At 44.9% G+C, this 57,671-nt stretch carries 51 protein-coding genes and 3 other annotated features (2 of these 54 running past the window's edge); of the genes, 10 read left to right on the forward strand and 41 right to left on the reverse strand.

From position 1 onward, the window contains the following. The 3 genes from OF158_RS13605 to OF158_RS13615 form a co-directional block, all read right to left on the reverse strand. Nucleotides 1-208: the 5' portion of a gamma-type small acid-soluble spore protein gene (locus tag OF158_RS13605; RefSeq protein ID WP_014097370.1), read on the reverse strand. It extends 23 nt beyond the left edge of the window; only the first 208 of its 231 coding nucleotides appear in the window; its start codon is at nt 206-208; its stop codon lies off the left edge, out of view. Between the two features lie 95 nt (nt 209-303). Further along, the gene (gene fabL / locus OF158_RS13610) at nt 304-1,053 is read right to left on the reverse strand and encodes an enoyl-[acyl-carrier-protein] reductase FabL (RefSeq protein WP_014097369.1); all 750 of its coding nucleotides are present in this window, start codon (nt 1,051-1,053) and stop codon (nt 304-306) included. Nucleotides 1,054-1,335: 282 nt separating this feature from the next. After that, on the reverse strand, nt 1,336-2,250 hold the full coding sequence (locus OF158_RS13615; protein ID WP_014097368.1) for a glutamate biosynthesis transcriptional regulator GltC: 915 nt from the start codon (nt 2,248-2,250) through the stop codon (nt 1,336-1,338). Nucleotides 2,251-2,374: 124 nt separating this feature from the next. On the opposite strand from OF158_RS13615, the gene gltB reads away from it, so the two are divergent. Both gltB and OF158_RS13625 read left to right on the forward strand, forming a co-directional pair. Continuing rightward, entirely contained in the window at nt 2,375-6,937 is a 4,563-nt protein-coding gene (gltB, locus tag OF158_RS13620) for a glutamate synthase large subunit (RefSeq protein ID WP_035183882.1), read from the forward strand. Between the two features lie 278 nt (nt 6,938-7,215). Beyond that, the gene (locus OF158_RS13625; RefSeq protein ID WP_014097366.1) at nt 7,216-8,673 is read left to right on the forward strand and encodes a glutamate synthase subunit beta; all 1,458 of its coding nucleotides are present in this window, start codon (nt 7,216-7,218) and stop codon (nt 8,671-8,673) included. A 129-nt stretch (nt 8,674-8,802) separates the two neighbouring features. Here OF158_RS13625 and OF158_RS13630 read toward each other — a convergent pair whose 3' ends face one another. Genes OF158_RS13630 through OF158_RS13640 form a run of 3 tightly spaced genes read right to left on the reverse strand, consistent with a single transcriptional unit; the run spans nt 8,803 to nt 9,761 of the window. Continuing rightward, a complete protein-coding gene (locus OF158_RS13630) occupies nt 8,803-9,087 on the reverse strand; it encodes a YfzA family protein (RefSeq protein WP_035183880.1) in 285 nt (94 codons plus the stop codon). A gap of 34 nt (nt 9,088-9,121) precedes the next feature. Then, the gene (locus OF158_RS17650) at nt 9,122-9,415 is read right to left on the reverse strand and encodes an ABC-2 transporter permease (RefSeq protein WP_337680480.1); all 294 of its coding nucleotides are present in this window, start codon (nt 9,413-9,415) and stop codon (nt 9,122-9,124) included. Continuing rightward, nucleotides 9,402-9,761, reverse strand: a complete 360-nt coding sequence (locus tag OF158_RS13640; RefSeq protein ID WP_225620912.1) for an ABC-2 transporter permease — start codon at nt 9,759-9,761, stop codon at nt 9,402-9,404. The genes OF158_RS17650 and OF158_RS13640 overlap by 14 nt, the downstream gene beginning before the upstream one ends. A 193-nt stretch (nt 9,762-9,954) precedes the next feature. Here OF158_RS13640 and OF158_RS13645 point away from each other — a divergent pair, with 193 nt between their 5' ends. Beyond that, on the forward strand, nt 9,955-11,316 hold the full coding sequence (locus tag OF158_RS13645; protein ID WP_043052472.1) for an IS4 family transposase: 1,362 nt from the start codon (nt 9,955-9,957) through the stop codon (nt 11,314-11,316). Here the strand turns inward: OF158_RS13645 and OF158_RS13650 are convergent. The 3 genes from OF158_RS13650 to OF158_RS13660 form a co-directional block, all read right to left on the reverse strand. Then, entirely contained in the window at nt 11,279-12,151 is an 873-nt protein-coding gene (locus tag OF158_RS13650) for an ABC transporter ATP-binding protein (RefSeq protein WP_035183873.1), read from the reverse strand. The two genes, OF158_RS13645 and OF158_RS13650, sit on opposite strands and share 38 nt — an antisense overlap. 330 nt (nt 12,152-12,481) lie before the next feature. Beyond that, nucleotides 12,482-12,640, reverse strand: a complete 159-nt coding sequence (locus OF158_RS13655; protein ID WP_014097362.1) for a small, acid-soluble spore protein K — start codon at nt 12,638-12,640, stop codon at nt 12,482-12,484. Nucleotides 12,641-12,726: 86 nt separating this feature from the next. After that, the gene (locus OF158_RS13660; RefSeq protein WP_014097361.1) at nt 12,727-13,707 is read right to left on the reverse strand and encodes a metal-dependent hydrolase; all 981 of its coding nucleotides are present in this window, start codon (nt 13,705-13,707) and stop codon (nt 12,727-12,729) included. Nucleotides 13,708-13,885: 178 nt separating this feature from the next. Here OF158_RS13660 and mutY point away from each other — a divergent pair, with 178 nt between their 5' ends. Further along, complete coding sequence (gene mutY / locus OF158_RS13665; protein WP_026684724.1) at nt 13,886-15,004, forward strand: A/G-specific adenine glycosylase; 1,119 nt, start codon at nt 13,886-13,888, stop codon at nt 15,002-15,004. Between the two features lie 1,587 nt (nt 15,005-16,591). On the opposite strand, the gene OF158_RS13670 is transcribed toward mutY, so the two are convergent. Both OF158_RS13670 and OF158_RS13675 read right to left on the reverse strand, forming a co-directional pair. Further along, complete coding sequence (locus tag OF158_RS13670; protein WP_017551449.1) at nt 16,592-17,767, reverse strand: IS256 family transposase; 1,176 nt, start codon at nt 17,765-17,767, stop codon at nt 16,592-16,594. Nucleotides 17,768-18,300: 533 nt separating this feature from the next. Next, on the reverse strand, nt 18,301-18,618 hold the full coding sequence (locus OF158_RS13675) for a YfhH family protein (RefSeq protein ID WP_035183866.1): 318 nt from the start codon (nt 18,616-18,618) through the stop codon (nt 18,301-18,303). Between the two features lie 410 nt (nt 18,619-19,028). Between OF158_RS13675 and OF158_RS13680 the strand changes: the two genes are divergently transcribed. Beyond that, complete coding sequence (locus OF158_RS13680) at nt 19,029-20,252, forward strand: IS110 family RNA-guided transposase (RefSeq protein WP_014095555.1); 1,224 nt, start codon at nt 19,029-19,031, stop codon at nt 20,250-20,252. A 129-nt stretch (nt 20,253-20,381) separates the two neighbouring features. Here the strand turns inward: OF158_RS13680 and recX are convergent, their stop codons facing one another. Then, nucleotides 20,382-21,191, reverse strand: a complete 810-nt coding sequence (gene recX, locus OF158_RS13685) for a recombination regulator RecX (RefSeq protein ID WP_035183861.1) — start codon at nt 21,189-21,191, stop codon at nt 20,382-20,384. Nucleotides 21,192-21,277: 86 nt separating this feature from the next. Here recX and OF158_RS13690 point away from each other — a divergent pair, with 86 nt between their 5' ends. Further along, nucleotides 21,278-21,400: a YfhE family protein gene (locus OF158_RS13690; protein ID WP_014097357.1), complete on the forward strand. Its 123-nt coding sequence runs from the start codon at nt 21,278-21,280 to the stop codon at nt 21,398-21,400. Between the two features lie 80 nt (nt 21,401-21,480). Beyond that, nucleotides 21,481-21,663 carry a YfhD family protein gene (locus tag OF158_RS13695; protein ID WP_017551419.1) on the forward strand — a complete coding sequence of 61 codons (183 nt, stop codon included), beginning with the start codon at nt 21,481-21,483 and terminating at the stop codon, nt 21,661-21,663. 258 nt (nt 21,664-21,921) lie between these two features. Here the strand turns inward: OF158_RS13695 and trpA are convergent, their stop codons facing one another. The 28 genes from trpA to OF158_RS13835 form a co-directional block, all read right to left on the reverse strand. Next, nucleotides 21,922-22,713: a tryptophan synthase subunit alpha gene (gene trpA / locus OF158_RS13700; protein ID WP_014097355.1), complete on the reverse strand. Its 792-nt coding sequence runs from the start codon at nt 22,711-22,713 to the stop codon at nt 21,922-21,924. Continuing rightward, the gene (locus OF158_RS13705) at nt 22,706-23,110 is read right to left on the reverse strand and encodes a hypothetical protein (protein ID WP_035183857.1); all 405 of its coding nucleotides are present in this window, start codon (nt 23,108-23,110) and stop codon (nt 22,706-22,708) included. The genes trpA and OF158_RS13705 overlap by 8 nt, the downstream gene beginning before the upstream one ends. Then, nucleotides 23,103-24,308, reverse strand: coding sequence for a tryptophan synthase subunit beta (gene trpB / locus OF158_RS13710; RefSeq protein ID WP_035183854.1), 1,206 nt, complete (start codon nt 24,306-24,308; stop codon nt 23,103-23,105). Before trpB ends, OF158_RS13705 begins: the two co-directional genes overlap by 8 nt. Then, nucleotides 24,286-25,710, reverse strand: a complete 1,425-nt coding sequence (trpCF, locus tag OF158_RS13715) for a bifunctional indole-3-glycerol-phosphate synthase TrpC/phosphoribosylanthranilate isomerase TrpF (RefSeq protein WP_035183852.1) — start codon at nt 25,708-25,710, stop codon at nt 24,286-24,288. The genes trpB and trpCF overlap by 23 nt, the downstream gene beginning before the upstream one ends. Beyond that, nucleotides 25,711-26,736, reverse strand: coding sequence for an anthranilate phosphoribosyltransferase (gene trpD / locus OF158_RS13720; protein ID WP_035183850.1), 1,026 nt, complete (start codon nt 26,734-26,736; stop codon nt 25,711-25,713). Further along, nucleotides 26,720-27,319, reverse strand: a complete 600-nt coding sequence (locus OF158_RS13725) for an anthranilate synthase component II (RefSeq protein WP_035183849.1) — start codon at nt 27,317-27,319, stop codon at nt 26,720-26,722. Before OF158_RS13725 ends, trpD begins: the two co-directional genes overlap by 17 nt. Then, nucleotides 27,300-28,682 carry an anthranilate synthase component I gene (gene trpE, locus OF158_RS13730; RefSeq protein WP_017551425.1) on the reverse strand — a complete coding sequence of 461 codons (1,383 nt, stop codon included), beginning with the start codon at nt 28,680-28,682 and terminating at the stop codon, nt 27,300-27,302. The genes OF158_RS13725 and trpE overlap by 20 nt, the downstream gene beginning before the upstream one ends. 171 nt (nt 28,683-28,853) lie before the next feature. After that, nucleotides 28,854-29,103, reverse strand: a binding site (T-box leader). Nucleotides 29,104-29,149: 46 nt separating this feature from the next. Further along, nucleotides 29,150-29,392: a binding site (T-box leader), on the reverse strand. A 272-nt stretch (nt 29,393-29,664) separates the two neighbouring features. Then, on the reverse strand, nt 29,665-30,846 hold the full coding sequence (locus OF158_RS13735) for an ABC transporter permease (protein ID WP_017551428.1): 1,182 nt from the start codon (nt 30,844-30,846) through the stop codon (nt 29,665-29,667). Continuing rightward, on the reverse strand, nt 30,843-31,526 hold the full coding sequence (locus OF158_RS13740; protein WP_014097348.1) for an ABC transporter ATP-binding protein: 684 nt from the start codon (nt 31,524-31,526) through the stop codon (nt 30,843-30,845). The genes OF158_RS13735 and OF158_RS13740 overlap by 4 nt, the downstream gene beginning before the upstream one ends. Then, nucleotides 31,527-32,585 carry an efflux RND transporter periplasmic adaptor subunit gene (locus tag OF158_RS13745; protein ID WP_014097347.1) on the reverse strand — a complete coding sequence of 353 codons (1,059 nt, stop codon included), beginning with the start codon at nt 32,583-32,585 and terminating at the stop codon, nt 31,527-31,529. A gap of 72 nt (nt 32,586-32,657) precedes the next feature. After that, nucleotides 32,658-32,855 carry a hypothetical protein gene (locus OF158_RS13750; protein ID WP_014097346.1) on the reverse strand — a complete coding sequence of 66 codons (198 nt, stop codon included), beginning with the start codon at nt 32,853-32,855 and terminating at the stop codon, nt 32,658-32,660. Between the two features lie 15 nt (nt 32,856-32,870). Next, nucleotides 32,871-33,098 carry a DUF5970 family protein gene (locus OF158_RS13755; RefSeq protein WP_014097345.1) on the reverse strand — a complete coding sequence of 76 codons (228 nt, stop codon included), beginning with the start codon at nt 33,096-33,098 and terminating at the stop codon, nt 32,871-32,873. Between the two features lie 13 nt (nt 33,099-33,111). After that, the gene (locus OF158_RS13760; RefSeq protein WP_014097344.1) at nt 33,112-33,636 is read right to left on the reverse strand and encodes a stage II sporulation protein M; all 525 of its coding nucleotides are present in this window, start codon (nt 33,634-33,636) and stop codon (nt 33,112-33,114) included. Then, nucleotides 33,629-34,330, reverse strand: a complete 702-nt coding sequence (locus OF158_RS13765; RefSeq protein WP_264302928.1) for an ABC transporter ATP-binding protein — start codon at nt 34,328-34,330, stop codon at nt 33,629-33,631. Before OF158_RS13765 ends, OF158_RS13760 begins: the two co-directional genes overlap by 8 nt. Further along, nucleotides 34,317-35,978: a hypothetical protein gene (locus tag OF158_RS13770; RefSeq protein WP_043052477.1), complete on the reverse strand. Its 1,662-nt coding sequence runs from the start codon at nt 35,976-35,978 to the stop codon at nt 34,317-34,319. The genes OF158_RS13765 and OF158_RS13770 overlap by 14 nt, the downstream gene beginning before the upstream one ends. A gap of 51 nt (nt 35,979-36,029) precedes the next feature. Continuing rightward, complete coding sequence (locus OF158_RS13775) at nt 36,030-36,368, reverse strand: uberolysin/carnocyclin family circular bacteriocin (RefSeq protein WP_014097341.1); 339 nt, start codon at nt 36,366-36,368, stop codon at nt 36,030-36,032. 54 nt (nt 36,369-36,422) lie between these two features. Beyond that, nucleotides 36,423-36,995 (reverse strand): hypothetical protein, encoded by a 573-nt coding sequence (locus tag OF158_RS13780; protein ID WP_014097340.1) that lies wholly within the window; start codon nt 36,993-36,995, stop codon nt 36,423-36,425. Between the two features lie 645 nt (nt 36,996-37,640). Beyond that, nucleotides 37,641-39,173, reverse strand: coding sequence for a hypothetical protein (locus OF158_RS13785; RefSeq protein ID WP_225620914.1), 1,533 nt, complete (start codon nt 39,171-39,173; stop codon nt 37,641-37,643). A 469-nt stretch (nt 39,174-39,642) separates the two neighbouring features. After that, nucleotides 39,643-39,999, reverse strand: coding sequence for a hypothetical protein (locus tag OF158_RS13790; protein ID WP_014097337.1), 357 nt, complete (start codon nt 39,997-39,999; stop codon nt 39,643-39,645). Continuing rightward, nucleotides 39,996-40,691 carry an ABC transporter ATP-binding protein gene (locus tag OF158_RS13795; protein WP_014097336.1) on the reverse strand — a complete coding sequence of 232 codons (696 nt, stop codon included), beginning with the start codon at nt 40,689-40,691 and terminating at the stop codon, nt 39,996-39,998. The genes OF158_RS13790 and OF158_RS13795 overlap by 4 nt, the downstream gene beginning before the upstream one ends. 297 nt (nt 40,692-40,988) lie before the next feature. Then, entirely contained in the window at nt 40,989-41,642 is a 654-nt protein-coding gene (locus tag OF158_RS13800) for a response regulator transcription factor (protein ID WP_014097334.1), read from the reverse strand. A 27-nt stretch (nt 41,643-41,669) separates the two neighbouring features. Further along, nucleotides 41,670-43,949, reverse strand: a complete 2,280-nt coding sequence (locus OF158_RS13805; RefSeq protein ID WP_035183833.1) for a sensor histidine kinase — start codon at nt 43,947-43,949, stop codon at nt 41,670-41,672. A 6-nt stretch (nt 43,950-43,955) separates the two neighbouring features. Further along, on the reverse strand, nt 43,956-44,117 hold the full coding sequence (locus OF158_RS13810) for a hypothetical protein (protein ID WP_014097332.1): 162 nt from the start codon (nt 44,115-44,117) through the stop codon (nt 43,956-43,958). Between the two features lie 106 nt (nt 44,118-44,223). Then, nucleotides 44,224-45,093 carry a polyprenyl synthetase family protein gene (locus OF158_RS13815; protein WP_014097331.1) on the reverse strand — a complete coding sequence of 290 codons (870 nt, stop codon included), beginning with the start codon at nt 45,091-45,093 and terminating at the stop codon, nt 44,224-44,226. 139 nt (nt 45,094-45,232) lie between these two features. Next, nucleotides 45,233-45,469, reverse strand: a binding site (T-box leader). A gap of 41 nt (nt 45,470-45,510) precedes the next feature. Next, nucleotides 45,511-46,224, reverse strand: a complete 714-nt coding sequence (locus OF158_RS13820) for an aldehyde dehydrogenase family protein (RefSeq protein WP_014097330.1) — start codon at nt 46,222-46,224, stop codon at nt 45,511-45,513. Nucleotides 46,225-46,238: 14 nt separating this feature from the next. Beyond that, a complete protein-coding gene (locus OF158_RS13825) occupies nt 46,239-47,339 on the reverse strand; it encodes an SDR family oxidoreductase (protein ID WP_014097329.1) in 1,101 nt (366 codons plus the stop codon). 293 nt (nt 47,340-47,632) lie between these two features. Then, nucleotides 47,633-50,044, reverse strand: coding sequence for a glycogen/starch/alpha-glucan phosphorylase (locus tag OF158_RS13830; protein WP_035183830.1), 2,412 nt, complete (start codon nt 50,042-50,044; stop codon nt 47,633-47,635). 507 nt (nt 50,045-50,551) lie between these two features. After that, nucleotides 50,552-52,528 (reverse strand): methyl-accepting chemotaxis protein, encoded by a 1,977-nt coding sequence (locus tag OF158_RS13835; protein WP_017550950.1) that lies wholly within the window; start codon nt 52,526-52,528, stop codon nt 50,552-50,554. Between the two features lie 247 nt (nt 52,529-52,775). Here OF158_RS13835 and OF158_RS13840 point away from each other — a divergent pair, with 247 nt between their 5' ends. The 3 genes from OF158_RS13840 to serA all read left to right on the forward strand — a co-directional run bounded on the left by OF158_RS13840 (nt 52,776) and on the right by serA (nt 56,906). After that, the gene (locus tag OF158_RS13840; protein ID WP_017550951.1) at nt 52,776-53,738 is read left to right on the forward strand and encodes a D-2-hydroxyacid dehydrogenase; all 963 of its coding nucleotides are present in this window, start codon (nt 52,776-52,778) and stop codon (nt 53,736-53,738) included. 389 nt (nt 53,739-54,127) lie between these two features. After that, the gene (locus OF158_RS13845) at nt 54,128-55,288 is read left to right on the forward strand and encodes a pyridoxal-phosphate-dependent aminotransferase family protein (protein ID WP_035183840.1); all 1,161 of its coding nucleotides are present in this window, start codon (nt 54,128-54,130) and stop codon (nt 55,286-55,288) included. Beyond that, entirely contained in the window at nt 55,281-56,906 is a 1,626-nt protein-coding gene (serA, locus tag OF158_RS13850; RefSeq protein WP_035183827.1) for a phosphoglycerate dehydrogenase, read from the forward strand. Before OF158_RS13845 ends, serA begins: the two co-directional genes overlap by 8 nt. A 78-nt stretch (nt 56,907-56,984) precedes the next feature. Here serA and OF158_RS13855 read toward each other — a convergent pair whose 3' ends face one another. Next, nucleotides 56,985-57,671, reverse strand: partial view of a PTS sugar transporter subunit IIC gene (locus tag OF158_RS13855; protein WP_014097322.1) — the 3' portion only. 342 nt of this gene lie beyond the right edge of the window; only the last 687 of its 1,029 coding nucleotides appear in the window; the start codon falls outside the window, past its right edge; its stop codon occupies nt 56,985-56,987.

Raw genomic sequence — 57,671 nt, forward strand, 5'->3', positions numbered from 1 at the left:
CGTTTTGCGATTTTTTCGCTTCAGCTTTTTGGTTTTGTTTTCTTACTTCCTGTGCGTTCGTTTCGCTTGCAAATTCAGAACCGAAAGAACCTTGGCCGGAAGCAGACTTCGCGTTTTGCTTTCTTACTTCCTGCGCATTCGTTTCGCTGGCAAATTCAGAACCAAAATTTCCTTTGGCAGCCTTTTTGAAGTTGTTGTTGTTTGCCATCGTTATCACCTCCACGGGTATTAATGTAACCAGAGGTGCAACGATTTATCCTTATCATAAAAACTGGAAAATAAAGGAACTCAAGATTGGCGTACTCAACTTAAAAGAAGCGAGCGGCCGCCGTCCACGATTATCGTTTGGCCGCGGATCATAAATGCCTCATCCGAAATTAAAAAGCGTACGGCGTTCACCATATCCTCGACCTCGACCATTCTTCCTGCCGGCGTATGTTTCCGCGCGTCTTCCAGCAGTACTTCGCGGTTCGGGAAAGACTTGAGCGCATCCGTATTGAGGACCCCGCCCGAAACTGCATTCACGCAAATACTCGGCGCCAGCTCAACTGCCAAATAGCGGGTTAAAGCTTCAAGCGCTGCTTTCGACACACCGACCGCCGTATAATTTTCGATATAGCGGATCGAACCGAGCGAACTGAGGCTCACAATTTTCCCCCCGCCGTTTTCTTCCATGAGTTTAGCGGCTTCCTGTGCACAAAACAGGAGTGCCCTGCTGTTAATATTCATCGTCCAGTCCCAATGGCGATCTTCCAGCTCCATTGCTGGGCGTTCGACACCTGAAGCGGCATTATTGACAAGCACATCCAGCCTGCCGTATGTATCCCGGATTTGTGCGAACATTTCTTTTATTTTTTTCACGTCCCCGACATTTGCTTTAATCAGAAGCGCTTTTTGCCCCATTTTTTCAATTTCCGCGGCCACTTCTTCGGCTTTGGACCGGCTGCGCGCATAATTGATGACCAGATCATAGCCGTCCTTTGCAAGATCAAGCGCAATCGCCCGGCCCAGCCCCTTGCTTGACCCGGTTACAAGTGCCACCTTATTTGCCAATGATTCCACCTTCTCTGTTTTCTTATGATTTTTTGCAATGCTCTCCCTTTTTCAAAAAGCCGTCGTAACATTCCTGCTCTTTAACACCCGAGCCTAAAACGGCCGGAATGCGATATTTTTTACGCCTCAGTTTACAGAAACGGCGACTGTTCCTTGTTCCTGTATCCGCATCTCAGAACTGATTCAAATACCGCGGTCATGCGCACGCCTGCCTAAAAGCCCGGTTTACGGCGGCTGTCCCTTGTTCCGGAACCGGTTCAGATTGCGCGACGCTCCGCAAGCTTATCTTTGGAACCGGTTCAGCCTGTCATAAAATGATGTTAAAAATGTATAAAGGGCTTTTTCTGAAGCCGCCATTTCCCTTTTTTTCGGGATCATCACACCGACCGGGCGCATCAGTTCCATATCGCTGATTTCCGCTTTTACGATTTCTTCAGACAGATTAAATAATAGCGCAGGCTCAGGCAGAATTGCAACACCCGTTCCGCTTGCAACAAGGCCTTTAATCGTTTCCATGTCCTCGCCTTCAAATGCAATCGCAGGTTCAAAACCAGACTTCCGGCAGGCGGCGAAAAGAATTTCACGAATCGAAAAACCTTCCCGGAATGTAATGAAGCGTTCGTTTTTCAGCTGAGCGAGCCGGATCATTTTCTGCCCGGAAAGCGGGTGATCGCGGCGGAAAAGCAACATGAGTTTTTCCATATATAAAATTTCCCCGCTTACGGCAGGATGGTCATCCGGCACAGGAGAAGCAAGCGCCAGTTCAAGTTCGCCATTTTCAATCAACCGGATCAAATAGCTGGGCGTCCCTTGCACAAACTGGTACTCGAGGCCGGGATGTTTTTCGCGAAACTGTGCCAACAGGGAAGAAAACGTCTGGACCGATAACCCGGTTGAAAAACCGAGGCGGACCGTGCCGTTATCCGGATCGAGAAATTCATGCATTCTTTGCTTCGCTTTATCAATTTCGAGCACAACTTTTTCAGCGTGTTCCAAAAAAACTTTTCCGATCGGCGTCAGCCTGACATTTCTTCCTTCACGCCAAAAAAGGGAAACGCCAAGCTCAGCTTCCAAAAGAGAAATTTGCCGGCTGATGGCGGATTGGGCGACATGCAGCTCATCTGCAGCATGCGTCACATGCTCCCTTTTTGCGACTTCAATAAAATAAATCAGCTGTCTTAACTCCATCCGAATCACACCATTCTCAATTTGAGATTAATTTCATCTTAACTATATATTGTAAGAAAGAATCACAAGAGGGTAAAATTTAAAATAATCTTACTTTTCGGACTCGACCTGATGATGGAAGGAATGTGAAGCAATGAATAATCAACATTATGGACTTTACCGACCTGAATTTGAACATGATGCATGCGGCATCGGCTTTTACGCGGACATCAAGGGCCGCGCGTCTCATAAGATCATCACCACTGCTTTGGAAATGCTGAGAAGGCTGGACCACCGCGCCGGTAAAAATGCCGACGGGACAACGAGCGACGGCGCCGGTATTTCGATGCAAATCCCGCACGCGTTTTTTGAGGCCGTATGCTCCTTCACCCTTCCAAAAAAAGGGGAGTATGCAGTGGGAATGCTTTTTCTGCCGCATGATCCGGATGCTGCGGAGGAAATCCTGAATGAATTCCGCATCCAGGCTGCATCACTCGGCCTTTCAGTACCCGGTGTCCGTGAAGTTCCGGTAAACCCGGAAGTTCTTGGGCGCCAGGCGGAAGAATCGCGGCCGCACATCGTTCAGATTTTCGTTTCTTCTTCAAACGATAACACGGAAGAAGCAGTTTTTCAAAGAAAGATCTATATATTGCGGAAACTGGTTGAGAACAAATTCGGTTCCTCTTTTTATGCCGCCAGTTTTTCGAACCGGACAATTGTATATAAAGGCATGCTTTCGGCAGAACAGCTCCCTCTGTTCTACATTGATCTGCAAGACGAACGGTTTCAATCGGCCCTGGCGCTGATCCACTCGCGGTTCAGCACCAATACGTTCCCGAGCTGGGAGCGGGCCCACCCGAACCGGATGATCGCCCATAACGGGGAGATCAACACCATCAAAGGGAACGTCAACTGGTTCAATGCAAAAATCGAATTGTTTGCAAACGAACTGGGCCTTGACACATTGAAAAAAATCCAGCCTGTGATCAACGCAAACGGTTCGGATTCGGCGATTTTTGACAATGTCCTTGAATTTTTAACGACAAACGGCATCTCCCTTCCGCACGCGATCATGATGATGGTGCCGGAGCCATGGGAAGACAACGAAGACCTGCCGCCTTACTTAAAATCATTTTATGAATACCATAGCCAGATTATGGAACCGTGGGACGGACCGATGGCGCTCGAGTTTACGAACGGAAAGCAGATCGGGGCGGTGCTTGACAGAAACGGCTTGCGCCCGGCCCGTTACTACATTACCCATGATGATAAAATCATTTTTGCATCCGAAGTCGGCGTCGTCGATGTGGAACCGGAAAACGTCAAAGAACGGCGCCATTTAAAACCGGGTCAGCTTTTGTTCGTGGATCTTGAAAAAGGTGCCCTTATCCCAAGTGATGAACTAAAAGCACAGGTCAGCCTTGAAAAACCGTACGCCGAGCATCTCGAAGATTCAGTGATAGACCTGGAAGAAAGCCATTTTATCCCGGCTGCATCCAGTCTTGAAAAAAATGAATTGGCTTATCGGCAGACATTATTCGGCTACACTTATGAAGAATGCACAAAGTCCATCGTGCCAATGGCGCAGGAAAAGAATGAACCGATCGGGGCAATGGGCGTCGATACACCGATTGCAGTTTTATCGGAGCGCCCGCAGCTTTTGTTCCATTATTTCAAACAAAGCTTCTCGCAGGTCACGAACCCCCCGATTGATTCCATTCGCGAATCATACGTTATATCTACGGTTACCTGGCTCGGCCCGCAAGTATCGCTTGACGGTCATGACGATACCGCCCATAAAAAAATCCGGCTAGAACACCCGTTTTTAAGCACGGCCAAATTTAACGCCATTTTAAACCAGGGAATGAAAACCGCTTTTCTTCCCGCTTACCATTCGCCGGATGTCACCCTTGAAGAGGCGCTGGAACAATTGCTCAAGGAAGCGGACGAAAAAATCAGGGAAGGCGCGGAAATTTTAATCCTTTCCGACCGTGCGCAAGGGCATCGTGCCGTGCCGATTCCTTCCCTGCTTGCCGTATCAGCCCTGCACCAGCATATGATCCGCTTGGGCACAAGGCCGAAAGCAAGTATCGTGCTGGATTCCGGAGAACCGCGGGATTCACATCATATGGCCGCTCTTTTAGGTTACGGTGCCGATGCGGTACACCCGTATCTCGCGCTTGAAACGATTCAAAATTTAATCGATGAAGGGCATATTGATCTGCCGTATAAAAAAGCAAGTGAAAACTATTTAAGTACACTAAAGAAAAGCGTCGTCAAAATCATGTCGAAAGTCGGGATTACGACGATGCAAAGTTATCGCGGGGCGCAAACTTTTGAAGCGCTCGGCATTGCAGAAAGCGTCTGCGACCGCTATTTTACCGGTACCGTCTCGCAGCTTGGCGGGATCGGGCTCGCAGAAATCGGCCAAGAATCATTGAAACGTTATGAAAAAGCACAGGAGTTGCTTTTCCAGCACAACAAAGCGCTTGATCCGGGAAGCGAGCTGCAATGGCGGAAAGACGGCGAGTACCATTTGTTCAACCCGCAAATGATGTACACTTTGCAGCAGGCAGCCAGAACGAACAACAAGGAACTGTACCGCAAATTTTCGGAAACGTACCACCACGGGCCATACGCCACGATCCGGAGCTTGCTGGCAATTGAGAGCAACCGGAAACCTGTCCCGCTTGATGAAGTGGAACCGGTCGAATCGATTTGGAAAAGGTTTAAAACCGGCGCGATGTCGTACGGGGCATTAAGCAAAGAAGCGCACGAAGCACTCGCGATTGCGATGAACCGCATCGGCGGAAAAAGCAACAGCGGCGAGGGCGGCGAAGAAAAAGAACGTTACACGCCTGATGCAAACGGAGATTCAAGACGGAGCGCCATTAAACAGGTGGCATCCGGCCGTTTCGGTGTCACCAGCCTGTATTTAACAGATGCGGATGAAATCCAGATTAAAATGGCCCAAGGTGCGAAACCGGGCGAAGGCGGCCAGCTTCCAGGCTCGAAAGTTTATCCGTGGATTGCCGAAGTTCGTGGCTCCACTCCGGGCGTCGGTTTAATCTCGCCTCCTCCGCACCATGACATTTATTCGATTGAAGACCTGGCGCAGCTGATTTACGATTTGAAAAGCGCCAACCCGCGCGCCCGCATTTCGGTGAAACTGGTGGCAAAGTCAGGCGTCGGGACAATCGCGGCCGGTGTCGCAAAAGGCCTGGCCGACACGATATTAATCAGCGGCCATGACGGCGGCACCGGGGCGAGCCCGCAAACGAGCATCAAACATGCCGGCATGCCGTGGGAACTCGGCCTTGCGGAAACCCATCAGACGCTGACGTTGAACGGCTTGCGTAACCGTGTTGTCCTTGAAACAGACGGGAAACTGATGACCGGCCGGGATGTCGTCATCGCCGCCTGTCTCGGCGCCGAAGAATTCGGATTTTCCACTGCGCCACTTGTTGTGCTTGGCTGTATCATGATGCGTGCCTGTCATCTTGATACTTGCCCGGTCGGCGTGGCCACCCAAAATCCGAAGCTGCGCGCCAAATTCATGGGCAAACCGGAATATGTTGTTAACTATATGCGGTTCATCGCAGAAGAAGTCCGCGAAATCTTGGCTGAATGCGGCTACCGCAGCCTCGATGAACTTGTCGGCGAAACAGGTTTGCTAAAAGTGAAAGATGAGGTTAAAAACCATTGGAAAGCAAAACAGCTTCATTTCGATAAATTATTGTTTAAAGCGGATGAAACACCGTTTGCTGTGCAAGGCAAAACAGTTCAAAACCATAAACTGGAAGAACGCTTTGACAGCCGTGAATTGAACCATTTATCCGTATCCGTCCGAAACAGGCAGCAAACAGCGGTCACCTTGTCTGTACGCAATACGGACCGGGCAATCGGCACCACTTTGGGCCATATCATTACAAAAACATACGGTGACGAAGGACTGCCGGAAGATTTTATCCACATTCATCTGCACGGTTCAGCAGGGCAAAGCCTCGGCGCCTTTATCCCGAAAGGCCTGACACTGAACCTTGAAGGAGATGCCAATGACTACGTTGGAAAAGGATTATCGGGCGGAAAAATTGTTGTGAAGCCGGGTGCCGGATGGATCCGGGACGAAGAACAGGCCATCATCGGAAACATCGCCTTTTTCGGGGCCACATCGGGTGAAGCGTATATTCGCGGAACGGCCGGCCAGCGTTTCTGTGTTCGTAACAGCGGCGTACATGCCGTTGTCGAAGGCATCGGAGACCACGGCTGCGAATATATGACCGGCGGACGCGTTGCCGTGCTCGGTTCGATCGGCAAAAACTTTGCGGCCGGGATGTCCGGCGGGATTGCCTACATTTATACCGGCGCAATGGGCGAAGATGAAGTTTTGGCGCGGATTAACCAGGAACTTGTCAGCATTGAAGGTGTTGATGCTGATGAAGATATGCGCGAACTTTATCATATGATCCAGAAACATTATCAATACACCGGCAGCCCTGTTGCCAAACGGATTTTGAAAAATTGGGAACTGTCCCTGCATCAGTTTGTCAAGATTGTTCCACGCGAATACAAAGCGATGATGGAACTCATCCAGTACTTCCTGGATCAGCAAATGCCGCTTGATGAAGCCAGGCTTGCCGCTTTTGAATATAAAAAATCCGGAAAGCACCTGCCGGAAATTGAAAAGGAAAAAGCTTTTCCGACAGAAGTAAAGTAAACGGGTAAATCCATCCGGGCGCTTCCGGATGGATTTACAGGATTGTATGTGGGATAGATCGATCCACTTTTCCGTAAAGAAAACGGACACCTATTAGGCTTCCGGCAACAACCGGATAAGAAGCACAAGGATGCATCCCACGCAAGACGGAAATTTTTCCGGAAACAAGCCGGATTGTACGGAACCGGGCCATTTGTTTATCCAAACCAGAAACCTGAAATTGTACGACATCTATATCCCTCCGGCAGCGGCCGGGTGATTTGTGAGGAGTGTGAGACATGCGCGGAACGACAGATTTTATTGAACAGAAACGCGAAAAACCGAAAGAACTGGATGCCGCAAAGCGGGTGGCTACTTGGAAAGAATACGTGCAGGCTTTCCCGGAAGCAAAATTGAGGACACAGGCATCCCGCTGCATGGAGTGCGGCACCCCCTTCTGCCAGATGGGAGAACTGATCGGCAGGCAAACGAGCGGTTGCCCTTTATATAATTTAATTCCGGAATGGAACACCCTTGCTGCCCAGGGAAAATGGGAAGAGGCCTACCAGCGTCTCCTTTTAACCAATAATTTCCCTGAATTTACATCACGCGCCTGCCCGGCACCATGTGAAGGCTCGTGCACAGCCGGGCTGGTCAGTGAACCTGTCACCATTAAAAGCATTGAAAGAGCCATCATCGACCGTGCCTGGGAAGAAGGCTGGATCAAACCGAGAATACCGCTGAAACGAAACGGCTTAAAAGCAGCCGTTGTCGGAAGCGGGCCCGCCGGATTGACGGCAGCAGACGATTTAAACCAGGCGGGATACGATGTGACCGTCTTTGAAAAAGAAGACCGTTTTGGCGGGCTGCTCATGTACGGCATTCCGAATATGAAAATTGAAAAACAGTATGTAGAGCGCAGAGTAGACCTGTTGCAGGCAGAAGGGATCACGTTCAAAGCCAATACCGAAATTGGTAAAGACATCACGCTTGATGAACTCGAGTCTGCGTTTGACGCCGTCCTGCTTTGCATCGGTGCAGAAAAACAACGTGACATGGACATCCCGGGGCGCGATTTAAAAGGCATCTACCCGGCGATGGAATATTTGAAAGCCAATACGAAACACCTGCTTGACCATGGGGAAAACGGCGAACCGCAAATTTCAGCAAAAGGAAAAAAAGTGATTGTCATTGGTGGCGGCGATACCGGCGCGGACTGTGTGGCAACCGCGATCCGACAAGGGTGCAAGAGCGTTGTACAGTTCGGAAAGCACGGAGAACTGCCGAAAGAACGCCCGGAACACGAACCATGGCCGGTGAACCCTTCCCTATTCACATTAGATTATGCATATGAAGAATCATTTAAAGTGTTCGGGGAAGATCCGCGGCAATACTATATCCAAACCACAGCATTTCACGGCAATGAGAACGGCGAAGTAACAGGGCTTGTCACCGTGCCGTTTTCGGATCCTCGAGGAGCGGAACAGCAAGTATGGGAAGCAGATCTTGTGCTCATCGCCATCGGATTCCAGGGTGTCGATGATTCCAAGTCAGCTGGCATCGAACTTCAAAACGGGCTGATTCAAACCTTACCTGGAAGTTTCCAGACAAATCGGGAAGGCATTTTTGCCGCCGGCGATGCGAAACGCGGCGCAAGCCTGATTGTCTGGGCCATGCAGGAAGGCAAAAAAGCAGCAAAAGAAATAGACCTGTATCTCTCTCAAAAAGACAAAGCGACCTGCCAGCCGTCTGCATAAAAAACGGCCCAAAGCTTTTTGAAAAAGCTTTGGGCTTTTTTTGCGTTACACGATGCCTTTATGGCTTGCAGTTTGTCCTTTTTTATCATGGTGAAGGTGGCACTTCATAAATCCGATTCAATACAACACTCATTGGGAGTAGCTGTGGCGCTTGGGCAACATTCTAATAAGACCATCTATGATTAAAATAGCACCCCATATAACAAATATTAAGTTAAATTGCGGACTTTTATAAATTTGAAGCCAGTCATAAATCCGGCTTAACGTGGATACAGCCCATTTTCCATAATCATTCAAGTTGAAAATATTTTTTGATGCGGAAACATTGTAAAAGATAAAGAAAACAAGCTGTGCAAGGACAAATATCAAAAGATGAATATACCAACCGTACCGTTTTTTGGCTGCTTTCGCCATTCTGCTTTCCCCTCCTTCTTTCCCCTTTAAACTATCAAAATTCTTTTTTTCGGTAGATGATCACCGAGGTAGCGTATGAGAGAATGAATAAAAAAATGGATACCAATAAGAAACTTAAAGAAAAAATCTCTTCAGCTCCCTTCATTTCCCCTATAAACACTTTCATCAAAAAGGATATGAAAAAGAACATTACAAAGGCGAAACCTATACTCCCCATTGTAATCATATCTGATTTTTCTATTCCAAATATATATGTCAGTGGATATACTAAAGAGGCAGCACAAACCATCATTCCCATACCCCGTAATCCAATGTTAAAAAAAATCATCCATAACGGTTGGTGAGACAAAAATACTTGCACAATAAAACAAAGCGAAAGTTAATAACAAACTCGTGAACAATAAAAGCAAGAATGTGATAAACTTACTTTGAATAATTTTGCTTTTTTTCAACGGAAGCGTGATTTCAAATTTATTCCAACTCGACATACTATCCTGTTTTAATACTTCAAATGCATTCATGGGTATAATTAAAAATGGTAATAATACAGCGATCTTTAACGCCGTGGGATTTCCACTTATAATAAGCAGAATGATAACTGCTGTAGATATAAGCAATGAAAATTTGACGCTTTTATCTATAGAATATAAATTATTTAAAATGAGCCCTTTCATAATTTTCTCCTTTCATTAATAATAAGCTCAACTTTCGCACCTAGAAAATCATAATAAATTCAGTGCTGGCTAATGTCTATTACGTCTCAGATACAGCACTTGACAGTAAAATTAATATATGAAAAAACACCTCTACTTTTGGTATAGTTGATTTATCGAAAATCACTACCAAATAGAAGAGGTGTCTCCTACTATGATAGCGAAAAACAGCCTGAATAATCAACTACCAAATGAAATAAAATCAACATTTAAAGAGTTGAATATGTTGAAACACTTGCGAATCGCCGGTATTACGAAGTCCTTTGGTTTTTCTTGTGCCTACATTTTTCAATTGATTTTTTGTATGATCTTTGAAAACAAAAACTGGTTCAGGATGTTGGAAAGTAAGAAAGCTACAGACATTCCAGCCAAAGATACCGTTTATCGGTTTCTCAACCAATCAACGTTCAACTGGCGTCGTTTCCTCCTTTCACTGGTTGCCTCAGTGATTGGAAAAGTTTCGAAATTGACACGTCATGACCGTCCGAAAGTATTGATTTTAGATGATTCATCTTATGACCGGAACCGAAGCAAACACGTTGAGCTTCTGGCTCGCTGCTTTGATCATGCATCTCAAAAAATGCGTTTTTACAAAGGATTCCGCATGTTGACATTAGGATGGTCTGATGGCGCAACATTCCTACCCGTTGACTTCTCATTATTGAGTTCGAAAAAGAGCCAGATCAACGGCATATCCGAAAATATCGATAAACGCAGCTCCGGTTATAAGCGCCGAAAAGAAGCATTACAAACGGCACCAGAACAGATTCCTGGCATGATTGCCCGGGCGATGAATTCTGGTATCGATGCTTCCTATGTTCTAATGGATTCGTGGTTCACCCAACAACCTCTCATCAAGGAGATTACAGAACAAGGTCTTGACGTAATTGGTATGGTCAAAAAATTAAAACAACGCTATTTTGTCGATGGTAAGCGTGTTAGCCTAGATGAATTGTATCGTCTAGCTAAACCGACTAGTGGAAAGAAAGGAATCTTGCGTTCCATCCATACAACGCAGGCCAATGGCGTGCCAATTAAAGTTGTCTTTGTTCGCAACCGCAACAAGAAAAGCGACTGGTTGGCGATTTTGAGTACAGACTGTACACTGAGTGACCAGGAAATCATCCGTATTTACGGGATGCGTTGGGATATTGAGGTTTTCTTCAAAACAACAAAGTCCCTATTAAAACTACAAAAGGAATTCCAGAGTCGTTCATATGACGCGCTTATCAGCCACACGACCATTGTGTTTGCAAGGTATATTGTCTTGTCATGGCAAAACCGTTGCAGTGTAGATGACAGAACATTAGGTGGCATGTTTTATGAATTATGTGATGAAATAGATGACCTTGATTGGGCTGTTGCATTGCAGCAGTTAGTCGAGATTCTTGAAGATACTCTGGATAAAAGTAATAAGAAAATTCAACAACTGATCAAAAGTCAACTACAACAATGGATTGCGGGTCTGCCGAATTATATCAAGGTATACCTACCTGTTTCAGTCTGCGAAAGTTGAGTAATAAGGTAATATCATCAATGGAAAAATTCTTTTTATGAAATTTTGCAGGCAGCTCATTTTTATTTGAAACAAGCACATCCACATAATCTGTTTGGTTTTTATATGCAATAATGCCATTTAAACGCAAGTCATTTAACTCATTCTCTTTACATTGTATGATCGCATAGTTATTTAAAAGGTCATTCTTACTTGTTTTTAACACAATTTCACCTTTTTTTATGAAAACCAGGGTATCCGCAACCTTTTCAATATCACTGGTGATATGGGATGATAACAAAATAGCACCTTTCTGATCTCTTACAAATTTTAGCAGTGCTTCTAATACGTCTTCCCTTCCTACAGGATCTAGCCCTGATGTCGCCTCGTCTAATATTAATAATCTCGCACCATGTGAAAGAGCAACAGCGATCGAGAGCTTCATGGCCATCCCCCGAGAAAAACTATTTATTTTTTGCTTTTTAGGCAGCGAAAAAAGTTCAATATAATTAAAATATTCTTGGTTATCCCAATTATGATAAAGATAGCGAAATACTTTCGATAACTTTATCACATCCAAATTACCGGAAAAATTCATGGCATCATACACTACGCCAATGTGATTGTTGATTTCTTTTTTGGCTTCAGCTATTCTCTCTCCAAAAATTTTTATGCTTCCGCTATCGATATGTAACGTTTGCAGGATTGCCCCCATTGTGGATGTTTTCCCCGCGCCATTTTCACCAATAAATCCTGTAATGGATCCATAGGGTACGGAGAAAGATATGTTCTTTAAAGCGAAGCGGGACTTGGAGAATGACTTGCACAACCCTTCAATTTCTAAAGCATATTCCAAAGTAAACCCTCCTCAAATCACAAAAAACTCGCTATTTTTTCCAATAATCATTATAGCAACAATTCTTCATATTTTCCAGCAAGCCTTTCATCATTATTTATTGATAATGCAAAAATTGAGATTATTGTGATGATCATCTATGTTGTAGCATACAGCAGAGGTAAAATGATGATGACCGCCTGTAACCGGCCAAAAAAACGAATAAATTTTCTTCCTCTGAGAGAACGATCTCTATTCGTACCATTACCTGCCTTGCTCTTAAAAGAAACCATTTTTATTCCTGCCGATGAAAATATAAGAGCTGCCGGTGTAATCCAGCAGCCCTTTCTGTTATGACTCGCCGCGGCGGCCGGATGCGTGCATGCGTTCTTGCGGGTGCGTGTTGGTTGTGCCGTCCGCGCGTTTCGAAGCATATTCAGCTTTTGCCCGCGGTTTGCCTTCATATACATTGTCATGATGGTACGGGAAACCTTTTTCTTTATTCCGCATGTTAACGCCCTCCTTAACAAAATAACCGGTGGGGAATGGCCCCCGCACCGGTTATTTTGCGCGTTTTCAGATGTAAAATCCGATCCTTATCTTGGTACAACATCAAGTTTTTTCTTTAGCTTTTTCTTATTAAAAATCCATCCGGTGTAAGAACCGGTTATTTCCAGATCTTCATTCAATTTCACAACAGCAACAAACGGATAATGCCCGTTTTTCCGGTAGCGGAGGTCGGTAAAACGGACCTCCCAGCCGTTATCAAGTTCTTTGACCTGCCAGTTATAGACAGGGGAAAAACTTAAGAAAGCTGACAAATTTTTATCCTGCTTTGCCGCTTCAATAATTTCATTTTCCGGTACCGGAAGCCGTTTGAATTTGTCCAGAATGGTGACCGCCGACTTAAATGCGGATGCAACATAGTAGGCATCTTTCGTTCTTACGGCAATCTTCCATTGGTGAAAACGGACAGTCGGGGAAATAATGATATTTTCCGCATCCGGAATCCTGGCCAGGACGGCTTTTTTTACATCGTGACGTGCCGCGAATCTGGCGATATAATATAAAAATATGAAGATGTACATGGCCAGGAAAGTTGGCCCCGGTTGTGCCCCGAACAGCCAGGCGGCAATGCCGATCACATGGATGGTGAAAATGAACGGGTCAAATGTATTGATCACGCCGAGCGCGACCCATTTATATGAGAACGGCCGCAATGCCTGTGTCCCGTACGCATTAAAGATATCGACGAACACATGCAAAAAAACAGCCAAAAAAGACCAAAGCCATAAATGAAGCGCATCCGTTCCAGGGAAAAAGATGCTGAGCACAGCTGTAATGGCAAGCGGCCACAGCAAGACGGCGGGAACAGAATGTGTAATGCCGCGGTGGTTGCGAATATAAACCGCATTATTTTTAAATTTAAGCAAAGTATCGATGTCTGGTGCCTGTGAACCTAAAACCGTGGCAATGAGAACGCTGTGAAAATGAACCGCATCTTGTGCGACCACAGGGTCCAACGTTGCCAAACCTCCAAGTGCAAATCCCATAACAACATGGGTTCCTGTATCCAATCTTATTCCTCCTAAAAATGGTTCTGGCTCCTTATTAAAGCGCTTATTTCTTTCATATGCCTTCATCATATGGTAAATTAAAAAGAATTGCAATAGACAGAAGCGGTCAATTCAGGATTTCCTGATTGTATTTTTCCCGTTTATAAAATGTATAGCAATCATTTGGGGGAGTTAAACATTGAAAAATTTGCCAATCGACGACTTTGATATAAAATCTTTTCAAGATGATCTGATTTCCTGGTTTGAAAGGGAACAGCGGAAACTTCCGTGGCGGGAGGACCGTGACCCGTATAAAATTTGGGTATCGGAAATCATGCTGCAACAGACAAGGGTGGACACCGTCATCCCCTATTTCCGGCGTTTTATGGAAAAATTCCCGACAATTGAAGCGCTGGCGGATGCCAGTGAAGATGAAGTGCTAAAAGCGTGGGAAGGACTCGGCTACTATTCGCGCGTCCGGAATTTGCACGCTGCTGTAAAAGAAGTGGAGGAACATTACGGCGGCACGGTTCCGGACACGCCGGAGGAGGTATCGAAGCTAAAAGGCGTAGGGCCATATACGGCCGGTGCGATTTTAAGCATTGCATACGGCCTGCCGGAACCGGCTGTGGACGGCAATGTGATGCGGGTGCTGGCAAGAATTTTATCCATATGGGAAGACATTGCAAAGCCTTCTGCAAGAAAGGTTTTTGAAGAAGTCGTCCGCAAGCTGATTTCCCGGGAGAATCCGTCTTTTTTTAATCAGGCTTTAATGGAACTCGGGGCGCTCGTTTGCACACCAAAATCGCCGTCATGCCTGCTTTGCCCGGTCCGGGAGCATTGCCGGGCGTTTAGAGAGGGAACCATTGATGAGCTGCCTGTGAAATCAAAAGGGAAAAAGCAGAAACAGATCCGGCTTCAGGCAGCCGTTTTGGAAGATGAAGACGGGCGCATTTTGATCCATAAGCGTCCGGATAAAGGGCTGCTTGCAAATATGTGGGAATTTGTACAAGTGGAAGAAAGCACCGTTTTGCCGGCAAGACAGGTGCTGAAGGACTATCTTGGAGATGTTTTTAAAATTGAAGCAGCGCTTGAAACCGAACATTTTACGGAAATACGCCATGTTTTCACCCATTTAATTTGGGATATCCGGGTATACCACGGGAAAATTTTAAATCAGGTACAGGAAACGAATGAATTAAAATGCGTGCCTCCTGATGAGATTGAAACGTTCGCATTTCCTGTCCCCCATCAAAAAATTTGGAAAGCCTTCCGGGAACAGGCAAAAAGTGAAAAGGTGAAGGACATTAAAGGATAGGCTTCGTTTCAAAATGTCTTTCATCACCAGGATGAAAGACAAAAAGGGGCGGACCGCGGGATGAAATGTCTTTCATAACTAGGATGAAGAACAAAAGGGAACGCACCCCAAGCTGAAATGTCTTTCATAAACAGGATGAAGGACAAAAGGAGACGCACCCCAAGCTGAAATGTCCTTCATAAACGGGATGAAAGACAAAAGGGAACGAACCGCGGGATGAAATGTCCTTCATAAACGGGATGAAGGACAAAAAGGGGCGAACTGCAAGCTGAAATGTCCTTCATAAACGGGATGAAAGACAAAAGGAGGCGATCCGCGGGATGAAATGTCCTTCATAACTGGGATGAAGGACAAAAGGGAACGAACCGCGGGATGAAATGTCCTTCATAAACGGGATGAAGGACAAAAAGGGGCGAACTGCAAGCTGAAATGTCCTTCATAAACAGGATGAAGGACAAAAGGGGACGATCCGCGGGATGAAATGTCTTTCATAACAGGGATGAAGGACAAAAGGAGACGCACCCCAAGCTGAAATGTCCTTCATAAACACGATGAAGGACAAAAGGGGACGATCCGCGGGATGAAATGTCTTTCATAACAGGGATGAAGGACAAAAGGAGACGCACCCCAAGCTGAAATGTCCTTCATAAACACGATGAAGGACAAATGGAGACGATCCGCGGAATGAAATGTCTTTCATAAACAGGATGAAAGACAAAAGGAGGCGAATCCATTGTCTTTTTGAACCTCAGTAAAAGACATTTCAACATGGGACGGGCATGCTTTTGTCTTTTTGCGCCTTTGTAAAAGACATTTCAACCAGCATCGTGCACCCTTTTGTCCTTTTAAACCTCTATAAAAGACATTTCAACCGGCCACGTGCACCCTTTTGTCCTTTTGAACCTCTGTAAAAGACATTTCAACCGGCCACATGCACCCTTTTGTCCTTTTGAACCTCTGTAAAAGACATTTCAACCGGCCACATGCACCCTTTTGTCCTTTTAAACCTCTATAAAAGACATTTCGACCGGCATCGTGCACCCTTTTGTCCTTTTGTGCCCCTATAAAAAAGACATTTCGACCGGCCACGTGTCCCCTTTTGTCCTTTTGCGCCCCTCTAAAAGACATTTCAACCAGCTTCGTGCACCCTTTTGTCCTTTTGAGCCTCTATAAAAGACATTTCAACCAGCTTCGTGCACCCTTTTGTCCTTTTGAGCCTCTATAAAAGACATTTCAACCAGCTTCGTGCACCCTTTTGTCCTTTTGAGCCTCTATAAAAGACATTTCAACCGGCCACGTGTCCCCTTTTGTCCTTTTGCGCCTCTATAAAAGACATTTCAACCGGCCACATGCCCCCTTTTGTCCTTTTGAACCCTTGTAAAAGACATTTCAACCGGCAACGTGAGTCAAGTCCAGGTTATTGTGTAAATTTATGGGCAAATGTTTTCAACCACCCTTTCATTTTTTCGGCTTAACTTCCATGGATTTTTTTCTTCATCTCCGGGAAGGGATGTCAAATGCCTTTCAATTTGACATCCCTTCCCGGAGATGAAATCATCCATGATGGAAGTTAAGCTGAAAATGCTGCTAACTATTCTTTCCCATAAGTGACTTCCTCTTCGAGTATTCTGTATCTTGATACTGCATTAAAACGGCACCAACCAAACGAAAAGCAGATTGGGTATTAGGAAAAATGCGAATGACCCTTTCCCTTCTACGAACCTCTTGGTTAAGCCGCTCGAGGGAATTAGTACTCCGTATGTGCATACGGATATTCTCAGGAAAGTTCATGTATTGGATAGTATCTTCAAAACCTTCATCTAAAATGGCCAGGGCTTTTTCAAATCTTGCTTCTGTACCAAATTTGTTTATTAATTCATCTTTAAACTTGCGTATGTCCTCAATCGTAACGGCCTCAAACACGCGCTTAATCATCACCCGGATTTCTGCAGTATCTTTTTTGGGCAGTTTTTCAATGATATTGCGTTTAAAATGAACATTGCACCTTTGCCAAGCAGTGCCAATGAATTCCCGTTGTATTGCTTTCTGAAGGCCCATGTGAGCATCGGAAATAACGAGTTTTGGTGATTGGAGTCCACGTGATTTAAGTTGTTTAAAAAATGAACTCCAACTCTCCAAACTTTCTGCATGGTCAACGCTTAAACCCAGTATTTCACGTGTATTCTTCTCTGTAATGGCAGTCGCAATATAAACAGCCTTTGATATGACCTTATGGTGCTCCCGTACTTTTATATACATGGCGTCCACAAACACATAAGGGTAGTAGGTTGTATTCAACGGTCTCTCGGCCCAAGCATTCACAATGGGATCCAGTTTTTGCGTAAGGGAAGAGACAAACGACTTGGATACATTCTTACCGCAAAGCTGTTCTACGACATTTGTGACCTTACGGGTAGAGACGCCATTGATGACCATCTCCAACATAGAAAGGACGAAAGCTTGGTCACATCTGGCATACTTTTCAAATAAGGTAGTTGAGAATTCGCCATTACGTGTCCGGGGAACTTTTAATGTAACATTGCCGATGCTCATCAACAGCTCGCGTTCATAGTAACCGTTCCGGTAATCCCGGCGTTCAACAGCGCGTTCATAAGGGCTCGTTTTTAAATAGTCATCCCTTTCCTTTTCCATAAACTCGTTTAACACGAGGACAACCGCTGATTTAATTACCGCGTCAAGATCTGAAGTCATGATGGCTTCTTTTAAAACATCCAAATTTAGGTTAAACTGTAAGTGAGTCATTTTATCTCCTCTTTTCATTGTTTATTGTCGTTGAAAACAGTGTTGCCAAGAGTTGATAAAATGACTCCTTCTTTTTACACAATTATACGGACTTAATCGCAACGTGTCCCCTTTTGTCCTTTTGCACCTTTGTAAAAGACATTTCAACCAGCATCGTGCACCACTTTTGTCCTTTTGAGCCTCTATAAAAGACATTTCAACCAGCTTCGTGCACCCTTTTGTCCTTTTGAGCCTCTATAAAAGACATTTCAACCGGCCACGTGTCCCCTTTTGTCCTTTTGAGCCTCTATAAAAGACATTTCAACCGGCCACATGCCCCCTTTTGTCCTTTTGAACCCTTGTAAAAGACATTTCAACCGGCAACGTGTCCCCTTTTGTCCTTTTGCACCTTTGTAAAAGACATTTCAACCAGCATCGTGCACCACTTTTGTCCTTTTGAGCCCTATAAAAGACATTCCGACTGGCAACGTGCACCCCTTTTGAACCCCTATAAAAAACATGTCAACCCGCGACAAATCCGTCCTAACTTTCATTCAATCCACCTGTTTTAGCATCGAAATCGGGAGGGCTTCGATCGGTTTGCCCCCGCTAACCCGGTAACCCCAGGCAAAGACGCCGTCAATATAATCAATTTTAAAATAGACGCCGGGGTCTCCTTCAATTTCATAAATTTCCCCTTTTTGAAAAGAAGCCGGGTCCAGCAAATACGACTTTGCCATCGCAATTTTCCGCTCAAGCACGGCAAACTCATTCACAATACCAAGTTGTTCGGCCTTGCGCGCTTTTTCCGTCAATTGTGCAATTTCCTGCTTTAACTCATACTCGCTCATTTCACTGTATCTTTTTTCCATCTCCATCCTCCTCGTATAATAAGTTTAAATCCAAAGTGGATGTCAATTTCCAGTTCATTCTGCTGCTCATTGACAAGTGAATATAAGATTTTGTATTCCGGGCTCGCCCGGAATACAAGTTCGGACTTGGACGCTTCGCGATGTTCCCGGATAATGGTCTTAGGATCGTTTGGGTCAATGCTTCCCCTCCTTGTAGCCTGACTACTCGAAAAGTCTGCATCCCCAGGTTCTTGCTTGAACGTCTAACCCGTAGGCCGTTCCTCCGGATCTCCGTGCTGGAAATGAGCAGTTCCAGGCAGCCCACGGCCCGGATGAGTTCTCATACGCGAGGCTGACAGATCGGCAAGCCATCTGGGGATATCCCGAAGCGTCCGATTCCATCGATCCCAATACAGAGAGGAGGAAATCATATGCCCTTATTTGTCGGTATTGACGTGAGCTCCAAAAACCTCGATGCCTGCCTGATGGATGGAATGGGGGAAACGTTGGCCACCCAAACGGTGACAAACAATCTTCCCGGTGCCTCTGAGTTAAGAGACGCCATCCTCCAACATGCGGAGGCGGATGACACCATCCAGATCGCCATGGAGGCCACATCTGTGTATAGTTGGCACCCGGCAATGTTTTTCCATGAAGATCCCGAGCTGAAACAGCGTCGTACAAAGGTGTTTACCCTGAATCCGAAGCTGGTGAGAAATTTCAAAAAGGCTTATGCCGAGATGGACAAGACCGATCCCAAAGATGCCTGGGTAATTGCGGACCGCTTGCGTTTCGGGAGATTGCCGAAATCCGTGATTCAGTCAGAACAATACCTTGCCCTTCAACGGTTAACACGGATGCGCTATCACCTGATTCAAAGTTTAACCCGGGAACAACAGGTATTTTTGAATCATCTGTTTTTCAAATTCAGTGCCTTTAACCTTGAAGTGGATACACCGGTCTTCGGCCATGCCATAACGGAATTTTTGCTTGAGGCCTATAGCCTCGATGAAATTGCCCAAATGCCTCTGGAGGACTTAGCGATGTATCTCCAGACCAAAGGCCATGGCCGCTTTAGCGATCCCAAGGATTTGGCCGCATCCATCCAAAAAGCTGCCCGGTCCTCTTACCGGCTTTCTAAATGTGTGGAGGATTCGATTGACTTGGTCCTGGGCAGTTCTATTGAGATCATCCGGCATCTTAAACGCCAAATCAAGGATTTGGATAAGGCGATTGCCCGCGTTCTTGATGGAATCCCGAATACCCTCCAGACCATTCCGGGAATAGGCCCGGTGAGCTGTGCTGGGATTCTCGCTGAAATCGGCGACATTGAGCGCTTTGACGACCAAGCCGCGATCGCAAAATTTGCTGGATTGTTCTGGCCCCGCCACCAATCGGGTGATTTTGAGGCTGATGACAAAATGCTTGCGCGTACAGGCAATCGTTATCTCCGGTATTACCTGGTTGAGGCTGCCAATCTGGTCCGGCGACACGAACCTGAGTACCGCGCCTTTTACCAAAAGAAATATCGTGAGGTGCATAAGCACTCACACAAACGCGCCCTCGTCTTAACGGCAAGAAAACTGGTGCGCCTGATCGATGCGCTGCTCCGCAACGATCAAATTTATGCGCCGAAAAAGAAGGTGACGCGATGAGGTAACCAGGTAACCATCATCGATAGCCTGAACTTGAAAACTTCCAGATTATTCCAATTATCTGGAGGCTTAGTTCAGTATTGCCATTTTTACGACATAGAGCCAACAAAATTTCCAATTCACTTGTTTTTAACCCTTGACATCACACCGTAGGACTTCTCGCAAGTAGCGGTCTATTAAATCAACCGGGAACCCTTTCCGGTATAAAAACTGCTTCATTTTTTGCCTGTATGCATATCCCGAAAGTCTACCGTATTTGCGCTTTGCTTTTTCAGCGTGCTGAAGAAGGGCTTCCCACTCCGCTTCTTCATCCTTTTCAATAGGGAGCGCCGCCATCGCTGCGGAAATCACTTCAGGCGGATAACCTTTTACGACAAGCCCCTGCTCCACTTTTTGCTTTAAAAGCTTCTCTGACAACCGGGCATGCTGCCTGGACAGTTTTTCCGCAAGGGCAAGGGCGTGTTCCACTTGCTGATCCGCATCAAAAATTTCAAGCGCCTTTTTCACAAGCTCTGGTGCAATGCCTTTTTGCTGGAGTTCCCTTCTAATAACAACAGGCCCTTTATGTGTTGTGTTCATTTGTGTTCGTACAAAACTTGCGGCAAATTCCGCATCATCCAGATACTGCATTTCATAAAGCTTTGATATGACACTCCGGATGACTTCCGGTGCAAATTCCTTTTTTATCAAATCATCACGCACTTCTTTTTCCGACCGCATCCGATAGGAAAGAAAATGGATGGCAGTATTAACGCCTTTCCGGATATCATCTTCGGCAAGGATCGCTTCAATATCAAGCTCATCCAATTCCTTCCCTTTTAAAAGCTGGTACCGTGCCAGCACTTCTTCATCAACACTGAACCGGTACTGTCCATCAAGAAAAATATTGTAACGTTCTTTATTGTTTTTTTGAACTGAGATTTTTGTAATGACCGGCACATGCATACCTCCCTTGTCTATTTTACCATTGAAAGTGTAGAAAGCGGTATGACCGGGAACAATAATCCAAAAAGGAGGTTTTACGAATGCCGAAAGATAAAAAAGTTCAGACGAAAAGCACATTAAGAAGCATGCAGGAAGTGACTTACCAGCGTGAATTTAAAAAAGCCGACCGGGCCGGAGGATACACGGACAGCGGACGCAAATAATTACCTGTTTAAGAAAAACCTTTTACGCAAAAAGTAGTTTTGCGGGGGCAACCGCAAACTGCTTGAAAGGGGTTTTTTAAATGGGCCGCGGACATCAGCATAAAACACGCGATAAAAATAAAGCAACATTGCCGCAAGTACCGAAGAACATGAAAATAGACGGGAAAGACATTGAATATTCGAGGGAACTCGCAGATGGGGAAGATTTGGAAGCACAAGCCCGTTCCGACGCTGCGGCAAAAAGAGCGAAAAACAGTCGGTAAAATAAAACGGGAGGCCTTTCCATGAGGCTCCCGTTTTTTGTGGATGATGTGCATAAACCTTTCAATACCTTTATTCCCAATATGATTTGATGTGCATAAATTTGTGCACATTTTTTGTGTATAAAATGTGGATATTGTGGATAACCAGAAAAATCCCTTTTCTTTACCAGTTCAAGATGTGTATAACCCTGTGGAAACTCAACTGGAGCACGGACGACCGTGTGCGTAAACCGTTTCGGCGCGTGCGTACAGGCATTTTTACAGCTGGTTTGGTGCTGCTTGTTGCTTTGCGCTTTCCACAAGCGCGCGGATTTTTTCCGTTTCCCCGTGCTGGAAGAGCTCGATGATTTTGCTCCCGGCCACCACGCCGCTGCAGTAACGGGTTAAACGGCGGACCTGCTCCGGGCTGGAAACGCCAAAGCCGGCAAGAACAGGCACCCGGCTGATGCTTGATAAGAAATCCAGGTAATCCTCGATATTGTCGTGAAAATTTGTACGGGTGCCGGTTGTACCGGTGACCGTGACAGCATACAGAAACCCATCTGAACGGGAGGCGATTTCCTCAAGCCGGTCTTTCGGGCTTGTAATGGCAGCCAGCCGGATGAGCGCCAGGCCGCATTTTGCCAGTTCTCCGGCAATTTCCTCTTCTTCCTCGATGGGCAAATCTGGAATAATCAGTCCGTCAACACCGGCATTCGCGCAGTCTGCTGCAAATTTTTCCAGCCCGTAGGCAAAAACCGGGTTGAAATACGTCATGAGAATAATCGGAACTTGCCTTGGATGGGCTTTTAAATGGTCCAGCACTTTTTTCATTGTCGTACCTGCCTTAAAAGCGCGGAGTCCTGCCGCCTGGATGACCGGGCCGTCTGCGACCGGGTCGGAAAACGGAATGCCAAGTTCAATTGCCGTTGCCCCGCAAGCTTCTAAAAACGCAAGCCTTTTCTCCGTCTCTTCCATTCCGCCGTCCCCTGCCATAATATAAGGGACAAACGCTTGATCACCGCGTGCAAGAACCGTTTCAAACTGTGCTTCCAATTTTTGTTTACCCATTGTTTTCCCCTCCAAACAAGCGGCTGACCGCTCCTTCATCTTTGTCCCTGCGCTCCAAGAGGCTAGCAGCGACCATTTTTGCCGGTTTCAGCGCAAAACTGCTACCATGTATGCTTTCCAGGGCCGGAATGTTACCTATTCCAAACAAGCGGCTGACCGCTCCTCCATCTTTGTCCCTGCGCTCCAAGAGGCTAGCAGCAATCGTTTTTGCCGATTGCAGCGCAAAACTGCTACCATGTGTGCTTTCCAGGGCCGGAATTTCACCTATTCCAAACAAGCGGCTGACCGCTCCTCCATCTTTGTCCCCGTGCCCCAAGAGGCTAGCAGCAATCGTTTTTGCCGATTGCAGCGCAAAACTGTTGCCATGTGTGCTTTCCAGGGCCGGAATTTCACCCATTGTTTTCCCCTCCAAGCAAGTGGCTGACTGCTTCTACATCTTTGTCCCCGCGCCCCGACAGGCAAACGGCGATTGTTTCGTCTTTCCCCATTGTTTTTGCCAGTTTCAGTGCAAAACTGATAGCATGTGCGCTTTCCAGGGCCGGGATAATGCCTTCTGTCCTTGAAAGCAACCGGAATGCATCCAATGCTTCATCGTCATTCACGGACGTATACGTAACCCGGCCCGTTTCTTTTAAATAGCTGTGTTCCGGCCCGACTCCTGGATAATCAAGCCCGGCCGATACCGAATAAGCTTCCTGGATTTGCCCGTCGTCATTTTGCAGCAGATATGTTTTCATGCCGTGAAGCACGCCGAGTTTGCCGTCGCTTAAAGACGCCGCGTGCTTTCCTGTTCCAAGGCCGGCGCCGCCCGCTTCCACGCCGAACAATTTTACGGACTTATCTTCCACAAACGGATAAAACATGCCGATCGAATTGCTGCCGCCGCCGACACAGGCGACAACTGCATCGGGAAGTTTGCCTGTCTGTTCTACAATCTGTTTTTTCGTTTCTTTCCCAATCACACTTTGGAAATCGCGGACAATTTGCGGAAACGGATGCGGGCCGACTGCTGAACCCATAATATAGTGCGTGTCTTCCACATGGGCAACCCAGTAGCGGAGTGCCTCATTGACCGCATCCTTCAATGTGCCGCTGCCCTGCGCCACACTTTTGACCTTTGCGCCGAGCAATTCCATTCTGAATACATTGAGCTTTTGCCGGCGGATATCTTCTTCCCCCATAAAAATCATGCATTCAAGGCCGAGCAGCGCGCACACAGTTGCAGTTGCCACCCCGTGCTGGCCGGCGCCCGTTTCGGCAACGACTTTCTTTTTTCCCATTCTAAGCGTAAGCAGCGCCTGGCCGACTGTGTTGTTGATTTTATGTGCCCCCGTATGATTCAAATCTTCGCGTTTCAGGAAAATTTTCGGGCCGCCGCCAAGCTTTGTTAAGTTTTCTGCAAAATAAAGCGGGGTTTCACGACCGACATATTGCTTCAGCAGTTTCTCCAATTCCGCATGAAAAGCCGGATCGTTCATGGCTTCATGATAAGCTTGCTCGAGTTCTTTAACAGCTGGCATCAAGGTTTCCGGGACGAATCTCCCCCCGAAAGTCCCGAAACGGCCGTTTGTATCAGGCAGTTTGTATGTTTGCATTATCGTCACGCTCCTCTAATTTTTGAAATGCTTTTCTTGCTGCTTGCACAAAGGTTTTGATTTTATCCGGGTCTTTTTCCCCGTTTGTCTCCACCCCGCTTGAAACGTCGACGATATGCGGCCGGGCGGAAAGAATCGCGGCTTCGACATTTTCCGGTGTGAGCCCGCCGGCAAGCACCACCGCCCGCTCATCCGATAGCGCCTTTGCCAATTCCCAGTCAAACGCCTTTCCGTTACCGCCGCGATATTTTCCGCCGGCGCTGTCCAAAAGCACCAGATCGCACCGGTAATCGTGTATCGCTTCGAGATCAGCATCTGTCCTTACCGGGAAAGCCTTGATTACCGGATAAGGGATTTGCGCGACGTCTTCTGCTGTTTCATCACCGTGCAGCTGCAGGTAATCGAGCCCGGCCCGCTCTGCAATTTCCGCCATTTTTTCAGGCGATTCATTGACGAATACGCCCACTTTTTCGATAGAATCCGGCAACGCTTCTGCAATCTGTACTGCTTTTTCCGGTGTAATCTTCCGTTTGCTTTCGGCAAATACAAAGCCGATCATGTCCGCCCCTGCAGAGACAGCCGCTCGGGCCGCTTCAAGCGTGCGAATGCCGCAAACCTTGACTTTCCGTTTCTCCGGGAGACCGGTCAGTCTTTTTATTGCCGTTTCCGGGTCGTTTGCACGCATCAGCGTTTCCCCGACTAAAATCCCTTTTGCCCCGGCATGTTCAGCGCGAACGACATCTTTCCGGGTGCGGATGCCGCTTTCACTAATCACAAGCACATCCGGATTTGAGATTTTTGGCGCGAGCTTTTTGGCAACGCCGAGATCAACGTCAAACGTCTTTAAATTGCGGTTGTTGATGCCGATAATCCGGGCCCCTGTTTCCACAGCGGTTTCCAGTTCCGCTTCATTGTGCACTTCAAGCAGCACTTCAAGGCCGGCGCCCCGGGCATAATCGTACAGCTGACGGAGCCTTTCGGGGGAAAGAGCCGCTGCGATCAGGAGAATTACGCTTGCACCATATGCTTTTGCCCGGTCGATCTGGATTTCGTCGATGATAAAATCTTTACAGAGAACCGGAAGCCGGACTGCATCGCTTACGGCTTTCAAATCTTCCACCGATCCTTTAAAAAAGATTTCGTCCGTTAAAACGGAAATGGCGCCGGCGCCTGCTTTTTCGTAGGCAAGCGCCTGCCGGATGGGATCCACGCCCGTTCGGATATCCCCTTTTGATGGGGAGGCCCGTTTGATTTCAGCAATGATGCTTGTTTTTTCGGCGTGCATAAATGTTTCATAAAGAGAAGGGGCTTTGCGCGCGTTTGGGGCAAAAGCCTTTCCTGCAGCTTTGATACGGGCCACTTCTTTTTCTTTTTCGGCTAAAATCTTTTCTAAAAATGCCATTTAAATCGCCTCCTGCGTGAGTTTCCGGCTCGCTTCAATGAGCGCATGCAGTTTTTCAAGTGCCGCGCCCGATTCGATTGCCTGCTCCGCAATCTGGATCCCTTCTTTTACCGTCTCTGCCCGCCCTGCAGCAAAGAGCGCAAGCCCGGCATTGAAGAGCACCGTATCACGATAAGCACCTTTTTCCCCCTTTAATACTGACAGCAAAATATCGCTGTTTTTTTGCGCATCGCCGCCGCGGATCGCTTCAAGCGGGTAATACGGCAAACCGACTTCTTCCGGCGTCAGCGTAAACGTGGTAATTTTCCCGCCGTCGAGCAGCGCAAAATGGTTTTCCCCCGATAAAGATGCTTCATCAAGATAGCCGGCGCCATTGACAACGAGCGCGCGTTTTCTGCCAAGGCGGCCGAGTACTTCTGCCATCGTCCTGAGCATATCGCGCCGGTAAAGCCCGAGCAGTTGTGTTTCCAGGTTCATCGGGTTTGTGAGCGGGCCGATCAGGTTAAAAATCGTCGGGATCCGCAAATCTTTCCGGATTTTCATCATTTTTCCGAGGGCCGGATGGACATTCGGGGCAAACAGGAAGACGATGCCGATTTCTCTCAGCAAGCCTTCAATTTCTTCCGCCGGGAAAGACAAGGAAATCCCGAGTTTTTCAAGGACATCGGCGCTTCCGGTCTGGCTTGAGACGCTGCGGTTGCCATGTTTGGCGACCTTCACGCCGCTTGCCGCCAGCACAAATGCGGAGGTCGAGCTGATGTTAAAACTGTGGCTGCCGTCCCCGCCCGTCCCGCAGTTGTCCATCAGTCCGGGAACGCTGCACGGAACCGGCACGGCTTTTTCACGGATCACTTCGACCAGCCCGGCAATTTCTTCCGCCGTTTCGCCTTTGCATTTCAAGACGGCCAAAAATGCGCCCATCTCCCCTTCTGTCACTTCATCTGAAAACAGTGTGCGGGATGCTTCCCGCATTTCTTCAAACGTCAGCCCTTCTTGTGCCAAAATTTTTTCAAGATACGGTTTCAACTTTCTCATCCTTTCTGATTTCGCGTAAAAAATTTTCAAGCATCTGTTTGCCGGTTTCCGTCCCGATCGATTCGGGATGAAACTGGACGCCGAAGCACGGGGCGGATTGATGTTGAATAGCCATGATTTCTCCGTCATCAAGAGATTCGGCAACCACTTCCAGGACTTCAGGGATCTTTGTCCGGTCCATGACAAGCGAGTGGTAGCGCATCACTTTGACCGGATCCGGCAGGCCGCTGAAAATTCCTTTCCCATCATGGCGCACAAGCGAAGTTTTGCCATGTTTGATTTCTTTTGCTTTTGTGATCCCTCCCCCGAATGCCGCGGCGATTGCCTGATGGCCGAGGCAGACGCCGAGCAGCGGGATTTGCCGGTAAAATGTTTTGACGGTTTCAATGGAAATGCCGGCATTTTCCGGCACCCCGGGCCCCGGCGAGAGGACAATCGCTTCCGGCTTGAGCCTTCTGATTTCATCCACGGTGATCCGGTCATTGCGGAACACCTTTACTTCCTCCCCAAGTTCGCAAAAATACTGATACAAGTTGTAAGTAAAAGAGTCATAGTTATCGAGCAATAAAATCATGTGTCTGTACCTCCAGAATCGATCTCGCCTTGTTGAGCGTTTCTTCATACTCTTTTTCCGGATCGGAATCGTAGACAATGCCTGCGCCCGACTGCAAATAAGCGGTGTTGTCTTTAATCAGGAGCGAGCGGATGGCGAGCGCAAAATCGATGTCGCCGTTCAGGTTGATATAGCCAACCGCTCCCGCGTACATGCCGCGCTTCAGGGTTTCCAGGCTGTTGATGATCTGCATCGCGCGGATTTTCGGCGCGCCTGATACCGTGCCGGCCGGGAGACAGGAGATGAGCGCATCAATTCCGCTAAAACCGTCCCGCAATTTTCCCCGTACTTCCGAAACGATGTGCATCACATGCTGGAACCGCTCGACTTCCATATATTTTTGCACCCGGATGCTGCCGGGCTCGCACACCCGGCCGAGGTCGTTCCGGCTCAAATCAACGAGCATTTTATGTTCGGCAAGTTCTTTTTCATCGTGTAAAAGCTCGTTTTCAAGTCGCTCATCTTCTTCCGGGACTTTGGCGCGCGGGCGCGTTCCCGCAATCGGGTTCGTATATACCACACGCTCCTTCGTTTTGATCAGGCTTTCCGGCGATGCCCCGAGGATGACATAGCCGCCGAAGTCGAGATAGAACATGTACGGGGACGGGTTTGCTTTTCTTAACTTCCGGTAAAAATAGAACGGGTCGTGCGAGAGCGTCCCTTTCATGCGCTGTGAGAGGACAACCTGGAAAATGTCCCCGTTTTCGATATGCTGTTTTGCGGTTTCGACCATCTTCATAAATGCCTGCTTTTGAATGGCCGGGACAAAATCAACCGGGCCATAGTCAACAAATGGTTCTGCGCTCGTCTGCTGGCGAATCGCTTTTTCCATTGCCGCAAGATTTTTTTCTATTGCTTCTCCGTCTTCCCCGGTTGAAACAAGGTAGACGGTCTGGCTTTTATGGTCGTAAACAGCTATGTTTTGGTACAGCATCAAATGCAGATCGGGGATTCCTGTTTCATCTTCCGGCACACGGCCGATCTCTTCATACTGGCGGATGGCGTCATAGCCGATATAGCCGACCGCCCCGCCGTAAAACGGAAAGGGAAGCTGAATGCCAAGACGCGGCAACAGGTCTTTGACAATATCGAGCGGCTTTCCTTTTTTTATTTCTCGCCGTCCTGTCATCCGGTCAATCACTTCCAGTTCATCATCCCGCCCGATGAACGCTTTTACCGGATCAGCCCCGATAAAAGAAAACCGGCCGTTGCTGTCATTTGGCAGCGAACTTTCGAACAAAAACTTGCATTTTCCTTTCAGTCTCTTAAAAATCATGATAGGTGTTAAAACATCGCCGTTTAGCTTAACCATTTTGTATTGCATCCGTCCGCTCTCCTTTTTTATTAATGGTCACAACTAGATGGTTTTTCGCGCTCCGACTGCCACCTGGCTGAACCGGGTGAATATCCTTCACTTAACAGGCGGGTTCCGATTACAGATCCCGGCTCCCGGCTAAATAAAAAACGTCCTCTGCCCGCAGCTAGATGCTGCAGGACAGAGGACGTTTTCCAACGCGGTGCCACCTCTTTTGAAAGGATTTAAAACCTTTCCGCTCATTCGGGTACGGAGCAAGCCACTCTTTATACCCTATCCCTGTAACGGGGGAAGCCGTGTTTCCCTACTGCACAGTTCAGGAAACCTCTCATAAGCCCATTCTGCAAAGGCAGTTCGTGCCGGACTCCCACCCGCGCCGGCTCTCTGGAACGCTTGCCATTTGCATACTCTTCTTACTCAGCGATTTTCTTTTATGGAATTTTTTTAACGGAACGCAAAAAGGGTTCCCAATCCATGTAAAGGACGGGGAACCCGCGGTGCCACCTTTATTGGCTTAATCAGCCCGGCTTTGACGGTATCAGGGAAAAACCGTAATACCTGCCTTTTGTAACGATAAGGCATTCGCCAAAGCCTACTCCGGAATCGTTTCGGTTTGGAAGCTCGGAAGCCCATTCGCCTGCACGTCATCACCGGTTCGCACCACCCACCGGCTCTCTTCGGAATCCACACAGGTTACTCTTCTTCTTCATCGCCTGAAAAATGTTTCATTGATTGATTATTATCTTAATGCTGAAAATAAGAATTGTCAACCTTCATTTCAAAAATTTTTTTATTTTTTTCAGCCCATTTTTCCAAGTAACATTTGGCGGACAAACCTTGTCTTCCTTGTGAAAAAGTGACTTGGCCTACCCGGGAAAAAATACGCGAAAGGGCACGCATGGCCACTTCGTTCGAAGAAGGGGTCCGGTTAGGACATTTTACTTTGCACATTCATCATTGTTTAGACCACTGTATTCTTCCAATCAACATCCTAACGCAAAATATCGATCAAGTTCTTATTGGCTGCATTTTTAGCCGGCAATATGCCAAATAGAATGCCGACAAAGGTAGAGACGCAAAAAGCGAGTAAAAAGCTTCCTACACCGATCACGGCACGGAAAGGTAAGAAGAGCGAAATGAGCCACGCGAGTCCACCACCTATCCCAAAACCAATCAAGCCGCCTATTCCCGTCAACAACACCGCTTCCAAAAGGAACTGGAATAAGATATTCTTTGGGGTTGCGCCGATAGCGAGACGAATGCCAATTTCCCGGGTACGTTCAGAGACAGAAATATACATCATGTTCATTACCCCAATCCCAGCAATAAACAGCGAAATCCCGGCAATTGCGCTAATGAAGTAGGTTAAACTGTTAATGACTGATCCAATGCCTTTCAAGATTTGCCCCATTTCTATATGCTCATAGCTCCCCTGCAAATGATGGCTGCCCTGCTTGTTGAGCAGGCTGACGATTTTTTTTGTTTGTTTACTGACGTTTTCCCCGCGATTGAAGACCAGTTTTAATTTATTTCCCACGTTGCTGATATTACTTTTCTTATAAACCTTTTTGGGAATCATTATATCATGAAAATCATCGGCATTTTCAAAGACTCCGATAACATGGTAGCTAATCCCATTCACGATGACAGCCGTATCTAAGGCACGATTGGGTTGAATATAAATAGAAGCCGCCAATTTTTTTGAAATTAAAGCAACAGGATCAGCGAATGTGATATTATTTTGAGAGATATTATGGCCAGCAGAAATCTCTTGTTCCGAAGAAGAACGTTTAAGAAGCTTTACTGTTACGTTTTGTTCGCTACCATTTAGCGAAGCCTGGACATCGACTGTCCCATTGTCATCGTTAATAATATGAGCCTCTGCCAGTCCGAAGCTTGCCCCGGCGGAATTTAATAACGATAGATCCGACTCATTAAAACCAGATTCGGCCGCGTTCAAATCGTCAGCATAATATTCCACGACAGTTGACTGCTTGCCCGAATTGGACGCCTGTAAATTTTTAAGAGTTGCTTTCTCAACGCCTTTACCTAAGGAAATAATCGTAATCACCGAGGCAATGCCGATAACGATGCCCAACATTGTTAAAATACTTCGCCTTCGATTCGCCAAAAGCGAACGTATTGCAGTAAAAAACAGTTCGGCTGCCCTCATTTGCTGACGCTCCTATCGCTTTCAATCCGGCCATCCATAATTTGAATCATACGTTGGCTCTGGCTGGCAACTTGGTAATCGTGCGTAACCATAATAATGGTGGATCGTAATTTTTGATTTAAGTCAAGGAACAGTTTTAAAATCTCTTGCGAAGTATGCCTGTCAAGTGCGCCAGTGGGCTCATCGGCCAGTAAGAAACTCGGCTTGGATATAAGGGCGCGGGCAATGGCAACACGCTGTTGCTGGCCGCCCGACAGCTGGGACGGCAACTTTTTAGCAATTCCTTTTAAATGCACACTTTGTAATACATTATTCACTCGTTCGCCGATGTCCTTTCGGCGGTATCCGGCATAAAGCAGCGGTAAACCAACATTCTCAGCAACCGTTAAATTCGCAATCAGTTTAAAATTTTGGAAAACGAAGCCCACGTTTTGATTTCGCAACTTTGCATAGTCTTTTGATGACTTGCCAATTACCGAATTCCTCTTAAACAAGTATTCACCCTCAAATTGATTATCAAGAAAGCCAATGATATTAATGAGCGTTGATTTGCCCGAACCCGACGGCCCCATAATTGCCACGAACTCTCCTTGATTAATTTCCAAAGAAATATCCTTCAGCACATGAATTTTTTCATCTCCTTGTTGATAATACTTGTTGAGCCGTTCTAATCGAATCAATCAGTTCACCTTCGCTCCATCTTTTAGTCGTTTGTCCGGATCAGCCACAATACGATCGCCGGGGTGCAATCCGCTTTTGAGGGTGTAGAAACCGTTCTGTTTCTCTACCGCCACAGTGCGAAAACGTGCTTTTCCATTTACGACTAAATAAACGGCCGTTTGACCATTCTTTTTGATAATGGCTTTGCTCGGAAGCTTTATTTGCTTTTGTGGTATTGTGATTTGCACGCTTTGGCCTGCCATAAAGCGGCGATCCACATCGACCGTGAAGTCATACATTGAAAAGCCTTTCTTAGTAGCGGTTTTTGAGGGTATTTTGGAAATAAACTGAATGGTTGTGGTCTGCCTCTTCCCGTTTGCCAAGGCCTTAATAACCACTTTACTCCCTACACGCAACTTGTCATAGTCATATTCGGAAACACTCGACTGGACCTCTAAAGCATCCGAGCTGATGCTGTATTGCGATTGGCCGCTATTATTAGTGGAAATACTCACCACACCATCAAACGGTGCTTTTAACCTGCCCTCCACTCTATTCTCCAGCTGATTTAATTGATCCTGTTGATTTTGCAAACCAGCTTCTGTATCTCGATAGGTATTCTGATCTCTTGCAATTTCAAGATTCAGCTCCTCTTTATTCTCTTCTTGGTGTACTGCTGATAATTTCTTTTTAAGATAAGCAATGTTTTGTTTTTGAACCGCTAAGTCGCGCTGCATTTTTAAAATACTCTGTTTCACGTCAGTAATCTTCTCTATGATTTCGTTATTATGGGTTGTTAAGAGAACATCCCCTTTTTTCACTTCATCACCGTTCCGTACATTTACTTTTTGTACTGTACCATCCGGTATTTGCAAATTCTGTGTCTGCTTTGCTGAAACCTTCCCTGTTTCAACTAACGCCGGAGTATATTTGACCACATATTGCTGGTAATGGGGTTCGCTTTTTAAACTTGCATGCGTCCTTAAAACAATTACCAAGCACAGCACTCCAAAAAGGGCGGCAATAATAATCAAAGCAATAATGAGATTTTTCTTCCCGTTAGCTGTCTCTTCATTCATGATAAAACCTCGTTCATAAATATGTTTTTATTTCTTGTTAATAAATGTGGCTTAAAACGCAACTATGGAAATCTACTTTTTAAAATCGATAACGGCAATGACGGCTGTTATTAACGATATGCAAAGTGCGAGGAGGCCAAAAATAACTGCCACCATATTTAATGTTCTATCCGGAAGATTCCAACCTATAAGTTCAAAAACCGGCTTGACTGTAACTGCTAGAATAAAAAATATAAGTGCAACTATAAAAATTGCATACTTGTTAACCAACTATCCCATCTCCTTTCAGGCAAAATATAAAAGAACACTGCCGATTAAGTTTACAATAAATACTGTGATAAATAGTATTCGTGCAAAAATCTTTTTAAATGGGCTAAACAAAAACATATATAAACCAAATAACCCGAAAGTACTTACTGGCAATAAAAATGGATAATAATGGGATATAATCAATCCGAAAGCTAAAACAAGCGGAATTCCAATCAAATATAAGATTTCACCTATTTTTTTCATTTTCCTATCCTTTCTATTTGAATAATGGTGTCAAATAGGTTTCTATTAAACCGCTGATCATAACAAATAGCATTACCACAATTAGTAATAGCAGTATATTTGTAAAATAATCTTTGATAAAGTTGCTGATATTTTTCTTGTGGAACAATTGAGGAATTAGAGCAATACCTTTAAAACCAATTACTCCACTTACAATTAAAGCAGGAATTTCGAATATTCCATGTGGTAAAATCAATAAAACAATTTTTAATACACCAAAGTCCAGATTATTCATAATGGATTCGCCAAGGATTAATCCATTTGTAAATAAATATAAAATTGTAGTTAAACCAAACGTAAAAAAACCGGAAATGATCAGACCGCACGCTAATAAATTATTGTCAATTAGATGTATCAGACTGGATGTTGTATTTAAACTTCCGCTTTTATTAACTGGATCAGCGGATGTGATACCGTATACAAAACCCGAAACATAGATTGCTGTTGTAATCGTCAACAAAATCCAATTGTTTCTTAGAATAGAGGGAACTTTATACATATATGTTTTCTACTTCCTCCTCTAATTTATCCAAGCTATAATCTTGCACGGTTATTTTTCTGGCAAGTTTGCCTTCATGGATGATTGCTATTTGGTTGCAAACAGAATGAGCTAATTCTAATAAGTGAGTTGTTATGAGCACTGTTTTTCCTTTATCCGTGTAATCTTTTAGAAATTTCCTTATAACCTTACTTGATTTTAAATCTATTCCCGTAAGCGGTTCATCTAATATTAAAATTTGAGGCTCATGTATTAGAGCAGCCGCTATCGAAATCTTTTGCTTCATTCCATGAGAATACGTTTTTATTAATTGATCTTTCTCATTATACAATTCAAAATCATTAAGGATATTCGCGGCAAATTCGACAATTTTCTTTTTTGGCACATTAAACATTCCGCCAACAAAATACAGATACTCTTCTCCCGTAAGATATTCGTATAAAATAGCGTGATCCGGTACAAATCCTATAAGATTTTGCAATGCATAATTTTTAATGTCTTGTTTTTCTCCATTTATGGTGACTTCCCCACTATCAGGAACCATCATCCCTGCAATAATTTTTAACAAAGTTGTTTTCCCTACACCGTTTGTCCCTAATATTCCAAAAAAATCGCCGTCTTTAATTTTCAGAGAAAGCCCCCTCAGAACAATTTTTTTATCGAATCGTTTTTTAATATTTTTAATCTCTATCATTCAAAATGTACCTCTCATTCATGTTAATCTTTTTTAGATATAACATAGAGAATAAATAATTAAGTAAAGTAAAAACAATCATAACTGTCCCAAGGCTTAAAAGTATAATTGAAGAAAAAGTACTGAATTTCATTAACAGGAAACTGACGAGACTTATCATTTGTAATATAATGACAAAGATACATCCTTCGTAGATATGTTGAAATGTTTTTGCTTTACTTGATTCCCCGATTTCATAGAAATGCTCCCAGTTCTTTTTTGGATACAGTAAAACACTACTTGTTTGAATAAGGCTATATAAATAACCGTTACACAAAAATATAATAAAAAATACAAAATGAAGCAGAATGAAATAAGGTTGCCAGAAAAAAGAAATAAAAGTTAGAAAAATCGTTAGAAACCAAACAATAAGATTATAATTTCTTAATTTTGGTTTTGCTAATTCCCATAAATTAAATACATTAGAATAAAAAATATGGTAATTTTTTAAATCTAATTCAACGGAAAGAATCATTTTTATTGCATCTCCAACAAGCTGATAGAACAATGAAGAAATTAAAAAAACGGAAATAATCGATGCTTGAACAGGATAGCCACTAAAGTATCTTAAGATAAAAGGGAAACCAAATCCAAGAAAAAACATAACCAAAAATAGCATGTTGCCAAGATTTCTAAAAAAGAAACCATCGATTCTTAATAGAAAAGCTCTATCTTTATGTAAGATACAATAAAATATTTTCTTTTTATTTGCTAGCGGTATTGTGTTTGAGTAAACTCGATTATTTAATTTCGTGTACTCTATTAAGTCGAATCTCTCTAAAGTTTTGCTCCATATTATATATACAAGCACACATGAAACCGCCAAAATTGAAACAATGATTAAGTCGGAGGAAATGTTATTTTTACAAATTACTTGATAAGGGTTTGCCACTTTAAAATAATAAAATATTTTAGTATGGGATAATTCATACAGGGACTGTACAATATTAAATTTATTCAGCAAATAAAATCCGAAGAAGCCAATAATCACAGGTACCAATAGGTTAATAATTAATGCAATTATTTTTATAATGGATGATTTTAATGCTCTTGACCATAAAATTGATAAAATATATGGAATGTAAGAGAATAACAACGACAAGAAAAAGTTAACAAAGAAATACATAAGTACTATGAGAAGCAAATCAAATATACCGATAATTGAGTTTTGGGTTAGGTTTAAAGCTAATAAAACGGGTATTAATATTAAAATACTTGTTAGCATTGCTTTTTCAATAGTTTTATATACTAAAACAGATTTCAACTGAACAATCCTAATCCTTCTATTTTGATGGATTAACTTTCTTTCATCTTTTAAAAAATAGTCTCTATTGTTTTTGAAAAAACTTAGGGACGAAGCGATTTGTTCAATGAAAATGAATACCAACAGTAACTGTAAATATGTATTTGGGAGCATGTATTTCTTACTAATATAAAACGACAAAATAAACACTAGTAATGAAGTGAGAAAGATAAAGGATAATAAAGCATAAAAGGCCTTTTTAACCCCAATATGATTCAGATTCCAATCGTCTAATTTTTTTCTTGTCTTTGAGAGCATATTAAATTTCACAATATAATACAGTATACTATAATTATTATTTTTCATAAACTCGTCAACTCTTTCTTCAAACTAAAAAAGGGGGGCAGGTAATGCTAATTACCAAGCAGCCGCGTACTTTTTACCGTATTTTTTGATCATCGCTTTAGCAGTAGCGACAACAGCGTAAGAGATAGCTCCAGCGCCTGTTACAACACCAATTAAAGAAATAATTGATGCAATCGTTGAAGCAGTATCGATAATATCGATAGCCTTCTTTGCTGCGGCGGTGGAAATGCCAAGGGTGCTTGCTAAGTAAGCATTGCCAGGCAAAACTGCAGTTTGATGAATAGTGATTTGTAGTGTGCTGATATACGCAACCGATGACAGAGTGGCGAGTACCAGCCCAATTACCACAAACAGAAATACCCTTTTTTTGTTAGTTAAGCTATTTACCATACATTTCACTCCAATCTTAATTTTTATATATATAGTTTAATAGCCCCCCCATTATTAAACTATATAATTTAAAAAATAAGAGAGACCGATATTCACAAATTTAATCAGCAAATAAATGAGTGTTAAATAAAATACTTTTTTTCTGTTGCTTGATAAAATATTAACTCCTAAAAGGAAAAATAAAACAGTACTTAACCATAAAAAAGGATCCGCTATTTGCGTAAGGAAACTCTGCTTTCCAACAATATAGATTTTGCTTGCATTTGCATGAAACAGATTTACTATGCCTGCTATGACAAGTTTAAATGAAAGAAATAATGAAGTTAGGGAATAAACTAACAAATAATCTTTTTTCTTTTTTTTAATTCCAAACAGGAATCCAAAAAAAGCAACCACTAAAGCTCCTATTAATATGCCAACTATTGACGTAAGCACCGTAAAACTTTGAACAACATAAAATATTACATTAATTGAAGAGCCAAGATGATTTTCTTTATCAACCTGAGACCAAAACAAATTTAGCGCTTTTTGATGAATACAGTATTGAAAAAAAGCATTAAATATTACTATAAAAAATAAAGAAATAAAAATCCAATAAGTATTTGATGATGTTATTCCTTTTTTCATTTGTTTATCTCTCCATTAATTGTTTAATATTGTTAATAATTGAATTCTTCAATCTTTTTTCCTCAACTCATAAGAAAATCAAGGGTATTTTTTATCAGTTATTAAGGACATTAAGAACTTTAGAAAGATACACTAATCAACGTATCTGATACTCATATTTTAATAGGCCCTAGAGCCATTGTCACCGAAATCTTTGTGTGGTATTACCGAAAAATTTGTGTGGTATCACCGAAAAAAAGTGGACAGATGCTACCCAAACATTGATGGCTAATACAAAAAAGCGGAATTCTGTGCGAATCCGCTCTATCCATGGATTTTTATATGAATCAGCGAAATAATCCTCATTTTTTTACTCTATCTGCTGGCCTCAGGCATGTACCTTATTTTTGTTTTAATTTCAAATGTCTTTTATTATTCCTTATGTTCTACAATGGTTATTACCCTAGAAACAATAGTAGTAAAAAGAATAATCCAGGGATTTCCCTAAAAAGAAAGAAGTCCCACAAAAATCTCAATCCAAAAAATATTTCATAGAATGAAAAGTTGGAAACCAACTTCGTTTATATAACAGAAAACAGTTCAGATTGCACATTAAATAAAATGACCATTTAAACATTTTTCATATAAAATTGTCTGAGACTGCCATCAAATTCGACGTCTGATAACACCATTGAAACAATAGCGCGTAGCAAAAAGATGACTTAACGGTACGACAAGCAATCCATATACTGCTATCACAAGTACGGCTTCCATCGCATCTGGCCTTTGTAGCATGACAACAATGCCCGCAAGGCCGGTACCAATTAGCAATTCCTTGACCACACGATTCCATAAAATCCGTGCCCAAGATTGACCCGCCAACCGAAGCGGGAAGTCATGTTTCGCCCGTAATATCGCGGTAATCAACGCACTGATCACTGTTGCGACAGTGAAAGCAACCACCAAGGCAATCAGCGCAAAGCTCTGCAACCTTACAACATTCGCTGCAAACTGCGCTTGAAGAATCCCATCTTCAGCAATGTAAGCAATATGAAGTTCACCATGAATGCCGTGTTCGCGTAACGCGCGCACATCAAGGCCGTGATTTTTTAACAATTGCTGTGTAGCAGCCACACCGGTAAACACAATGTTACTAGTTGAAGCCATGGAGGTTAGTGTAGAATCGTTAAATGCATCATAAATCGATGGCACAACAACGACCAGGACATCGTCAGCAAAGTGAAGACTTTGGCCCCCACCTCCTTGGGCCACTGGTAACTGAAACCCTTTTACTGGTTGCATAAACTGAAGCTGTCCGAATGATTCCCTAGAAAAACCATGCCTTGATAGAAGTTTAGTCTCTTCACGAACCATTTGAATGAGTCCCTTTGGAATACTGCGATAAGGTACCGGTTTAACAGCTGACTGTGGTGCACCCTTAGTCACTAGGTCGAGCCAACGCTGGTTCACGAATGAGACTGCTGAATACTTTCCAGAATCAGCCGGTAATCCCATTTCTTTGGTAAAAGTATAAGATAGAGCAACCTTATCACGCGATTCAGCTTCTTTTACTAATTTGCCAATTTGGGGTTCCAAGCTGTCCATTTCATCAACATCTGTTGCAAATACAATGGCGACTTGGTCTGCCAATTGCTTCAACTGTGCCATTTCAGCTGCCATAGCTGAAGAGTGTTTGTATGTAGACCATGCGGGTCCGGCCGCAGCAACCACCAGTAGAAAAGTTAATACTTGAATCACAATTGCCGCTACACGCAGGCTCTTTACTGCTGGTTGTCTGGTGGCAAGCATGGTGGCGCTCGGCCAGGCAGAAGCCGACATAACAAACGCTACGAATAGGGATACACCGATGATTGCAACTTGTAGACTTACTAAAGCTTTGAGAAAGGCACCTACGTACATCCAGCCATGAAATATACCTACATAGCCTGCTGAAACCACCACCACGACTAACGCCGCAAGCAGTAGTGCACCACCGAACCCTGATAGATCCTGCATTTGGATTTGTACGGTTGGACATCCACCTAAAACACGGAGCGCTCGCCCGCGTGCTCTCAACGACAACCAAAACAACGCCAGTGCGGCGATTAGCGCAAAAGCTGCAACAACAGCAGCAGCAAATCCCCTTTCCCGCACCACAAATTCTAGACTGCGAAAAATTGACGCATCCGTTCGACTCACCTTAACACCTGATTGCTTTAACGAGTTCACCTAGTCCCAGACCCCAGCGTGGATCTAATTTCTCCAACGTGTCAAATGCCTTAGTAATGGAAATATTTGATTCGCTAAAGTCTAGGCTAATCCTACTCCCAGTATGAATGGCTTGTGGAAAGTCTCGATCATATAGGCCTGTGATAATTGCAGCGAGCAACGCAAGTAGTGCAAACAAGGCACTCGCAACCACCACGATAATACGCTTATACACAGATAAACCCTCCATGAACGTCAGAAACTCGACTCACCGTTTCCCAATGTTTTTTATTATTATCGTTGAGCCTCTGTGTAATAGCGAGGATTAGCAGATCATGTTTTTTCATTTATTCCTTTCCTTCCTTCACACTGTTATTCGGCCAACATATTTAAAAAAACAAATGAATTATTGCCATGCTGTTTCCTAATGTAAAAAGTCATCCTACGGTGGAAATAGGCATTAGTTCTTCACCAGATATACCGGGACCCCGAACCCGTTTCGACGGCTGAGAAGATCATCAATCGCTTTACGCTCAGTTTTTGTACCATATTTCACCATGACCAGTCCCCGGTTCTGGTCTTTGGAGCAAGGCCTCCCCACTTCAACTGTAATGTCATCCCCTATTGATTTTATCTCCTTAGTAAGTTTTTGATGGCTAGCAATCGCCTCATCTACCTTCGACACAGTCGGCAGCTGATTGCACGGCGGATGCGTGTCCTCTGAGCCTGAGAACCAGCCGTTCAGTAACGCAAGCGCTCCCACTATTAGCAACAAACCGACAACCACACCAATAATTTTCTTATGAACCGGCTTCATAAGGTTTCTCCCATATTACCAGTTAAATCAGTAGAAGACGGATTATGTAATGAACTGTTAGAACCGACTTCATATTTGGCACCACATGCGTTAATCATCTCGGAATCGTGCGTTGACACAATCACTGTACGACCACTCAGAGCAAATTTTACCAACAAATGGAAGACTTTTTTCCGATTGACTGCGTCAAGAGAAGCAGTAGGCTCATCAACAAATAGAAGCTCCGCATCCTTGTAAACAGCACGCGCTAAAGCTAATCGCTGTTTTTCTCCTCCGCTTAGGTGACCGGCCAGCTCCTTTTCCCGGCCCTGTAAACCTGTTTGCTCAAGTACCTTCGCCAAGCGTTCGCGATTTCCCCTGAAACGCCGACCAAACATACTTGCATGCATGGTTACATTGAAAGCAATCGACTCCTCATCCATGATTCCGTAATCTTGAAGTATGAAGGCTGCGTGATCACACCAAAATTTGCGTCGTGCCGATGAATTGTACTTTGTAACATCTTTTCCATTAAATAAAATCTGGCCTTGATCCACCGGGAGCAACAACCCAAGGCAGTGCAGAAGTGTGGTTTTCCCACACCCACTGGGACCAACGAGAGCTGTCATGGTTCCGGAATTGCAACGTACTGACTCAGCATGCAGCACGGGTACTCCTCCAATTGAAACGGAGATGTCCTTGGCTTCGATCAACTTTTCATCCTCCAATCAAATTTGATATAAAAAAAGACATCACCAACACACAGTACAAATGACCTAATTTACTTTGCACTGAGGGGATCCTTAATTGTCAAAAAAGTGCCTAAAAAATGACACGTTTATTTTAATTGACAAAAGAGCCATTGTCACCGAAATTTTTGTGTGGCATGACCGAAATCTTTGCGGGGTATCACCGAAATTTTTGTGTGGTAACACCGAAAAAAAGTGGACAGCTGCTGCCCAAACATTGGTGGCTAATACCAAAAAAGCGGAATTCTTTGCAAATCCGCTCTATCCATGAATTTTATATGAATCAGGCGAAATAATCCTCATTTCTTTTACTCTATCCGCGACTTGTTCTCTGGAATGAATGCCCAATTTTTTATAAATGGAGCGCAGCTGATACTCTACAGAACGTTGAGTGATGTAAAGTTTAGCAGCAATTTCCTTGTTCGTATCACCGTCAATTAAACACTCAATAATTTCTATTTCTCTTTCACTAAACAGATTTTCAGTTTCCTTTTTCAACCGGAGGGTGTAAACAGACTCTTTCACAAGGGTATTTGGAAAAATGCTGTATCCACTGATAACGGCATGAACAGCGTTAATTAAAGTATTCACTGAGGCCGTTTTACTGATAATCCCGGAAATGCCTTCTTCAATTAATTGGTCCAACACAATAGCAAGTTCTGAATCAAAACCCGTATAAATAATAATTTTAGCTTGCGGCTGTAATTTGATTATTTTTTTTGATATTTCCAGACCGTTCACTTCAGGAAAACTCCAGTCAATAAGAAAAACATCATAATTCGCACTCTCTATCTTTTCTTTTAAATAATCAGCAGAAAAAATGGCTTCCGCTTCAAATCCAGCGTTTTGCAGCAAACTCTTCGTACCGCTTGCCACTAAACGATGATCATCAATGACAAGTATGGACGCCATCATTATACTCCTCCTTGTAAAACTGGCTATTTATAAACCCCGGTTGATTGGCCAGACAATTTCTATATGAAGCCCTTTCCTACCGTTTCCTGTTTTAAGTGAGTCTATGTTTAATTGACCGCCGGTAATGGCTACGCGCCCGTTTAAACCTGGCCATCCCATCGTGCTGAAATGATGCTGGCGTTTGAGTACATCTTTGTCTATCCCAATCCCATCATCATCGTAAAGAAGAATATACCTCGTGCTTTCTTCAGCCAAAATTAAGCTTACATGCTCTGCTTGGGAATGCTTGATCGCGTTGTTTAAAAGCTCTTGGACAATACGATACATGTTGATTTCCAGTTCACGATCAAAAATTGTAAAATGCTGATCGATATGCATATGTAAAGCAAATGATGATTGTTTTTGTACTTGAAGGCATAATTGATTCAGAGCAAGGGGCAAGCCCATTTTGTGAATAAATTCCGGATGTAAATGATGTATGATTTCCCGCAATGTTTTAATGTTATTTAAAATTCCCTCCCGAATTTCGGACAGCATGTCAATAACAAATGGATCAGCACAACCGGCCCTTTTGATATCGACATCCCTCGCCAGTGCCAGCAGCTCTTGTATGATCGTGTCGTGTAGATCCCTCGACAATTGCTTGCGTTCGCGCTCTGAAATGTTAAAAATTGCTTTTTTTACTGTATGCGGCAACAAATCCCGGTCTTTTTCCAAGCTTAATAAAGCGATAAGGTCTTCAGCCTTGTCCTGATTCTCAATCACAACCTGTGCATAGTTTAAAAGCGTCTCAAGCCAAATCTTTTCATCGGGATTGAGCTTTCTTCGCATTTTCCAACGCCCATATAAAAAGATCGTGCCGCTTTTGTCATGATACAAGTTGATTTTAAACCCGTGCACATCCATCTGAAGACGTTCTGTACATTCATTCGTCATCGAGTGATGTGTCACATTCACTTTAGTATTGTCGAGTAAAGAAATAGCTTTCCCATTCTGATCGACCTTTACTAAAGTAACTTCCTTAGCTGGCAGAAAGTTTTCAATTTCCCGTTTCAAAATAAAGGCTAAATTAGCCAGCTTATGCTCCGACTTCATCCATTGCAAAAAACGATTCAAGCTCATTTGAAAATCCTGCCGTTTTGGAAACATAATTTTTCTAAACCGGTATTCGACATAATCTTTTATATATAAAAACAACAGTATAACAGTAAAAACGAACAGAGCCAGGCGTGTAATCCTAAATATATTGCCCGACAGTTTACCCGGATCAAAAGCGAGCGTTCCCGTTAAAATAACGGACATTATCATTAGGCTCATCAAGCAATAATAGTGCAGCCGGTTGATAATAAAGGACAAATCAATCATTTTATAAGTCAGCACCAAATAGCCCGTTGTAATTGGTAAAAAAACAAGAAAAGGTGTTGTCCACTCCCATGGCATGATTGAATCCTTGAAAATGACGATTGGAAGTGCGTAAAGTGTGACAAATGGCATAAGGGCAAGGAAGATACCCGTAAAAAGCACCTGTAATGATTTTTTCACCTCACTGTTTTTCGTTTGATAATATAATCGAAAAACAGAGATCATAAGAATGATAAAGACAACGGGCACAAAAAACAGTTCAAGCGGATAATCGGCGGCGATTACCCGGTTTATCAAAACAAGTCCGGCGCCTAAATATAGAAAAGAAAGCACATGGTTTGAAACCAGTCGTGATGAGGAATGATAATAATTTCGCAAAAAATGTAGCAGCAATACCAGACTGATACACATAAATATCCCCACTGTATACCTGCTCCAATTGTAGATTCGGGAATTGGCACTAATATTTAGTAATACGGGGGCGATTACTGCTAAAAAAAGGATCAGGACTGGAATTGACTTGTTTTTATCCAGAAATTTAAATAAAAAACATCCTAAAGAAAAACAAACCAAAAAGAAAACCGATGGAACAAGAAAATAATAAATCATTCCAGTAACAGGCTGATGATTATCTATTTTATATTGTACATCCTGGTTCCCGCGTTCTATCGTTATTTTCTTAGCGTCACTAATAATCTCCTTATGTTGGACGGATGGCTTTTTTGTTGGAGAACGTCCGTCAATAAGCCGGATAACATCCCCCCTGTAAATGGACTGTTCAGAAGCCCACCCGTACGGATCTACACTGTCCACCACGATTTGATGATCCGCCTTTTTGACAATAATGCCTATGTATGGATACTTAAAAATAACAAACACAAAATACGTAGCAAGTATAAACGACAAAAATAAACCAGTTAGCAAAAGAAAGCGCATTCTAATCATTTTATATCAGGCCCATAAACGATAATCTTGACTGTTCTCCCCTTTGATAGCATTCAATACGGCACATTTATCTTCTTCAGTAAAAGATTCCGGGTAATCAAAAGTCCCCGCTTTAATTTCTTCAATCAGATGTGGTTGCTTCATCAACTGGTAAATAAACGTTTCCATCTTATCATCTCCCATATTATTCATCTATCATCCATATAATACCATTTATATATTTTAAAATGATGTTTCCAACTAAAGATTAAGGAAAAAACTAAGATTTACAATCTTAAGTTTCTCCTGGGATATCCGCCTTGAAATGAATTCCATCAACAAAGCTCTTGATTTGTCGTTTAATGGTTTCGTCAACGGACAATTTATCAATAATGTTTTTTGCTTTTATTTTTTCAGCTTCTATTAAAACTCTTGTATAGAGAATAACACCTGATGATTGAATCCATGCCTCCAATGATTGAATGGCTAGTAATCGATCTAAAGACAGCCGATTTTCAAAATAAGATGCCACTGCCTTTCCGATTCGGCTTGGGTGATGGGCGAGATACATGGTAGCCAGTGTCCATTTTTTGTGAATTAGATCATTTTTTTCACCCAAATGGAGAACATCATCAAGATCGTTCTCGAGCTGGGCACAAATACCTATTCCAGTTGCATACTCACCTATTAAATGAAGATCAGTAGTATTACCAGCTAGCATAGCTCCGCACAAGCAAGCGAGCGCACAAAGTGCTCCTGATTTTTGCTTAATTACTGCAATATATTCTTCTTCTTTCAATGGTGCATTTCGAATATCAGCAAATTGACCATGAACGGAACGATTTATTCGGTCAACGATTAGTTGAAAAGCCAAATTATTTTTTTGACTGCCTAAAAATCCATTCAATTTTGACATAGCCAACAACAAAAAGGCCGTTTCCACCGTCAATGATTGGCCTGCATGATCTTGCATCCATGGCGAGCGATGATGATCCTGATCTTGCCAGTCATCTAAAATATTAAAGGCAAGTATAATCAGTTCTACACATGCTGCCACATGAAAAACAGAAGCGCTTTTTCCGCCCAGCAAATGGTGGTGGTTTACACACAACATTCCAAAAGGAAGATTTGTTTTCTCATGCTCACTCGCATATTTGTGAGCCATATCTTTCATTTCTCCATAAAAAAAACCTTCAATTAATTCATGAAGCGCGTATTTTATATCAGTTAAAGTGCCTCTTATTCAGTTGCATCATAATCCCTCTCCCATTTTTTAAAAAAATATAAAGAGGACCCCAATCCACGTAAAGGACGGGAAACCCGCGGTGCCACCTTTATTGGCTTGATCAGCCCGGCTTTGACGGTATCAGGGAAAAACCGTATACCTGCCTTTTGTAACGATAAGGCATTCGCCAAAGCCTACTCCGGACGTTTCGGTTTGGAAGCTCGGAAGCCCATTCGCCTGCATGTCATCACCGGTTCGCACCACCCACCGGCTCTCTTCGGAATCCACAAAGGTTACGCTTCTTCATTGCCATTGATTGATTATTATCTTAATGCTGAAAATAAAAAATGTCAATCTTCATTTTAAAAATCTTTTTATTTTTGTCAACCCATTTTTCATATTTGGATAACGGAACGGGATGTCGAAGACGGTTGTTTGTCGTAACACACTTTTCCGGTGGGAGAAGGCATTAAAGCTTTCCTTTCCGTGGTAAGCGCCCATCCCGCTTGCCCCGACGCCGCCGAACGGCTCAAATGGCAGTTCAAGAAGCGCCTGGCTCGTTTCTACCCCGCCTTCGATCACGGCGATAAAATCTTCCGGGAATATTTCTTCCACCAGTTTTTTCAAAGCTTTTGAAGTATGCGGCGTGTATTCCGACGGCTTGATCACTGCACAGTTTCCGGCGGCCACTGCGCCAACAAGTGGTACAAGCGCGAGCTGCAGCGGAAAGTTCCATGGCGAAATAATGAGCGCCGTGCCGTACGGTTCCGGTATAATCATGCTTTTTGAACCGGCATGGGTGAGCGGCGTTTTTGCCCGCTCCGGTTTCATCCATCTTTTCAAATGTTTCAATGTAAATGAAAGCTCGCTCAGAAGAATGCCGATTTCTGTTGCATACGCATCAAACGCCGACTTGTTCAAGTCTTTCCGGAGCGCACCCGACAGTGCCCTTTCATGCCGGATAACAGCTTTTTTCAGCGCCTCAAGCGCCCTAATGCGGAATGCATACGGCTTTGTTTTCTCCGAATAAAAGAAAGCTTGCTGTTTTGCCAGAATCGACTCTGCATTCATACGGAATCCTCTCTTTAAACAATCTTCAGCTGCTTATCGCGGTCATCTTTGTGCGCCTCATAAAAACGGACCATTGCCGGCAATGTCTCTTTGAAATCCGGGCAGGAAATCCCGGACCCCTCCAAATCTTTTTGGGCCGTGCTACAGTCATATTCTGCCTTGCATGTAAAATATTCAAGGGCTTCCCGCTCCGCATTCAGCCATTTCCGGAAAGCCTTAATAGAAAACAGCCATTCCATTACCGATAGCGGGATGGTCCCGTGCGGTTTTCTTCCGAGATACGCTTCCATGACCATTTTGTACAATTCGCGCATGCGGTACGAATGCGGGTCGGTAAGGTGATACGTTTTTCCCGTCTCGGCATGTGCATGGGCAAGATAAAGGGTGGCATCAAAAATGTAATCGACCGGGACAAAATTTCCTTCCGCCGTGCCCTCGCCGAAATACGGAATCACGGGAAAAATTTTAAATTTTGTAAGCGTATTCAAAAGAAAATAAATGCCGTCAAATTTAATGGTTTCACCAGTCTTTGAATGCCCTTTTACAATCCCAGGGCGGATCACCGTAACCGGCACCTCCCCCATGATGTCGCGAACGCGCTTTTCCGCTTCAAATTTTGACTCCTCATAATGGTTTTTAAACGTCTGCCCCATGTCGAGTTCATGTTCGTAAATGCGCCCCTCCCTTTTCCCCGACACGTAGGCGGTGCTGAAATACACATACCGTTTTAAGGCTTTAAGCGTTTTTACCCACTGGTTTACGTTCTCTGTTCCCGTTACATTCACCCGCCAGGCGATGTCCCGTTTCACCGCAAGATCGTAAATGGCGGCAAGGTGGAACACATGGGTTACTTCTTCTGCCAGCTTGAAGCGCATCCCTTCCTCAATCGAGAGCCCTTCTTTTGTAATATCCCCTTCAATGACGGTGAACTGTTCCTTCGAAATATTTTCCGCTTTCTTGCAAATTCCCCCGATCTCCGCTTCTGCTTTTTGACGCATCGCCGGAAGCACAAGCAAATAAATGTGCCCGGCCGGATAATCCAATTGTGCCATCCGCCTGATCAGCGACGAAGCGATAAAACCAGGAAAACCGGTAAAAAAATAAATGTTTTTCACGCGTCTCCCCCTCCTGCCGGAAATCTATTGAATGATATTCGCCAAGCCAGCATATTTCCCTGCAAAAAAGCAAAGATTCAGACGAAATTTCACCCCCTTTTTTCTCCCGTTCGGAAAACGGCTTATGCTGCTGAATGCCCGGTTCCCCCATAAGTGAGCAGCCAGGTCCTTGCCGGCCGCTTTTAGCGGGGGAATTCCGGACAATATACAGCAAGCCGTCTTTTTCTATTCGCCAAGCGGGTACGCTTCACCGGGCTGAGCCCGCGTACCTTACAGCGATGGGAGACAGTCCACTAAAAAAGTCTTGTTTTGCTATTTACGTTCCAAATTTCAGCTGCATACCTGAGCACGGTATAATCCGATGAAAATACACCGGCATTGGCGATATTGATCAATGCCATCTCCTGCCATTTGAGCGGATCGCGGTACAGCATGTCCACTTTTTTCTGCGCCAGCGCGTAATCCTCGAAATCTCTTAAAACAAAAAACTCATCACCATATTTAATGAGGGAATCAAAGATGTCCCGCCCTTCCGCCTGCACACCGGGAATCGAGCCGTCAATCAGCGCATCGAGTACACGGTGCAGCACCGGATTTTTCTTATAATAATCATAGGAATGATAAGACCGGTCATGGTAATATTGGAAAACTTCCTGATCGGTCAGCCCGAAGAGAATAATATTGTCTTCCCCCACGAGGTCGCGGATTTCCACATTTGCACCGTCCAGCGTGGCCAATGTAACCGCGCCATTGAGCATAAATTTCATATTGCTCGTTCCGGAGGCTTCCTTGGATGCGAGTGAAATCTGTTCGCTGACGTCTGCCGCCGGGATGATCCGCTCGGCCAGCGACACACCGTAATTTTCGATAAAAACGATCTTCAGCATATCCCTGACTGCCGGGTCATGGTTAATGAGATCCGCTGCGGCGTTTATCAACTTAATGATTTCCTTGGCGTAAGTGTAGCTCGGTGCCGCTTTGCCGCCAAAGATGAAAACGCGCGGGTAAATATCTGCTCCCGGATCATCCTTCAATTTAAAATACAAGCTTAAAATATGCAAAAGATTCAAAAGCTGCCTTTTATAAGCATGGAAACGTTTGACCTGCACATCAAAAATGGCATCTGTCCAGACGGCGAGCCCTGTCCTTTTCCTAATATAGTCTGCCAGCCGTTGCTTATTGATTTGTTTGATTTCCGCAAGTTGCCGCAGGACGTTTTCATCCCGGCGAAAAGGCTCCAGCATTTTCAGGTCTGTCGGCTTTGTCGCCCACTCCTTGCCGATTTTGCTGTCAATAAAACTGCGCAGCGGTTCGTTGGAAAGCAGCAGCCAGCGCCGGTGAGTAATGCCGTTTGTTTTATTATTAAATCTGGACGGGAAAATGTGATAGAAGTCACGAAGCACTTTTTCTTTCAAAATATTCGTATGGAGCTTTGCCACCCCGTTGATGCTATGGCTGCCAATGATTGCCAGGTGCGCCATCTTCACGCTCCCGCCCGAAATTACCCTCGTCCGCTCAATCATATCCCAGTCATATAAACGGGCCATGTCCTCGGCATAGCGGCGGTCAATCTCGCAAATAATTTGATAAATGCGCGGCAAAAGCTGTGCCATCATATCTGTCGGCCAACTTTCGAGCGCTTCGGACATAATGGTATGGTTGGTATAGCTGAGCACTTTTACCGTAACATCCCAGGCCGGTTCCCAGTCCATGCCTTCCTCGTCCATCAAAATACGCATTAGTTCAGGGACACATAATGCCGGGTGTGTATCATTGATGTGGATGGCGACTTTTTCGGCGAGATTGGACATCGGCAGGCCGCGTTTTTTATAGGTGCGGATAATGCTTTGAATGCCTGCTGAGACGAAAAAATATTCCTGTTTCAAACGTAACAGACGCCCTTCATAATTGGAATCGTCAGGATACAGCACTTCCGAAATGCTTTCGATCCGGCTTTGCTGCTGAATAAAAGCATGGTACTCCGTGTTCGCATCCTCAAGCGGCATTTCCGCCGACCATAATCTTAAAGTGTTGACCGTATTGTCCCCGTAACCGATTACCGGGGTATCATACGGCACGGCAAGTACAATTTCCTCATTTTCATAATGGGGAACAAAATGCCCCGATGCATCTTTCTCAAGCCGGACGTTGCCGTAAAACCGCACATTTACCGCCTTGTTCAGCCGGCGTGTCTCCCACACATTGCCGTTTCGCAGCCAGTTTTCAGGCAGTTCAACCTGGTAGCCGTTGACAAATTTTTGCCTGAAAAGCCCGTACTTAAAACGGATGCCGTTCCCGTGCCCGGGGATCGCATGTGTCGCCATTGAATCGATGAAACAAGCTGCCAGCCGGCCAAGACCGCCGTTTCCCAGTCCGGCATCCAGTTCCACCTGTTCCAACGCTTCCAGGTCCATCCCCATTTCTTTAAGCCCCGCCCGGACCGTATCGAGAATTCCGAGGTTGAACAAATTACTTTTCAACATCCTGCCAAGCAAAAATTCCATTGAAAAATAGTAAACTTGTTTTTCCCCTTTTTCCAAGTAGCGCTGATTCGTGTTCCGCCATTCTTTTGCTGCATAAGAACCGATCAATTTTCCGAGTGTAACATACTGCTCTGTCAAATCAGATTTTTCCACATCCATTGTGAAGTAGTCCGACAGCATTCTTTCGAAATCGGCCTTAAATTGTTCCTTTGTGAGTTCCATCCCATTTCCTCCCGTTTTTTGCCCGTAATGTAACCCTTTCTCCGGAGAGGCTCAGAGCCGTTCCTGACTATTTTTTCAAATGCTGATTCTTCATTTTCCTGATTTTTATGATTTTATAAATAGCAAATCCGGCGGCACAGAGAAAAATGAGCCAGCCCAACTGAAATACCACATCAGGCCAATTGACATATGTATGCATGCTTTTCTCTCCTCCATAAGGGAATTTCCTTTTTCAAAAAATTTGTTCATCATCTTCCTAGTTTTATTTTAATGGACGCCGGAGCCATTGTCACCGAAAACTTTTTGCCGGCGTCCTAAAGCCCTTTTGCAAAGTGGCCGCTGCTCCATCGGTTTCTCGCGTGCCAACCGTCACGGTGTGTCGTGGGGAGGAGCAAAATTCACTCCCAAAAATTTTTGGATCTCTATTCCCATTTTTGGCTAAACCTATAAAAGGCGCCAACCAAAAAAGCACCCAAAGCCGGGATTTCTGCTTTGGGCGCTTCTTCTTTAAAACTTATATTTCTTCACAATCTCCTGTAAGTATTCCGACAGATAGGACAATGCTCTTGCCGAATCGCTGATGTCATCCATCGACTTAAGGTGGCTTTCAATGGAAGCGGCCATTTCTTCGGTTGCCGCCGCATTTTCTTCAGCAATTTGGGCAAGTTCGTTCGCAGTCGAGGTCACTTCCTGGACGGAGGCGGAAATTTCTTCCGAGATCGCCGCCATTTCTTCCACTTGCGGTGTGATCTCTTTCATCCCGTTCATGATCGTGTCAAATTTTCCGATCGAATCTTTGGAACGTGACACGCCGGTTTCCACATCTTTGGACACTTGTTCCATCTCGCGGACGGAATCTTCCGTATCATGCTGGATTTGCGTAATCAGCTTTTCAATTTCTTTTGTTGAGTTTTGCGACTGGTCGGCCAGTTTCCGGATTTCGTCTGCCACGACCGCAAACCCTTTTCCGTGCTCGCCCGCTCTTGCCGCTTCAATCGCTGCATTTAAAGCAAGCAAATTCGTCTGAGCCGCAATGCCTTTTATCACTTCTGTAATCTGGCTGATTTGCTTCGAATTTTCAAAGAGTGCCTGGATTTTTGCGTTGGATTGCGCGACAGAACCGGCAATGGACTTCATTTGCGCGACCGTCTCACGGACAGCCTCGCCGCCTTGTTTCGCATGTTCGAGCGTGGCATTGGACAAGCTGGAAATCGCCATCGTGCTGTCGGTTACTTTTTCCATTGCTTTTGCAATTTCACTCATCGCCTGGGCGCTGTTTTCCGTGCCGTTCGTCTGTGTTTCTGCACCGCTTGCAATCTGGGCAGCAGCGGAGTTGATTTCATGGCTTGCTTGTGTTGTATTTTCCGCGTTTGCCTTCAGCTCTTCTGAAGAGGAAACGACCATCTCCGCGCTTTTATCAACCTGGTCGAGAAGATCGCGCAGGCTGTCCTGCATTTTTTTAAAACTTACAGCCAGTTCACCGACTTCATCTTTTTTCCGGATATCTATTTCCTCTGTTAAGTCCCCGGAGGAAATTTTTAACGCTGCTTCTTTCAGGCGGTTAATCGGCCGTGTCACAGAACGGATGACAAAATAGGCTAATACCGTACCGAGAACGAGAAAAATGACGATGACAAGGATCATCCGGTCGATGATCGGCTGTACAGCTTTACCGACCTCATCAGCGTACACGGTGCCTGCGATTTTCCAACCCGTTAGGCTATCAGTTGTATAAATCATCACTTTTTCCTTCCCCTGATACGTATAGGAAGTGTGTCCGGAAACATGGTTAAATACGGTATCATACACTTTTTCTTTTGCATACGCGCCCGGTTTTTTTCCCGGCATAACGATATAATGGCGGGCCGGGTCTATAAGCACGGCATACCCGCTTTTCCCGATTTTGATTTCTTTTGCCATTTTTTGAATCGTACTTATTTTCAGGTCAACTGCGACCACCCCGGAGCTGTCTTGCGTCGTTTTGGCAATGGTGACAATCGTTTCCCCCGTGGTCGCGTCCTGGTACGGGGCCGTCACAACCGCTTTTCCGGGCTGTTCCATCGCTTCCTTATACCACGGCCTTTGCCTTGGATCATAACCTGCAGGCAAGTTGCCATTCGGTTCGATCATCATTTTCCCGGAAGCTGTCCCAACGTAAACATTCAAGACATTGTTATGCAGATTTGCATATTGGCTGAACATCGTCTTGATTTCGGACGGCTTTTTTTCCGTTTCGGCCGAAATTTTTTTAGAAAAATAATCCACATCGTCCATGCGCGGCTGGATCGCATCATGGATGATATTCTGCAACAGATTGACATTTTCCGTGGCGGCATTCAGCATTTGCGATTGGACTTCACTTCCTGCTGATTTGATTGAAAAATATCCGATCAGTACAGATGGAACGAGCAGGATTGCGAGGATCGAAACCATCAATTTCGCTTTCATGTTCCACCGTACATGTTTCTCTACCATCTTTCGCATGACAGGGCAACTCCTTTTGTTCATTTTCATAGCGGTTATCACTATTTCTTTTATCGTACCTTTTAGTCTCTTTTTCATAGGGCTTTATACCCGGAAAAATATATGCAAATGATTGATAAGGCTTACAGGCTGAAGGGATAGCGGTTTTTGCAAATGTGAAAAGAATATGACAGAAATTACCAGAATAAGCAGGAAATTTTTGCGGTATATCGAATATATGATTTAATGAAATAAAGGAGGGAGTTTGATGGCGGAAAGAACTATGATTATTGCGGAAAATCTTGCCCCCGGCCTGCTTGATGAAATCAGGAAACTGGTCCCGGAGTGGCGCATACTGGCCGGAAAGGATCCGGCGCATTGGCAGAATGAAGTGAAGAAAGCGGAAGTGATTGCGAGCTTTCGGAAAAAAATGGAAAAAGATGCATTATCGGAAGATTCCGCTCTCCGCTGGGTTCAAAGCTGGAGTGCGGGGGTGAACAGTTTCCCACTCGAACAATTTGAGAAAAAAGGGCTCTTTCTCACTTCTGCAAGCGGCGTGCACGCCTATCCGATTTCGGAAACCATTTTTGCAATGATGCTGGCATTGACAAGGAAAATCCATACATATGTCAGAAATCAAACGAAAAAGAAATGGGACCATGCCGGGTTAAAGCTGGAAATGCATGGAAAGACGATTGGCATTATCGGTGTCGGGGAAATCGGGCTTGAAACGGCAAAAATTGCCAAAGCCTTCGGGATGAAAGTGCTGGGCGTGCGGCGTTCCGGTGCGCCTGCCGAGTTTGTAGATGAAATGTATACGAACGGTCAGCTTCATGATATGCTGCCGCTTTGTGATTATGTTGCCGTCTGCCTGCCGCTTACGAAAGAAACGTATCATTTATTCGGGAAAGAAGCATTTGCCCGGATGAAGCCGTCTGCATTTTTTATCAATATCGGCAGAGGGGAAATCGCAAATGAAAAAGAACTGGCGGATGCGCTTTCCTCCGGCGAAATTGCCGGTGCCGGGCTGGATGTATTTGAAAAGGAACCGCTCCCTGAAGACAGCCCGCTTTGGGAGCTGGAAAATGTGATCATTACCCCGCACACGGCCGGCTCAACCGAACATTATGACGAGCGGGTTGTCCGGGATATCTTCATTCCAAATTTAAAACGGTACCTCGCTGGCAGCAAGCCGGACATTCATCTGGTCGACTATAAAAAAGGTTATTAACCTTTTTGCTGCGCGAATCAAAAAATACGGTGATTTTTAAATTATTTCATTTTTCCCTTTACAGAACTAAAATCTGCTGTTAGAATATTTAGCACAGAGCAAAATGATATTCGAAAAGTAATGATGAAGAAGGCGTATTTGCAAAAAGCCGCAGAGAGTCGGTGGTTGCTGCGAACCGATGCTTTTGCTGATACAATGCCCAGCGCTTCTGAACTGGCCGGCTGAAAATGATGTAGGCCGCACCCGGCACATGCCGTTATTTTCCCAGAGGCTGCATTTCGCAGCAAATGAGGGTGGCACCACGGTACATGACGTCCCTCCTCCACAAGGATTTTTTTGTGGCGGAGGGACGTTTTATTTTAATTTTATATTGGAGGATTGACGTACTCATGCTTTTTTGTAAGGAATCGCTATTCACACCAGGCCCGACACCCGTACCGGACCGCGTAAAACAGGCCATGAACCAGCCTATGGTCGCCCACCGCAGTGAAGTCTTTTCAAATAGCCTGAAGCAAGTGGCGACAAAACTGATGCCGGTCTTTGGCACAAAAGAACCGGTGGTCGTCATTGCCGGCAGCGGAACATCCGCACTGGAAAGCGCCGTCTGCAACGTTGTCCATGAAGGCGACCATGTCGTTGTCGTTGTCACCGGCGTGTTCGGGGAGCGTTTTGCTTCCATTTGCGAATCATACGGCGCCCATGTCCACCGCCTCAATATAGAATGGGGAACCGCCTGCCGCCCGGAACAGCTGGAAACGTTCCTTAAGGGGCTAAAAGATCCGGTCAAAGCGGTTTTTGCCACCTATTGCGAAACATCCACATCGGTGTTGAACCCGGTGAAAGACCTTGGGGCCGTTGTAAAACGAGTGACCGATGCTTTATATATCGTTGACGGCGTCAGCTGCATTGGCGGTGTGCCTGCAAATATGGAAGATTACCAGATTGATATCCTTGTTTCCGGTTCGCAAAAAGCGCTCATGCTGCCGCCGGGGCTTGCCTTTGTCGCCGTCAATAAGCGGGCCAAAGAGGCAATCAAAAACGGCCCTGAGAAACGGTTTTATCTCGACTTGAACCGTTATATCGATTCATACGATGAAGCCGTGACCACCCCGTTCACTCCGCCGGTTTCGCTTGTGTTTGGTGCAGAAGAAGTGTGCCGGATGATTGAGGAAGAAGGCTGGGACAATGTCATCAAGCGCCATGAAGTTTTGCGCAATATGACCCGCGCCGGCGTGAAAGCTTTGGGCCTTCCGCTCCTTGTCGAAAACGACGCAGATGCTTCGCCGACCGTTACAGCGGTGAAACCGGATGGCGATCAAGCCGGGGCAATCAAAAAATATTTGCAGGATCATTTTTCAATGGTCGTCGCAAGCGGACAAAAGCAGTTGAAGGGGAAAATTTTCCGGATTGGCCATATGGGGTACAGCACGCCTTTTGACGTGATCAACGTTTTAACCGCGCTGGAAATGGCGGTACACGAACTGAACGGAAGGGACACTTTCGGCATTGCGGTGAAAAAAGCGGAGGAGGCATGGAAAGCACATGTTTAACATTTTAGTAACGGATAAAGTAAGCGAAGAAGGCTTAAAAAAACTGTATGCGCACAAAGATTTTATCGTTGAGCACCAACCGGGCATTGCGCCGGAAGATTTAAAAGCCACAATCGGCCAATATGACGGGCTGATTGTGCGGAACCAAACAAAAGTGACAAAAGACATCATTGAGGCATCCGGCAATTTGCGTGTCATAGCAAGGGCCGGGGTCGGCGTTGACAATATTGATGTCGATGCTGCGACGAGAAAAGGGATTATTGTCGTCAATTCACCGGGAGGAAACACGATTTCCGCAACGGAGCATACACTCGCCATGATGCTTTCCCTTTCCCGCAATATCCCGCAGGCACACAAGTCCGCAGCCGCAGGAAAATGGGAGCGTGAAAAGTTCAAAGGCGTCGAGCTTTTCAAGAAAACGCTCGGCATCATCGGGACGGGAAAAATCGGGACAGAAGTGGCGAAACGGGCAAAAGCATTTGGCATGGCCGTGCTCGGGTATGACCCGTATTTAACCGAAGAACGCGCGGCCAAGCTCGGCATCAAAAAAGCAACGCTTGACGAAATTGCCGCCCAAGCCGATTTCATCACGCTCCATACGCCGCTGATGAAAGAAACGAGGCATTTGATCAATGAAGCTTTTTTGTCAAAAACGAAAAAAGGTGTCCGCATCATCAATTGCGCACGCGGCGGGCTTGTTGACGAACAGGCGCTGCTTCAGGCGCTTCAGGAAGGCCGCGTTGCAGGGGCTGCCCTGGACGTTTTTGAAAACGAGCCGGAAATCACGCCGGGGCTTTTGGAACTGCCGAATGTTATTGTAACCCCACATCTCGGCGCTTCGACCCGCGAAGCACAGGTCCGGGTGGCGGCAGATGTCAGCGACGAAATCATCCATATTTTTGAATCTGAGGAGATCCGCAATGCCATCAATATGCCGCAAACTTCCGGGGAAAACCGCGAACGGATGGAACCATTCCTCCTTCTTGGCGAACAGGTGGCACAGCTCGGCATCCAGCTTTTGGATGAAGCGCCGGAAAAAATTGAAATTACGTACGCCGGCGAGCTTTTGGATGAAGATACAAAACTGCTGACGAGAACGATTATCAAAGGGATTCTGGCGCGCCATCTCGGCAGCACCGTTAATCTTGTCAATGCCCTCCATCTCTTAAAAGAACAGGGGTTGACATACAATCTGCAGCGCAATGCGGCGTTTAAGGGCTTCTCCAATTATTTGGAACTGGCACTGTATAAAAAAGGCAAACAAGTGAATATCGGCGCTTCGATCATTAACGGGTTTGGCGGCCGCATCGTGAAGCTGAACGATTACCGTGTCGATCTCCGCCCGGAACAGCACCTTCTTTATATCCGGCATCTGGACATCCCGGGCATGATCGGTCAGGTCGGATCGATTCTCGGCAGCAACGATACGAATATCGGCACGATGCAGGTGGGCCGGAAAGAAATCGGCGGGGAAGCGATCATGGTGCTCACGCTCGATAAAACCGCAAGCCGGCAAGTGCTGGACCAATTAAAAGAGGTAATCGGCATTAAAGCCGTCCAGACTTTGGAACTCGCAACCGGCTATACCTTTCAGGAAGAACCTTTTGTAGAAGTATAAATAAAAAGCATTCACGGCAAAACGCTGTGAATGCTTTTTTCGAATACAAGTCAAAATGAGGCTTGTACAACCCGGTTTTTATTGGACTTCCATCCTGAGGTCTCCGGTTTTTGCCCAGCCGAACAATTTGAGGAAATGATAGATGCCGAGCGTTGTAAAAATGGGTAAAATCACACCTGCCGCAATATAAGCAAGCAGCACGCGCATTCCCTGATTTGCGAGAATATTAAGCGGTGCAATTAAAGAATTCAGGCCAAGCCCGCCGAGTTCATACGGCACCTTCAAATGGAACATCATCGTTGCAACCGGCGCACAAATGAGCGACGAAACAAACGGTGGAATGACAAGGCGCGGATTTTTCACCAAATTTGGAAACTGGACTTTCGGCGTAATCAATGACTGTGCAATATTGCCGCCCCAGTCATTTTGTTTCAGCGACATTGCCGTAAAACCGACAAACTGGACCGTACAGCCGATCAGTGCGGCTGCGCTGGATACCGGATCAAGCTGCAGCGCAATGGCAAGCGCGGCCGAAGAAGCAGGTGACATGAGCAGGATGCTCCAGACGAGCGATACAACCATTGAGCCGAAAAGCGGCGAACCCTGTACAGACGCCGTAATTTCACCGCTCAGCCATTGCAAAAACGGCGTGGTGACAGCAGCAAGGCCAACGCCGGCAACACCGCCAACAAGAATCGCGGCAAACGGAATTGCCATCATATCGAGCTTTGTTTTGCCAGTTACGCGTTTTCCGACCCACGTTGC

It is taken from the genome of Weizmannia sp. WK01, from assembly GCF_025905465.1.
GTDB lineage: Bacteria > Bacillota > Bacilli > Bacillales > Bacillaceae_C > Weizmannia > Weizmannia faecalis.

Excerpts from the sequence above, each read along its gene's own strand:
- gltB (WP_035183882.1), top strand. The coding sequence starts at position 2,375 with ATGAATAATCAACATTATGGACTTTACCGACCTGAATTTGAACATGAT.
- OF158_RS13625 (WP_014097366.1), top strand. The coding sequence starts at position 7,216 with ATGCGCGGAACGACAGATTTTATTGAACAGAAACGCGAAAAACCGAAA.
- OF158_RS13630 (WP_035183880.1), bottom strand. The coding sequence starts at position 9,087 with ATGGCGAAAGCAGCCAAAAAACGGTACGGTTGGTATATTCATCTTTTG.
- OF158_RS17650 (WP_337680480.1), bottom strand. The coding sequence starts at position 9,415 with ATGATTTTTTTTAACATTGGATTACGGGGTATGGGAATGATGGTTTGT.
- OF158_RS13640 (WP_225620912.1), bottom strand. The coding sequence starts at position 9,761 with ATGAAAGGGCTCATTTTAAATAATTTATATTCTATAGATAAAAGCGTC.
- OF158_RS13645 (WP_043052472.1), top strand. The coding sequence starts at position 9,955 with ATGATAGCGAAAAACAGCCTGAATAATCAACTACCAAATGAAATAAAA.
- OF158_RS13655 (WP_014097362.1), bottom strand. The coding sequence starts at position 12,640 with ATGCGGAATAAAGAAAAAGGTTTCCCGTACCATCATGACAATGTATAT.
- OF158_RS13670 (WP_017551449.1), bottom strand. The coding sequence starts at position 17,767 with ATGACTCACTTACAGTTTAACCTAAATTTGGATGTTTTAAAAGAAGCC.
- OF158_RS13675 (WP_035183866.1), bottom strand. The coding sequence starts at position 18,618 with ATGGAAAAAAGATACAGTGAAATGAGCGAGTATGAGTTAAAGCAGGAA.
- OF158_RS13680 (WP_014095555.1), top strand. The coding sequence starts at position 19,029 with ATGCCCTTATTTGTCGGTATTGACGTGAGCTCCAAAAACCTCGATGCC.
- OF158_RS13690 (WP_014097357.1), top strand. The coding sequence starts at position 21,278 with ATGCCGAAAGATAAAAAAGTTCAGACGAAAAGCACATTAAGAAGCATG.
- OF158_RS13695 (WP_017551419.1), top strand. The coding sequence starts at position 21,481 with ATGGGCCGCGGACATCAGCATAAAACACGCGATAAAAATAAAGCAACA.
- trpA (WP_014097355.1), bottom strand. The coding sequence starts at position 22,713 with ATGGGTAAACAAAAATTGGAAGCACAGTTTGAAACGGTTCTTGCACGC.
- OF158_RS13705 (WP_035183857.1), bottom strand. The coding sequence starts at position 23,110 with ATGGGTGAAATTCCGGCCCTGGAAAGCACACATGGCAACAGTTTTGCG.
- trpB (WP_035183854.1), bottom strand. The coding sequence starts at position 24,308 with ATGCAAACATACAAACTGCCTGATACAAACGGCCGTTTCGGGACTTTC.
- trpCF (WP_035183852.1), bottom strand. The coding sequence starts at position 25,710 with ATGGCATTTTTAGAAAAGATTTTAGCCGAAAAAGAAAAAGAAGTGGCC.
- OF158_RS13725 (WP_035183849.1), bottom strand. The coding sequence starts at position 27,319 with ATGATTTTATTGCTCGATAACTATGACTCTTTTACTTACAACTTGTAT.
- trpE (WP_017551425.1), bottom strand. The coding sequence starts at position 28,682 with ATGCAATACAAAATGGTTAAGCTAAACGGCGATGTTTTAACACCTATC.
- OF158_RS13735 (WP_017551428.1), bottom strand. The coding sequence starts at position 30,846 with ATGAGGGCAGCCGAACTGTTTTTTACTGCAATACGTTCGCTTTTGGCG.
- OF158_RS13745 (WP_014097347.1), bottom strand. The coding sequence starts at position 32,585 with ATGAATGAAGAGACAGCTAACGGGAAGAAAAATCTCATTATTGCTTTG.
- OF158_RS13755 (WP_014097345.1), bottom strand. The coding sequence starts at position 33,098 with ATGAAAAAAATAGGTGAAATCTTATATTTGATTGGAATTCCGCTTGTT.
- OF158_RS13760 (WP_014097344.1), bottom strand. The coding sequence starts at position 33,636 with ATGTATAAAGTTCCCTCTATTCTAAGAAACAATTGGATTTTGTTGACG.
- OF158_RS13765 (WP_264302928.1), bottom strand. The coding sequence starts at position 34,330 with ATGATAGAGATTAAAAATATTAAAAAACGATTCGATAAAAAAATTGTT.
- OF158_RS13770 (WP_043052477.1), bottom strand. The coding sequence starts at position 35,978 with ATGAAAAATAATAATTATAGTATACTGTATTATATTGTGAAATTTAAT.
- OF158_RS13775 (WP_014097341.1), bottom strand. The coding sequence starts at position 36,368 with ATGGTAAATAGCTTAACTAACAAAAAAAGGGTATTTCTGTTTGTGGTA.
- OF158_RS13780 (WP_014097340.1), bottom strand. The coding sequence starts at position 36,995 with ATGAAAAAAGGAATAACATCATCAAATACTTATTGGATTTTTATTTCT.
- OF158_RS13790 (WP_014097337.1), bottom strand. The coding sequence starts at position 39,999 with ATGAAGCCGGTTCATAAGAAAATTATTGGTGTGGTTGTCGGTTTGTTG.
- OF158_RS13800 (WP_014097334.1), bottom strand. The coding sequence starts at position 41,642 with ATGATGGCGTCCATACTTGTCATTGATGATCATCGTTTAGTGGCAAGC.
- OF158_RS13805 (WP_035183833.1), bottom strand. The coding sequence starts at position 43,949 with ATGATTAGAATGCGCTTTCTTTTGCTAACTGGTTTATTTTTGTCGTTT.
- OF158_RS13810 (WP_014097332.1), bottom strand. The coding sequence starts at position 44,117 with ATGGAAACGTTTATTTACCAGTTGATGAAGCAACCACATCTGATTGAA.
- OF158_RS13815 (WP_014097331.1), bottom strand. The coding sequence starts at position 45,093 with ATGGCTCACAAATATGCGAGTGAGCATGAGAAAACAAATCTTCCTTTT.
- OF158_RS13820 (WP_014097330.1), bottom strand. The coding sequence starts at position 46,224 with ATGAATGCAGAGTCGATTCTGGCAAAACAGCAAGCTTTCTTTTATTCG.
- OF158_RS13830 (WP_035183830.1), bottom strand. The coding sequence starts at position 50,044 with ATGGAACTCACAAAGGAACAATTTAAGGCCGATTTCGAAAGAATGCTG.
- OF158_RS13835 (WP_017550950.1), bottom strand. The coding sequence starts at position 52,528 with ATGCGAAAGATGGTAGAGAAACATGTACGGTGGAACATGAAAGCGAAA.
- OF158_RS13840 (WP_017550951.1), top strand. The coding sequence starts at position 52,776 with ATGGCGGAAAGAACTATGATTATTGCGGAAAATCTTGCCCCCGGCCTG.
- OF158_RS13845 (WP_035183840.1), top strand. The coding sequence starts at position 54,128 with ATGCTTTTTTGTAAGGAATCGCTATTCACACCAGGCCCGACACCCGTA.
- serA (WP_035183827.1), top strand. The coding sequence starts at position 55,281 with ATGTTTAACATTTTAGTAACGGATAAAGTAAGCGAAGAAGGCTTAAAA.